54 protein-coding genes and 1 tRNA gene (1 of these 55 running past the window's edge) are annotated in these 57671 nt (G+C 34.4%); 23 read left to right on the top strand and 32 right to left on the bottom strand.

What is annotated here, in order from left to right; all coding sequences use genetic code 11:
- From H6X70_RS08530 to H6X70_RS08515, 4 genes are all read right to left on the bottom strand, one after another.
- Positions 1-347, bottom strand: the 5' end (the start) of a protein-coding gene (locus tag H6X70_RS08530) for a S41 family peptidase (RefSeq protein ID WP_194767258.1). Its footprint begins 1282 nt before the window's first position; the window shows 347 of its 1629 coding nt (coding positions 1-347); its start codon is at positions 345-347; its stop codon lies off the left edge, out of view.
- A 2-nt stretch (positions 348-349) separates the two neighbouring features.
- Positions 350-781: a deoxycytidylate deaminase gene (locus H6X70_RS08525; protein ID WP_194767257.1), complete on the bottom strand. Its 432-nt coding sequence runs from the start codon at positions 779-781 to the stop codon at positions 350-352.
- Positions 782-1024: 243 nt separating this feature from the next.
- A complete protein-coding gene (locus H6X70_RS08520) occupies positions 1025-1615 on the bottom strand; it encodes a HupE/UreJ family protein (protein WP_194767256.1) in 591 nt (196 codons plus the stop codon).
- Between the two features lie 33 nt (positions 1616-1648).
- Complete coding sequence (locus H6X70_RS08515) at positions 1649-2599, bottom strand: NAD-dependent epimerase/dehydratase family protein (protein ID WP_194767255.1); 951 nt, start codon at positions 2597-2599, stop codon at positions 1649-1651.
- Between the two features lie 157 nt (positions 2600-2756).
- Here H6X70_RS08515 and H6X70_RS08510 point away from each other — a divergent pair, with 157 nt between their 5' ends.
- Both H6X70_RS08510 and H6X70_RS08505 read left to right on the top strand, forming a co-directional pair.
- Positions 2757-3275 (top strand): hypothetical protein, encoded by a 519-nt coding sequence (locus H6X70_RS08510; RefSeq protein ID WP_194767254.1) that lies wholly within the window; start codon positions 2757-2759, stop codon positions 3273-3275.
- A gap of 145 nt (positions 3276-3420) precedes the next feature.
- On the top strand, positions 3421-3885 hold the full coding sequence (locus H6X70_RS08505) for a CBS domain-containing protein (RefSeq protein WP_194767253.1): 465 nt from the start codon (positions 3421-3423) through the stop codon (positions 3883-3885).
- Between the two features lie 78 nt (positions 3886-3963).
- Here H6X70_RS08505 and H6X70_RS08500 read toward each other — a convergent pair whose 3' ends face one another.
- The 5 genes from H6X70_RS08500 to H6X70_RS08480 all read right to left on the bottom strand — a co-directional run bounded on the left by H6X70_RS08500 (position 3964) and on the right by H6X70_RS08480 (position 6101).
- Positions 3964-4329, bottom strand: a complete 366-nt coding sequence (locus H6X70_RS08500; protein WP_228530313.1) for a hypothetical protein — start codon at positions 4327-4329, stop codon at positions 3964-3966.
- Between the two features lie 221 nt (positions 4330-4550).
- Positions 4551-4751 (bottom strand): hypothetical protein, encoded by a 201-nt coding sequence (locus tag H6X70_RS08495; protein ID WP_194767252.1) that lies wholly within the window; start codon positions 4749-4751, stop codon positions 4551-4553.
- Between the two features lie 11 nt (positions 4752-4762).
- Positions 4763-5131 carry a DUF2085 domain-containing protein gene (locus H6X70_RS08490; RefSeq protein WP_194767251.1) on the bottom strand — a complete coding sequence of 123 codons (369 nt, stop codon included), beginning with the start codon at positions 5129-5131 and terminating at the stop codon, positions 4763-4765.
- 18 nt (positions 5132-5149) lie between these two features.
- On the bottom strand, positions 5150-5689 hold the full coding sequence (locus H6X70_RS08485; protein ID WP_194767250.1) for a lipocalin family protein: 540 nt from the start codon (positions 5687-5689) through the stop codon (positions 5150-5152).
- Positions 5690-5693: 4 nt separating this feature from the next.
- Positions 5694-6101, bottom strand: coding sequence for an SRPBCC family protein (locus H6X70_RS08480; RefSeq protein ID WP_194767249.1), 408 nt, complete (start codon positions 6099-6101; stop codon positions 5694-5696).
- A 207-nt stretch (positions 6102-6308) separates the two neighbouring features.
- Between H6X70_RS08480 and H6X70_RS08475 the strand changes: the two genes are divergently transcribed.
- Complete coding sequence (locus H6X70_RS08475) at positions 6309-6641, top strand: single-stranded DNA-binding protein (RefSeq protein WP_194767400.1); 333 nt, start codon at positions 6309-6311, stop codon at positions 6639-6641.
- Between the two features lie 136 nt (positions 6642-6777).
- Here the strand turns inward: H6X70_RS08475 and H6X70_RS08470 are convergent, their stop codons facing one another.
- The 5 genes from H6X70_RS08470 to H6X70_RS08450 all read right to left on the bottom strand — a co-directional run bounded on the left by H6X70_RS08470 (position 6778) and on the right by H6X70_RS08450 (position 11975).
- Positions 6778-7578, bottom strand: coding sequence for an alpha/beta hydrolase (locus H6X70_RS08470; protein ID WP_194767248.1), 801 nt, complete (start codon positions 7576-7578; stop codon positions 6778-6780).
- A 137-nt stretch (positions 7579-7715) separates the two neighbouring features.
- Positions 7716-8840 (bottom strand): alcohol dehydrogenase catalytic domain-containing protein, encoded by a 1125-nt coding sequence (locus H6X70_RS08465; RefSeq protein ID WP_194767247.1) that lies wholly within the window; start codon positions 8838-8840, stop codon positions 7716-7718.
- A gap of 166 nt (positions 8841-9006) precedes the next feature.
- The gene (locus H6X70_RS08460) at positions 9007-10239 is read right to left on the bottom strand and encodes an NAD(P)/FAD-dependent oxidoreductase (RefSeq protein ID WP_194767246.1); all 1233 of its coding nucleotides are present in this window, start codon (positions 10237-10239) and stop codon (positions 9007-9009) included.
- A gap of 23 nt (positions 10240-10262) precedes the next feature.
- Entirely contained in the window at positions 10263-10571 is a 309-nt protein-coding gene (locus H6X70_RS08455) for a 2Fe-2S iron-sulfur cluster-binding protein (RefSeq protein ID WP_194767245.1), read from the bottom strand.
- A gap of 249 nt (positions 10572-10820) precedes the next feature.
- Positions 10821-11975 carry a cytochrome P450 gene (locus tag H6X70_RS08450; RefSeq protein WP_194767244.1) on the bottom strand — a complete coding sequence of 385 codons (1155 nt, stop codon included), beginning with the start codon at positions 11973-11975 and terminating at the stop codon, positions 10821-10823.
- Between the two features lie 127 nt (positions 11976-12102).
- On the opposite strand from H6X70_RS08450, the gene H6X70_RS08445 reads away from it, so the two are divergent.
- Entirely contained in the window at positions 12103-12975 is an 873-nt protein-coding gene (locus tag H6X70_RS08445) for an AraC family transcriptional regulator (protein WP_194767243.1), read from the top strand.
- 145 nt (positions 12976-13120) lie between these two features.
- Here the strand turns inward: H6X70_RS08445 and nadB are convergent, their stop codons facing one another.
- The 3 genes from nadB to H6X70_RS08430 all read right to left on the bottom strand — a co-directional run bounded on the left by nadB (position 13121) and on the right by H6X70_RS08430 (position 17633).
- Entirely contained in the window at positions 13121-14674 is a 1554-nt protein-coding gene (nadB, locus tag H6X70_RS08440; RefSeq protein ID WP_228530312.1) for an L-aspartate oxidase, read from the bottom strand.
- A gap of 2 nt (positions 14675-14676) precedes the next feature.
- A complete protein-coding gene (nadA, locus tag H6X70_RS08435) occupies positions 14677-15603 on the bottom strand; it encodes a quinolinate synthase NadA (RefSeq protein WP_194767242.1) in 927 nt (308 codons plus the stop codon).
- Positions 15604-15806: 203 nt separating this feature from the next.
- The gene (locus H6X70_RS08430) at positions 15807-17633 is read right to left on the bottom strand and encodes a hypothetical protein (RefSeq protein ID WP_194767241.1); all 1827 of its coding nucleotides are present in this window, start codon (positions 17631-17633) and stop codon (positions 15807-15809) included.
- 272 nt (positions 17634-17905) lie between these two features.
- Here H6X70_RS08430 and H6X70_RS08425 point away from each other — a divergent pair, with 272 nt between their 5' ends.
- The gene (locus tag H6X70_RS08425) at positions 17906-20497 is read left to right on the top strand and encodes a phosphoenolpyruvate carboxylase (RefSeq protein WP_194767240.1); all 2592 of its coding nucleotides are present in this window, start codon (positions 17906-17908) and stop codon (positions 20495-20497) included.
- A gap of 598 nt (positions 20498-21095) precedes the next feature.
- On the opposite strand, the gene H6X70_RS08420 is transcribed toward H6X70_RS08425, so the two are convergent.
- The 3 genes from H6X70_RS08420 to H6X70_RS08410 are packed head-to-tail and all read right to left on the bottom strand — an operon-like array spanning position 21096 to position 23738.
- Positions 21096-22322 carry an ammonium transporter gene (locus H6X70_RS08420; RefSeq protein WP_194767239.1) on the bottom strand — a complete coding sequence of 409 codons (1227 nt, stop codon included), beginning with the start codon at positions 22320-22322 and terminating at the stop codon, positions 21096-21098.
- 34 nt (positions 22323-22356) lie between these two features.
- Positions 22357-22695, bottom strand: a complete 339-nt coding sequence (locus H6X70_RS08415) for a P-II family nitrogen regulator (protein WP_194767238.1) — start codon at positions 22693-22695, stop codon at positions 22357-22359.
- 23 nt (positions 22696-22718) lie between these two features.
- On the bottom strand, positions 22719-23738 hold the full coding sequence (locus H6X70_RS08410; RefSeq protein ID WP_194767237.1) for an outer membrane beta-barrel protein: 1020 nt from the start codon (positions 23736-23738) through the stop codon (positions 22719-22721).
- Between the two features lie 508 nt (positions 23739-24246).
- Here H6X70_RS08410 and gltB point away from each other — a divergent pair.
- From gltB to H6X70_RS08390, 4 genes are all read left to right on the top strand, one after another.
- On the top strand, positions 24247-28761 hold the full coding sequence (gene gltB, locus H6X70_RS08405; protein ID WP_228530311.1) for a glutamate synthase large subunit: 4515 nt from the start codon (positions 24247-24249) through the stop codon (positions 28759-28761).
- A 4-nt stretch (positions 28762-28765) separates the two neighbouring features.
- Positions 28766-30229, top strand: coding sequence for a glutamate synthase subunit beta (locus tag H6X70_RS08400; RefSeq protein WP_194767236.1), 1464 nt, complete (start codon positions 28766-28768; stop codon positions 30227-30229).
- 130 nt (positions 30230-30359) lie between these two features.
- Positions 30360-31175, top strand: coding sequence for a PhzF family phenazine biosynthesis protein (locus tag H6X70_RS08395; RefSeq protein ID WP_228530310.1), 816 nt, complete (start codon positions 30360-30362; stop codon positions 31173-31175).
- A gap of 499 nt (positions 31176-31674) precedes the next feature.
- On the top strand, positions 31675-33441 hold the full coding sequence (locus tag H6X70_RS08390; RefSeq protein WP_194767235.1) for a polysaccharide lyase family 7 protein: 1767 nt from the start codon (positions 31675-31677) through the stop codon (positions 33439-33441).
- Between the two features lie 79 nt (positions 33442-33520).
- Here H6X70_RS08390 and fbp read toward each other — a convergent pair whose 3' ends face one another.
- Positions 33521-34534, bottom strand: coding sequence for a class 1 fructose-bisphosphatase (gene fbp / locus H6X70_RS08385; protein ID WP_194767234.1), 1014 nt, complete (start codon positions 34532-34534; stop codon positions 33521-33523).
- 119 nt (positions 34535-34653) lie between these two features.
- Here fbp and H6X70_RS08380 point away from each other — a divergent pair, with 119 nt between their 5' ends.
- The 4 genes from H6X70_RS08380 (at position 34654) to H6X70_RS08365 (ending at position 38740) form a co-directional block, all read left to right on the top strand.
- Complete coding sequence (locus tag H6X70_RS08380) at positions 34654-35133, top strand: GNAT family N-acetyltransferase (RefSeq protein WP_194767233.1); 480 nt, start codon at positions 34654-34656, stop codon at positions 35131-35133.
- A gap of 1 nt (position 35134) precedes the next feature.
- The gene (locus H6X70_RS08375) at positions 35135-36385 is read left to right on the top strand and encodes an aspartate kinase (RefSeq protein ID WP_194767232.1); all 1251 of its coding nucleotides are present in this window, start codon (positions 35135-35137) and stop codon (positions 36383-36385) included.
- Positions 36386-36407: 22 nt separating this feature from the next.
- On the top strand, positions 36408-38252 hold the full coding sequence (locus tag H6X70_RS08370) for a GNAT family N-acyltransferase (RefSeq protein WP_194767231.1): 1845 nt from the start codon (positions 36408-36410) through the stop codon (positions 38250-38252).
- A 98-nt stretch (positions 38253-38350) separates the two neighbouring features.
- A complete protein-coding gene (locus H6X70_RS08365) occupies positions 38351-38740 on the top strand; it encodes a DUF805 domain-containing protein (protein ID WP_194767230.1) in 390 nt (129 codons plus the stop codon).
- A gap of 200 nt (positions 38741-38940) precedes the next feature.
- On the opposite strand, the gene H6X70_RS08360 is transcribed toward H6X70_RS08365, so the two are convergent.
- From H6X70_RS08360 to H6X70_RS08340, 5 genes are read right to left on the bottom strand one after another with little or no spacing between them, the layout of a single operon-like run.
- The gene (locus tag H6X70_RS08360; protein WP_194767229.1) at positions 38941-39345 is read right to left on the bottom strand and encodes an NINE protein; all 405 of its coding nucleotides are present in this window, start codon (positions 39343-39345) and stop codon (positions 38941-38943) included.
- A 54-nt stretch (positions 39346-39399) separates the two neighbouring features.
- On the bottom strand, positions 39400-40164 hold the full coding sequence (locus H6X70_RS08355; protein ID WP_194767228.1) for a sulfite exporter TauE/SafE family protein: 765 nt from the start codon (positions 40162-40164) through the stop codon (positions 39400-39402).
- A 28-nt stretch (positions 40165-40192) separates the two neighbouring features.
- The gene (locus H6X70_RS08350; RefSeq protein WP_194767227.1) at positions 40193-40579 is read right to left on the bottom strand and encodes a VOC family protein; all 387 of its coding nucleotides are present in this window, start codon (positions 40577-40579) and stop codon (positions 40193-40195) included.
- A gap of 46 nt (positions 40580-40625) precedes the next feature.
- Positions 40626-41084, bottom strand: coding sequence for a DUF1801 domain-containing protein (locus H6X70_RS08345; RefSeq protein WP_194767226.1), 459 nt, complete (start codon positions 41082-41084; stop codon positions 40626-40628).
- A 21-nt stretch (positions 41085-41105) separates the two neighbouring features.
- On the bottom strand, positions 41106-42041 hold the full coding sequence (locus H6X70_RS08340; protein ID WP_194767225.1) for a 2-hydroxyacid dehydrogenase: 936 nt from the start codon (positions 42039-42041) through the stop codon (positions 41106-41108).
- A gap of 230 nt (positions 42042-42271) precedes the next feature.
- On the opposite strand from H6X70_RS08340, the gene H6X70_RS08335 reads away from it, so the two are divergent.
- Positions 42272-43618 (top strand): DUF418 domain-containing protein, encoded by a 1347-nt coding sequence (locus H6X70_RS08335; protein WP_194767224.1) that lies wholly within the window; start codon positions 42272-42274, stop codon positions 43616-43618.
- 44 nt (positions 43619-43662) lie between these two features.
- On the opposite strand, the gene H6X70_RS08330 is transcribed toward H6X70_RS08335, so the two are convergent.
- The 3 genes from H6X70_RS08330 to H6X70_RS08320 all read right to left on the bottom strand — a co-directional run bounded on the left by H6X70_RS08330 (position 43663) and on the right by H6X70_RS08320 (position 45182).
- Positions 43663-43983, bottom strand: a complete 321-nt coding sequence (locus tag H6X70_RS08330) for a hypothetical protein (protein ID WP_194767223.1) — start codon at positions 43981-43983, stop codon at positions 43663-43665.
- Between the two features lie 132 nt (positions 43984-44115).
- A complete protein-coding gene (locus H6X70_RS08325; protein WP_194767222.1) occupies positions 44116-44529 on the bottom strand; it encodes an MFS transporter in 414 nt (137 codons plus the stop codon).
- Positions 44530-44564: 35 nt separating this feature from the next.
- Positions 44565-45182, bottom strand: a complete 618-nt coding sequence (locus H6X70_RS08320) for a hypothetical protein (RefSeq protein ID WP_194767221.1) — start codon at positions 45180-45182, stop codon at positions 44565-44567.
- Between the two features lie 323 nt (positions 45183-45505).
- Between H6X70_RS08320 and H6X70_RS08315 the strand changes: the two genes are divergently transcribed.
- The 3 genes from H6X70_RS08315 to H6X70_RS08305 all read left to right on the top strand — a co-directional run bounded on the left by H6X70_RS08315 (position 45506) and on the right by H6X70_RS08305 (position 47344).
- Complete coding sequence (locus H6X70_RS08315; RefSeq protein WP_194767220.1) at positions 45506-46297, top strand: type IV toxin-antitoxin system AbiEi family antitoxin; 792 nt, start codon at positions 45506-45508, stop codon at positions 46295-46297.
- Positions 46294-47085 (top strand): nucleotidyl transferase AbiEii/AbiGii toxin family protein, encoded by a 792-nt coding sequence (locus tag H6X70_RS08310; RefSeq protein WP_194767219.1) that lies wholly within the window; start codon positions 46294-46296, stop codon positions 47083-47085. Before H6X70_RS08315 ends, H6X70_RS08310 begins: the two co-directional genes overlap by 4 nt.
- 121 nt (positions 47086-47206) lie before the next feature.
- A complete protein-coding gene (locus H6X70_RS08305; protein ID WP_194767218.1) occupies positions 47207-47344 on the top strand; it encodes a hypothetical protein in 138 nt (45 codons plus the stop codon).
- 73 nt (positions 47345-47417) lie between these two features.
- Here H6X70_RS08305 and H6X70_RS08300 read toward each other — a convergent pair whose 3' ends face one another.
- Complete coding sequence (locus tag H6X70_RS08300; protein ID WP_194767217.1) at positions 47418-48038, bottom strand: hypothetical protein; 621 nt, start codon at positions 48036-48038, stop codon at positions 47418-47420.
- 97 nt (positions 48039-48135) lie between these two features.
- Positions 48136-48215 (bottom strand) — tRNA-Leu (locus H6X70_RS08295).
- A gap of 144 nt (positions 48216-48359) precedes the next feature.
- On the opposite strand from H6X70_RS08295, the gene H6X70_RS08290 reads away from it, so the two are divergent.
- The 3 genes from H6X70_RS08290 (at position 48360) to pth (ending at position 50698) form a co-directional block, all read left to right on the top strand.
- Positions 48360-49301 (top strand): ribose-phosphate pyrophosphokinase, encoded by a 942-nt coding sequence (locus H6X70_RS08290; protein ID WP_194767216.1) that lies wholly within the window; start codon positions 48360-48362, stop codon positions 49299-49301.
- A gap of 68 nt (positions 49302-49369) precedes the next feature.
- Complete coding sequence (locus tag H6X70_RS08285; protein WP_194767215.1) at positions 49370-49996, top strand: 50S ribosomal protein L25/general stress protein Ctc; 627 nt, start codon at positions 49370-49372, stop codon at positions 49994-49996.
- A gap of 75 nt (positions 49997-50071) precedes the next feature.
- On the top strand, positions 50072-50698 hold the full coding sequence (pth, locus tag H6X70_RS08280; RefSeq protein WP_194767214.1) for an aminoacyl-tRNA hydrolase: 627 nt from the start codon (positions 50072-50074) through the stop codon (positions 50696-50698).
- 21 nt (positions 50699-50719) lie between these two features.
- On the opposite strand, the gene H6X70_RS08275 is transcribed toward pth, so the two are convergent.
- A complete protein-coding gene (locus H6X70_RS08275) occupies positions 50720-53413 on the bottom strand; it encodes a reprolysin-like metallopeptidase (RefSeq protein WP_194767213.1) in 2694 nt (897 codons plus the stop codon).
- Positions 53414-53481: 68 nt separating this feature from the next.
- On the opposite strand from H6X70_RS08275, the gene H6X70_RS08270 reads away from it, so the two are divergent.
- The 3 genes from H6X70_RS08270 to serS all read left to right on the top strand — a co-directional run bounded on the left by H6X70_RS08270 (position 53482) and on the right by serS (position 57065).
- Positions 53482-54420 carry a bifunctional riboflavin kinase/FAD synthetase gene (locus tag H6X70_RS08270; RefSeq protein WP_194767212.1) on the top strand — a complete coding sequence of 313 codons (939 nt, stop codon included), beginning with the start codon at positions 53482-53484 and terminating at the stop codon, positions 54418-54420.
- Complete coding sequence (locus H6X70_RS08265) at positions 54410-55723, top strand: HTTM domain-containing protein (RefSeq protein ID WP_194767211.1); 1314 nt, start codon at positions 54410-54412, stop codon at positions 55721-55723. The genes H6X70_RS08270 and H6X70_RS08265 overlap by 11 nt, the downstream gene beginning before the upstream one ends.
- A 70-nt stretch (positions 55724-55793) precedes the next feature.
- On the top strand, positions 55794-57065 hold the full coding sequence (gene serS, locus H6X70_RS08260) for a serine--tRNA ligase (RefSeq protein ID WP_194767210.1): 1272 nt from the start codon (positions 55794-55796) through the stop codon (positions 57063-57065).
- Positions 57066-57671 lie beyond the last annotated feature (606 nt).

Below are 57671 nucleotides of genomic sequence, written 5' to 3'. Positions count from 1 at the left end.
ACCGCAATAGAATCTTTATAAGTATAAAAACTAACACCAATCCCCACAAAATCGCCTTTCATTTCTTCAGCAACCCGCTCCATATCTTCTTTAGGAATGTAAACTGAATGCGGATCGAGATTTTCTAAAATACCATTTACCGTAACATCAACAATACTATCGGTATTAACATCATCTACATAATCGTATTCAATATAATCGATAAGTCTATTAAGCTTATCTTTTTTGCTATTTGTAGTGAATAGGCGGTCTGGCGAATCCCTAAAGCTTAACTTTCCTCCAATATAAATACCAGCTGCAATGGCAACACCAATAAACAACGGTAAATATTTTTTTTGAAAAGACATCATTAAGCTTTTAAATCTTCTATACGTTTAAGTTTTATGCCTGCTTTTTCCAGGAATTTCAATCCAGAATCATCCTTGTAAGCTTCATGATAAACCACTTTTACAATACCAGCTTGGTGAATTAATTTGCTACATTCCTTACAAGGCGACATGGTAATGTATAAGGTCGCGCCTTTACATGATTGCGTAGATGCGGCAACTTTTAAAATAGCATTGGCTTCAGCGTGTAACACATACCACTTAGTGTAGCCTTCATCATCTTCACAAAAATTTTCAAAACCAGAAGGTGTTCCATTATATCCGTCGGAAATAATCATTCTATCTTTCACAATTATTGCTCCTACTTGGCGGCGCTTGCAATAAGACAATTTTCCCCACTCTTTCGCAATTCGTAAATAAGCCTTATCGTACTTAAGTTGTTTATGTTCTGGCATTAATATTTTTTATAATTATGGCGTTACCCTCATTTAAAGTGCATAGGTAAAAAGAAACCATCGGTTATTCGGGTCAGGCTTTCCGTTACAATCTTTTGCAAAAAGGCAAAAGGATTTTCACTGCAATCCTTAACGCAAATCACGACACTTAAGCATAACACGTTCGATATAACGAAGATACACGCTTCGTATTTTAATTACAACGGCATACCGTTAAATTTTATGAATAATTTAGGATAAGTTCTATGCTAAAAAGTCGCTATTTAAAATCATAGGAATAACTAAACCAACTACCACTGCCGATATCACCATAACCCAGTCGCGTTTAGAAAATCTAAAAATGGTTTGCACAATGTAACCTAAAAATAAAACAAGAAAAACGATAATAATTTGCGCAATTTCAATGCCCAAAGCAAACTCTAACAATAGCACTAATTTACTATCTGAGTCGCCCAATAACATTCTAAACTCTCTTGCAAAACCCAATCCGTGAATTAAACCAAAAAATAAAGTAGATAAAAACAACACGCCCACTTTCTCCTTTTGCGCACCTTTTCCAGCGGTAAACACATTAAAAAGTGCCACAATTAAAATGGTAATTGGAATTAGAAATTCAACGATAGAAGCATTTACACTTACTACGCCATACGAGGCTAAAATTAAAGACAACGTATGTCCTAAAGTAAACATAGTTACTAGTAAAAGCACTCTTTTCCAGTCTCTAAAAAGATACGGAACCGCTAGAACAATTAGAAATAAAACATGGTCATAAGCGTTAATATCAAGTACGTGATTGATACCGTATTCTACGTGAAACCAGAAATTTTGCAGCATAATAATTACATTTTGGGAACCTCAAAGATACAATTAATTATATTTTTTATCTAACTGAAATAACATCTGCTCGGTTATGGCATCTAAGGAAAATTTATGCTTCCATTTCCAGTCTTGGCGGGCATAAGAATCGTTTATACTTTTTGGCCAACTGTTTGCAATGTCCTGTCTGTAGTCAGGCTGATAGGTAATTTCAAACTCTGGGAGGTGCTTTTTTATTGAGGCCGCAATTTCTTTAGGCGTAAAACTAATAGCTGCTAAATTATAAGAAGATCTAATTTTTATCGATTCAGGGTCGGCCATCATAATACCAACGGTAGCTTCAATAGCATCGTCCATAAACATCATAGGCAGTTTGGTATCTTCTTTTAAAAAACAGCTGTATTTTTTGTTTTTTAAGGCTTCATGATAAATTTCAACAGCATAATCGGTAGTTCCGCCTCCCGGCAAAGTTTTCCAACTAATAATGCCTGGGTAACGAATGCTTCTTACATCCACATTAAATTTATTAAAATAATATTCGCACCAACGCTCGCCCACTTGTTTGGTCATACCGTAAACCGTTGTAGGCTCCATTATGGTGTATTGTGGGGTATAATCTGTTGGAGTTGTTGGTCCAAAAACCGCAATACTAGACGGCCAAAATACTTTTTTAATAAAGTTAGCTTTAGCCAGATTTAAAACATTAAATAATGAGGTCATATTTAAGTCCCAGGCTTCCATCGGGTATTTCTCTCCTGTAGCGCTTAACATAGCAGCCATTAAATAAACGGTGTCTATTTTAAACTTTTCAACACAGGTTTTTACACTAGCGTAATCTTTGGCATCTACAATTTCAAAAAGACCAGAATTAACAATATCTAAATTGCTGTAACTAATGTCGCTAGCCACAACATTTTCATCGCCATATTGGCTTCTCAATCTAAAAGTTAATTCGGAACCAATTTGTCCGCAAGCACCAATAATTAATATTTTCGAGTTCATTAAGCACCATGTTTATGAAGAATTTTCAAAAATAATAAGATTCTGTTGAAAATAATCTATTTTATTCACGAAATATTCTCAATTTGATTTCTGTATAGACTATTGTAAAATCAACTATTCCTATATCTTTGCACCCTATGGTCTCAAAATGAAAGTCATGCGAATTAAAATCTTAATGCTTCTTGGTTTAATTATAGTGTTTTCTTCTTGTAAAAATGAAAAAGAAGAGCAAACTACCGAAAAAATTGAAGTAAACAACAGCCATGCTGTATCCCAGCAAGACATTGAAAAATTGGATTACATAGAATATGCTATCGACGACAAAGTAGCCAATCAAATTAAAGATTGGACTGAGTACCACCAGCTTCAAACCGTTATTAATTCAACAAAAAAAGGTGACTTAAGCTATTTTAACGATAATGAAAAAGCGATTAAAACAGCATTTAAAGAATTAAAAAGTAAAATTCCTTCGGCTGTAAAATCACCTTCCATTTCGGCACGAATTCTCGTTGTAGAAACCAAGCTTTATAAACTGGAAAGCTTAGCAAATTTAGCCACCACAAGCAAAGAGGAACTACTAGCAACCATTAAAGAACTGCTTGTCGCATTTTCTAATTTGAATTTGCAGATGAACAAAAAGGTAGAATTTGATTCTATTAATATTGAAAAGCCTTAAGTTTTTAGTTTATAAAGACTCTAAGAAGGTTCAAAAAAACTTAAAAATCTGCTAAAAGCAACATTTGCAACACCTTATATGCGCTCCTATTAGGATTTGTAAAAAAAATCCCTTATATTTAAGATTACTTAAAAATCAAACTACTATGGGGATAAAAAGTTTTATAGGTGCACGAAAGCAGTCGAATACAACAACCGCACCATCATTAACGGTTAGCGACTACATGAGCAGAAATTTAATTACATTTCAACCAGATCAAACTATCGAGAGTGTTATGCACTCATTAATTAAGAATAGGATTTCTGGTGGACCAGTAGTAAATAAAAAAAACGAGCTGGTTGGTATAATATCTGAAGGCGATTGCATTAAGCAAATTAGTGAAAGCCGCTATTACAACATGCCATTACAGGATCAAACGATTGAAAAACACATGATTTCGGATGTTGAAACTATAGACGGCAACATGAATATTTTTGATGCAGCCAAGAAGTTTTTAGATTCAAAACGCAGACGATTTCCAATTATAGAAAAAGGTAAATTGGTAGGACAAATTAGTCAGAAAGACATTTTAAAAGCCGCCATGACTATGAAGGGGCAAACCTGGAAATAAACGAATTCAATTCACACAATTAATAAAAAGCTTTTAGCATCCTCTCGGATCTAGAAGCTTTTTTTTATGATACAAAACTTAACTATCACGCTTTACAAGGGCGTAAAAATCATTTTCTAAAGGTAAGTAACCTTGATCGTACACAAAAAAATAAACTGTTTTCGCTTTGGTGGTATAAATGCTTGTAAAGTAATTAAAATCGAATCCGGCCTCTATTAATTTTGCTCTAGAAGTTTTTGTTTTTTTCTCTGGATTTAAACTTTCTAAAATTCTGTAATTTTTACGCAGTCGGTTATTGGTGTTTCTAATTAGGTTTTTACTGTCTTTATTAACACGATTGTTATACGCATTACGACAGCCATCGCTGCAGAATTTTTTATCAATTCTTCCAACAATTTTCTCACCACATTCTAAACACTTTTTGCTTTCCATAAGTAAGTTCATAAAGATTTCTTAGGTAAAACTCTAGAGCTAAAAGCTCTGAATCTCATCTTAAAATCTTCAAAAGATTAAAAATTTTAGATCAATTTAGTGAAGTCAATTTCACTGTGCATAAAACAGATAAGTCATTGCTTAATTTCACAAAACCCTTTTTTTAAATCTTTAAAATTTGGAAAAAGCAGTCCAACTAAGCAATGACAGATATCAAAATTTAAGAAATAGCATTATGCGCCGCTAGTTACGGTATAAATAATTTGAATTACAATACCTACTCCAAACCCCCATAGCGCTGCATGACAAGCAGATTTTGCTTTTGCTGGATGATCATTTTTATTCACAAAATAAATAATAGCACCTACTATAGGCATTAAAAATGACAAAATCCTAAGGATTGTGCTTAATTGGTCTTTTCCATTTTCTGACATAATTTAAAAATTTAATTGATTAGTATTAATATTTGATTTCCTATATATATTCCTATTATTGAAACTAATGACATGGTACCAACGCCACTTATTAAACCCGTTACAAACCTTCTTTTATTATTACTTTCAATGTTAAAATAGGCTTGAATGACGCCATCAATGTAAGTTGGTAAAATCATTATAAGGGTCCATAAAAGAGGAATTTTAATAACTTCAAAAATAAAAAGCGGCAAGACCAAATACCCTAAATTGATACCTGTACATCTGGCACATACAGGAAGTTGCTTTCCTTTCCAGAAGAAGGATCTTTCGGGTTTTTGATGGCAAAAGGTAACATGTAAATTGGCGCCTTTTATACTTATGTCTTTTATGCTTTTCATTAATTCACTATAAAACTTCTATTCATGCCTATCGTGAGAAATCCACAATAGGTTTGATGTATTATAACCCACATCTTCAGCTATTTTTAAATATTTAGTTTTTATGCTTTCAGGAATTTCTGTATCACGAGAAAGTATCCATAAATATTTCAAACTGCCGCCTGCAATAAGGGCGTATTTATAATCATCATCGATAGCTATCACATTATATCCCGAATAAAAAGGACCAAAAAAGGAAACTTTAAGCATCGCTACATCATCATCACCTACAAATTTTGCTTTACCTATGGCTTGCTTCCATTCCTTTTTAATGGTGTCATAACCTTGATTATTAACCTTAATAGTTCCGTTGTCGTTTAGCGAATATGTTGCTGTTGTATTATTCAAATCCTTTTCAAACTTAAAATCGAATCTGGCAATTTCATACCATTTCCCCAAATACATCTCTTTATCAAAAGGTTTGACTGCGACAGCCTTTTCAGGGATGGTTCGGCATGAAAAGAAACTAAACAACATCGCTAAAACCAATAATAAGGAACTTAAATTACTGTTTTTCATTTAATTATTTTACCGATTCCACATATTTTTTAAAATTTTCTAAAATGGCTTGCCAACCTGCTCTTTGTTGTTCTTCCGAATGCGAGTCTTCAGCCTCAAAAGTTTCACTTATGGTCGTGTACTCGTCATCTTCAAAAAATTCAATTTCAGCACGACGACCATCGTCCATTTTTAAACTAATGCATTCATGTTTCATAACATCTAGATAGGTGCCCGAATAATCGAAGCCCATGCTTCCGTCTTTGGCCTCCATACGCCAAGAGAATTTACCTTTGTTTTTTAAGTCGTTTTCTGCTTTCGGACAATGCCAATCATCTGAAGCAAAATTCCATTTAGTAATGTGTTCTGGTTTGGTCCAACAATCCCAAACGGTAACGATGTCTGCGTTAATAGTTGTTTCTACAGTAATCATTTTATGTTTTTTTTAATTCAGATACTTATCCATAGCTAATATAGTACAAAACAAGATATAAAATATCCGTTTACAAACGACTACAAATATTTACAAGCGATTTTAAATAAGTAATAACCGAATAAAAATTGGAACTGGTTACATCTTTGCCCTGTCGAAACATAGGAACTCGATAGTATTAACTGTTTAACATAAAAATTTAAAATGATGAGCACACTAAAAAACAAAGTACAGTTGATTGGAAACTTAGGAAACGATCCGGAAATTATCAATCTTGAATCCGGAAAAAGAGTCGCAAAATTTAATTTGGCCACCAACGAAAGCTACACCAATGCAAAAGGTGAAAAAATTACAGATACACAATGGCATAATATTGTGGCTTGGGGTAAAACTGCCGGAATTATTGAAAAATATCTTACTAAAGGCAATGAAGTTGCTGTTGAAGGCAAACTAACTTCGCACAGTTACGAAGATAAACAAGGCATTAAAAGATACGTAACCGAAGTAGTTTGCAAAGAATTATTGATGCTTGGAAAATAGCATTTTAGACTTTTATAAAAAACAAAAAGACTGTTTAAAATGGTAAAAATCCGTTAGCCTTATAACTAATGATTATGAAAACCTGAATCAGGTTGACGTAAACTTCCTTTTAAACAGTCTTCTTTTATTATAACTTTTAAACCAAATCGCTAAAAAACACGAGGCTATCCTTAACATGTTCTTCCCAATACACCCATTCGTGTTTTCCTGAAAATTCTTCGTAGCTATGTGGAATATTTTCAGTTTCCAACTGTTTATGTAGTTTTCGGTTGTGTTCAATTAATTCATCGTCTTTTCCGCAGTCAAAACGCAAAGGTGGCAATTGGTTTTTATTTAGTTTCATGAGTTCGAAAACCGATTCATCAGCCGTATTTTCTTGCTTATAATGATTCAAATTTTCCTCAACAAATAATGCCATCTGCGGTACATCGGTAATTGAGCTGTGTCCAGAAATCCCATCAAAAGTTTGATGATATTTAGCACCTAGACGTAAAGCTCCATAACCTCCCATGGATAAACCAGCTATAAATATTTTAGAAGCATTAGTAACTACATCTATATTTTCTTTAACGGCTTCAATAACATCTTCGGCAATCCATTTTTCGAAATCTAAGCTGTTATGTGGTAAATACGCCGAACCATCGCCCCACAACCCGTCGGAAGGCATCGCAATAATCATGGGCTTAATAGTTTTGGCTTGCATCATTTTTTGGGCGGTTCGATGCACCCCTGCCTTTTGAGACCAAATCCACGCACTGCCATAAACACCATGCAACAAAATTAACAAAGGCGTATTGGCCGTTAATTCCACATCGGGAACAAACAGACAAATATCGCCGCGTCCTTTTAAGTTTGGCGTTTTAACGGTAATAAATCTTAAATGATCCGATTCAAATTTAGGATCGGATATTTCGGTGGTTCTAAATTTTGATGCCATATTTTGTTAATAATCCTAGATAACAAGTTAATTTTAGCTCTTAAACTCGTGTTCTCAATAAAACCCCGATGCAAAATCAGGATCACTCGAACTGATATTTAATTAATATAATGTGTCGCAATTATATCACTATTAGTTTATGCAAACACAATCACCCCTTTAGCATTCTTACCAGAAAGCATATCATCAAAGGCTTGTTGTAAATTATCAAGGGTGTAGGTATTGGTAATCATTTCATCTAAAAGCAAATCGCCTTTATCGAACAACGCTTCCAATTTCGGGAAGTCAATTTCTGGTCTGGCAGCGCCATACAACGGGTTGATGTATTTTTTATCCCATTCAAATAAGCGCATATCTACAGTAATTTCTTCTTCAATTCCACTAACCTGAACCGCCGTTCCTGCGTTTCTAATCATGGCTAAAGGTGCAACGCCCAATGCTGGAACCGCAGTGCATTCAAAAGCAAAATCGGCACCTCTGCCCTGAGTCATGGTTTTTACAATTTCAGCAGCTTGGTTTAAACCTTTATCATTTTTATCGGCTAAAATCACATCGGTCGCTCCAAATTGTTTGGCCATTTCCAAACGTGTTTCATTAATATCAATGGCTATAATTTTAGCAGCTCCAGAAATTCGTGCCGCTTGAATCACATTTAATCCAACACCGCCCGTTCCTAAAACTACGACTGAACTACCTAAGGATACTTTTGCCGTATTAAATACAGAGCCACAACCCGTCATAACCCCACAACAAATGATAGAAGCCGACTCGAAAGACAGTTTCTTGCTTTCTTTTTTCACTAAAGCAGAGGCTCTAACTAAGGCATATTCTGAAAGCGTCCCAATATTAAAAGAACGTTCAATTGGGGTTCCGTTCCACGTGGTACCTTCAATTGCTACATGACCACCAGGAAGTTTTCCAGCATGATTAGCTATAACCGGTGAATTTTTTTCGCAAATATGCTGATTCCCTTCCTGACATTGAAAACACTCAAAACAAGGCGTTGCCCAATTCAGAATCACTTCATCTCCTGCTTTGAATTTCTCAACATCCTCTCCAACAGCTTCAACAATTCCAGAACCTTCATGCCCCAAAACAATGGGCATGCCCCAGGTTAAGGAATCGTGATCGGTATGGCAAAGCCCTGAAGCTTTCATTTTAATTAAAACCTCATCTTTTTTGGGTTGATTAACCTTAATGGTTTCAATGGTAAATTTACCGTCTCCTACAGATATTGCGGCTTTACATTCTATTGCGTTCATGTTATTTTTTATATTTTATTTGGTTTTGTGTTTTGATTGAAATTTATCCAACTAGTCTTCTCGATACCTTCCCGATGAATCCCTTTAATTATCGGAACGGGATTACTCGAACTGACATGTAGTAATTCAGTAGTAATCAAAAAACAAAACAGCTATTTCTTAAATTTTAAGCGATACTAATTGATTTTAATTCTGAATTTGGATCTGCCAATTTCAACTTATCAATAAGCGCTTTGCTTTTAATATATTTTGTGCCAAACACATACGATTTGGCGTTATTTATGGAATCGACAGCTAATAAACGATCGCCTTTAAAATACCAAATTGAAAATTTTTTATCATCTTCAACACGCACAACCGTTTCATCATGACCTTTAGACAAGCCTACAATTTGCAGTTTCACATCGTACTGATCGGACCAAAACCAAGGTAAAGCATCGTAAACAGCCGTTTTTCCACAGATATTTTTAGCAGCTACTTTTGCTTGATCTACCGCATTTTGAACAGATTCTAGTCTTATAAAAGTATCGTAAAAAGTATTGTAATGGCAGTTACAATCGCCGATGGCGTAGATATCCTTATCGGAAGTTTGTGCCGTGGTTTCTACACGAATGCCGTTTTCAATGGTTAAGCCAATTTTTTCAGCCAGTTCACTATTGACTTTAATGCCCACACCCACAATGATTAAATCGGCTTCATAAGATGATCCATCACTACAAATAACCATGTTTTTATCGCCTACTTTTGAAACTTCAGTTACTTCCTTTTCAGCATAAATTTTCACGCCGTTAGTATCGTGTAAATCATAAAAAAAGTTTGATAAATATGGTGTTGTTACACGTGCTAGAATGCGTTCTTCACGTTCTAAAACAGTAACATCGGCACCTAATTTTTTCAAAGAAGCAGCAGTTTCAAGACCGATGTAACCACCACCTATAACGACTACTTTTTTGGCGGTACTCGTATTTAAAGCTTCACGAATCCCGTTAACATCAGCAATATTTCTTAAAGTGAAAACATTTTTAGCGTCTTTTAATCCTTTAATCGGTGGTACAAACGCACGTGCTCCTGTTGCTAAAACTAGTTTATCATACTTTTGAACTTCTCCGCCTTCAAGAGTTAGAGTACGATCTTCTCGATTAATATTGATGATGGATTTACCTAATTTTAATGAAATATTCTCTTTTAGATAGCTGTCTTCAGGTTTCAATAAATTATTCTGAATACTATCTTCAAGTTCCAAATATTTTTTTGAAAGCGGCGGTCTGTGATAGGGCAAAGTTTCATCTTTATCAAATAAAATGATGTTGCCTTCCCAGCCTTCTTGGCGCAGTGCAAAAGCGAAATTTACCCCAGCATGACTAGCACCAATTACAACACATGTTTTAGTTTCAGACATTTTAATTTTTTAAAAAATTAGAATTATTTCGCTACAGTTAGCTCAACACCATCAATAGCATCGGAAATTTCAATTTGGCAGCATAAACGGCTAAATTCATTAGCGTCGTCTGCTAGTTCTAGCATATCGACTTCAATTTCGCTAGCTTCGCCAACTTTAGCAATATCGTTTTCAGAAACAAAAACATGACAGGTTGCACAAGAGCAAACACCTCCGCAATCGCCATCGATGCCTTTTACGCTATTGTTTACAGCCAATTGCATGACATTTCCAGAATCGCCTTCTAAAGTTATTTTTTCGTTATCGCTTGTTATAAAAGTTATTTTGGCCATAATTATATGTTTTTAATATTTGGTGTTTTTTGTTGTGATTTTTTAAAATTCATGACATCTGTTCTCGATACAATCCCAATGAAAAATCAGGATCACTCGAACTGTTGATTAGGATGATTTTGAGACCTTTCAGGTTTTAAAAACACTACGCTTCAGAAGTTGAAAACCCTTATACTCTAACTCTTTAACCCTCCTAATTTCGATGAAATCGAAATTTTCCTCCCTTCAAAACGAAGGGAGGAGCAAGTTTTATTTATTAAATTTTACGTTTAGAGAATGAAAGCCAACTTTACGTTTAAACTCGCCTAAATCTTCAATGTTTTCTTTACTGTCTATAATCTCAAAAGTGGTTACTTTATGTGATAAAATAGACAATAAGGTTCTTAAAATCTGTCTTGCATGCGTGGCGCCTAAACAGTTATGATGACTAAAACCAAAGCCTACATGCGGATTTATTTTTCTATCGAAATCAACTTCATCAGGATTTTCAAAAACGGAAGCATCTCTATTGGCAGATGCCCAACATAACGATGCTCTTGAGTCTGCTTTTATAGCGTGTTCGCAAACCTCAGTATCCTGTGTAACTACGCGTCCCATGTGGGTTAGCGGTGAAAAGTATCGAATTAATTCTTCAACAGCTTTATTAATTTTATCAGGATTATTTTTGATGTCTTCCAACGATTTTGGATGCTCGGCAAAATAAGCAATCGTGTTGGTAACGGCGTTAATAACGGTATCTCTTCCGCCGGCAAAAGTTAAAATCATAATGCCCTTAATTTCCTCATGCGTTAATTTCTTGCCAAGAACTTCAGCTTCTAGCAACATCGAATACAAATCCTTTCCAGGATTTTTTGAAGCTTCATTAATTTTAGCATCTAAATAATCGTAAAGCACATTTGCCTTTGAGGCATCTAAACTTTCACCTTCACTTCTAAAAACATGTGTGCCCCATGAAATAAAGGTTTCCGATTCTGAATACGGTGTATTCAATAATATAGTAAGTGCTCTAGATTGTAGTTTTAAAGCAAATTCGGTAACAACATCTAAGCTTTCTTTTTCTAAAACCTCATCAACCAAATCGGATATTTGTTTATGTAAAACCTCTTGATAGGCTTCATCATTTGGTCTTTTAAACCAGCCTTCTAATAAATTTCTAAAGTCTTTATGCAATGGCGGATCTACCTCAAAAGGAATTTGCCTAATGTCTCGAATTTTCACTTCCGAAGGCACTACAATTCGTCCAGGAACTGCTCCCGACTGAAATGTTTGCCAATTATGAGCCGATTTTCGAACATCTTTATGACGTAATAAAATAGTAACCGGATCGTCTTGATCGTTCATTTCGCCATACCCTTTTTCTTCTCTAGCCTTCTTAAAAGGATCTGAAAATTTACACTTCTCCATAGTCTAACATTTTGATTGATGCAAAATTGTGATTATTCTTTTGTTGATGGCTGACTGATATTGTCAATTATTTGAACTATATTTCCATGATTTAATTAAACATGAAATAAAAAGAACATATTGGCTTATGAAAGCAGTTATTGAACAGGTTTTTTATCCGTATGAACAATCTTTTATAGCGACAGAATACAAACTTGATTATTTTGATTCGCCTTGGCATTTTCATGAAGAATACGAACTAACCTATATAAAATCGGGCTATGGAACACGATTTGTTGGAACTAGCACCGAACTTTTTAAAGCTGGAGATTTGGTATTAATTGGAACAAACGTGCCACATTATTGGCGCTGCGACAACGATTTTTACGATAAAAAAGATTTATCAGCTGAAAGTCAAGTGGTGCAATTTAAAGCCGATTTGTTTTTTAAAAATGAATTAGCTGAAATGAAAAACATTCATAGCCTACTTAAAAAATCGGCTAGCGGAGTTCATTTTTTAAATGGAGACAAGTATGAAGCGCAAATTAAATCACTTAATACCCTAACAGGCATTGAACGATTACTTGCCTTTTATAAACTTTTGGAAGCTTTAAGCTTAGATTCTTGTCAGCGTTTATTATCAACAACCCAAGAATCTCAATTTTATCAGGCGAAAGACAGTGTGACGTTTCAGAAGATATTAAACTATATTTTTGATAATCTTCAGCATGACATTTCACTAAGCACCATTGCCGAAAAAGTACATATGAGTAATTCGTCTTTTTGCAAATACTTCAAAAAAAGAACTAAAAAAACATTTACAGAATACGTTAATAAACTTCGTGTCGCTCATGCCTCGAAACTTTTATCTGAATCGGACTTAACCATTTCGCAAGTGTGCTTTGAGTCTGGATTTAATAGCGTAAGCTACTTTAACAGGCAATTTAAAAAGTATAAAAAAATAGGCCCGAAAGATTATGCGAAATTGCATTATCAAAAAAGTGATGCTGCTGAATTATAAATCATAATAACTAGAATCCTAAAAGACTTCAAAAAAAATAATTTAGCCATTTTAACACCAGAAACATATTTGAAAGGAAGAACTAGTGACTAATTCCTTAAAAAATAGTGTTCTCACGGCATATTTCCAGCGTATGATTTCGCTTTTATAAATTATCCAAATTATAATAACCGCCTTTGTTTTCGGTACGTTCTAATGATTGCCAAATAATCAAGTAAGCTACATTTATCATGTTTCGTAATTCGCAAAGTGTGGTTGAAATTCTTGATTCTTTATACAAATCTTCAACTTCACTTGAAATAACATCTAAATGTTTTAAAGCACTTTCTAAACGTTTGTTGCTTCTAACAATCCCAACATAATCACGCATAATGGCTTGCACTTGTTTTAAATTGTGCTGTACTAAAACGTGTTCTTTTGGGATTACCGTACCGTCGTCATTCCAGTCTGGAATATTAACATCGATAACCGTGTTTTCGCTTTGCGCTAAATGTTTGTAAATATTGTGTGCATAAACCAAAGCTTCAAGCAAAGAATTGGATGCTAAACGATTTGCACCATGTAACCCTGTTCTAGTACATTCGCCACAGGCGTATAAATTATCGATGGTTGTTGCTCCAATCATATCTACATCTACACCGCCACATAAGTAATGGCAAGCAGGCACTACAGGAATCCAATCGGTTTTAACATCAATATGATGCTCTAAGCACTTTTCGTAAATATTTGGAAAATGTGCCATAAAACCCTCCATGTCTAAATGCGTACAATCTAAATACACATGGGTATCTCCCGATTTTTTCAACTCGTTATCTATACTTTGCGAAACAATATCGCGAGAAGCCAGTTCGGCACGTTCGTCATAATCGGGCATAAATCTATACCCCTTTTTATTTCGTAATATCGCTCCGAAACCTCTAACGGCTTCAGAAATTAAAAAAGACGATTCGCCTTTGGCATCGTAAAGCGCAGTAGGATGAAATTGAATAAATTCCATATCCTTAATCTTGGCTTTTGCACGGTGCGCCATCGCAACACCATCGCCTGTTGCAATAATAGGATTTGTGGTATGCCCGTAAACTCGACCAATGCCCCCAGATGCTAGTAGTGTACTGTTTGCTTTTATGGTGAAAATCTCACCAGATTTCTGATCTAAAACATAGGCGCCGTAGCAACATAAATCATTAGAATCTTTATTTTCAATATGGTGATTGGTAATTAAATCAATCGCAAAATAGTGTGGATAAATCGAGATGTTTTCCAATTGATGCGCGCGTGTTAATAAAGCACGTTCAATTTCAAAACCAGTTATGTCTTTATGGTGTACAATTCGGTACTCTGAATGACCTCCTTCTTTTCCTAAATCGAATTTTCCAGCATCGTTAGCATCAAAATTAGCCCCCCAAAGTAATAATTCTTCAAAACGGTCGGGACCTTCTTTAATGACCATTTTCACAACCTCTTTATTACAAAGCCCATCGCCTGCAATTAAAGTATCTTGTATGTGTTTTTTAAAAGAATCTTCTTCTTTATTCAAAACAATGGCAACGCCACCTTGAGCATATTTGGTATTCGACTCGTCTTCGTTTGCTTTGGTAACAATAACTATGGTTCTTTCTGGGAACTTTTCGGCCATTTTTACGGCAAAAGTTAAACCCGCAACACCCGAACCAATGACTAAATAATCTGCTTTCATCATATTTATTTAGATAGCTCTAACATGCGTTCAATAGGAAGTAATGCACGTTCTCTTATCGCTTCATCAACTTCAATTTGTGGAGATTCGTTAAGTAAACAATCGTATAATTTTTGAAGCGTATTCATTTTCATAAAATGACATTCGCTACACGCACAAGTATTATCTTCTTTCGCAGGTGCCGGAACCAATTCGGTATTTGGCATTTCTTGCTGCATTTTATGTAAAATCCCAGCTTCGGTAGCCACGATAAATTTATCGTTTGGATGTTCTTTTACATAATTTATCATCCCAGAAGTAGACCCAATATACGTAGCCGTATTTAAAATATGTGTTTCCGATTCTGGATGTGCTATAATTTTATAATCTGGATATTTTTTGTGTAATTCAATCAACTTATCCATAGAAAAAGCTTCATGAACAATGCAACTTCCGTCCCAAAGTAGCATATCTCTTCCTGTTTGATTGATGATGTATTGCCCTAAATTACGATCTGGAGCAAAAATAATAGGCTTATCTTTAGGAATAGATTCTACAATTTTTAAAGCGTTAGATGATGTACAAACAATATCTGTTAAAGCTTTAATTTCAGCAGAACAATTCACATAAGTAATCACAATATGATCGGGATGTGCTTTGGTGAATTTTTCAAATTCGTCTGGCGGACAAGAATCTGCCAATGAACAACCAGCATTTACATCTGGCAAAACCACTGTTTTGGTCGGATTTAAAATTTTTGCTGTTTCGGCCATAAAGTGCACCCCAGCAAATACGATAATATCGGCATCGGTTTCGGCTGCCTTTTGCGACAACCCTAAACTATCGCCTACATAATCGGCAATATCTTGTATTTCTGGCACTTGATAATAATGTGCCAAAATAACGGCATTCTTCTCCTTTTTAAGGCGTTGTATTTCTTTTACTAAATCCATTTTAATCTGTCGGAATAATTAGAATATCATAATTGGGCGTAAACTCCCAACTATAAAGATACAAATATCCTAATTATTAATTTTAATAAATGGGATTCTATTAAAAAAATACCATGAATTAAAGACCTACAAACAATTTATAAATTCTTTTAAGCTTTATGAAGTTATTTAGTTTAAAAACTAGCAAAATACCAAAGCCTCGGTTAAGAGGCTTTGCTAATTTCAGCTTTTCCAGCTAAATTTTGAATATCTAATTGAATTTGATTTAAAACCGCTTCACTTTTTTCTAATTCGGCAAGCACGGCTAATTTTATATCCTCGAAACTATTTTTAACACCTTTAAACAAGCCTTGATAGTAAGCTATACCTGCTTTCATATTGGTTGTAAATGTGTTTAAATACTTTTCTTCTTTTTTGTTCATAGACGTTTTCGCGTCTTCCATTTTATTTTTCAAGTAGTCTATATATATATGAAGCTCCTTAATAAATAAGTTAGGGCGATCGGTTCTAGAAATCACATTAGCTCTTCCGTAAATATGATCTGTCATATTTGCCAGACTCATCACTTTAGAATAATAAGCCATATTTGGACCCGGACAAATAGAAACTCCGTCGCCTTCTGTTTTGGTGTCTAAACCATAGGCCAATAATGCTGATGTCCCTAAACCAACACAGGTACAGGATTTCTCTATAATTTTATTATACGCTTTTTTATGCTGTTCTGGAGCTAATTCTTGCGCTTCTAATTCTTTAATTTTTAAATGTTGATATTCTCTTGAAGCGGTACAAATACCAGATTCTTTAAACTCTTTATTTAAAGCTACAAACTTTTTAGGACATGCACTTCCTGGTCTGTTTTTATCAATATTTTTCTGTTTTTCAAGATCTTTAGTATTGTCTTTTAAATTATTAAAAGGAATACCTAAAGGCGAAATATCACTTAAATACAAGTCATTTTCTTGGGCTTTTACCAATTTATCCAAGGTCGCTTTATCTACGGTAGTCGCTTCAGGAACCAATAAAAACGGACTCCCCCAACCTACAGAATCTAAATTGTATTCTTCCATTAAAAAGTTATGCTCTTCTTCGGTACCAACACCACCTTGCGCTGTAATTTCAAAAGTTAAATCTTGAGCAGGAACGACTTTGCCTTGATTAGTTAATTCTTGATGAAGCACCGTTTGAATAGAGGCTTGTAATTCATCACGATTAGCTTTAAACTCAGCTAAAACAGGCCCTAGTAAGTAGCCGTCGGTTGCAAAAGCATGGCCCCCACAATTTAAACCAGATTCAATTCTATATTCTGAAACCCACAGCCCTTTTTTAGCTAAAAATTTCCCTTGAATAAGTGCCGATCTGTAATCGCTTACTTTTAAAATAATACGTTTTTTAAATGTGCCATTTTCATCAGGAAAAAAATCATCAAACTGCCCCATGTAACTGTAAAGTCTCGGATTCATTCCTGCAGAAAGCACCACCGAAGAATTTAATTTACTATTAGCAAAACCACGTAAAGCCGCATGAGCATCGTTATATTCTACCGATAATTTCTCTTTGTCTTTATAGTTGTCTTTATCAACCTTGGTCATAATGTTCACATCTATGGAACCCATAACGAGGTTTTTTGAAGCCCAATTTTTAATTTCTGTAAAATTAAATTCCTTAGCCGTTAGTTTTTTAAACTCGGCTTTAAGATTTGAATTATCCGGCAACATATTGATGTAAGCCAACAAATCATCACTTTTTTTAGACGTTAAATTCTTTAAAGACTCAAATTTTTTATCGGCTAAATCGCTGATTAAATTTAAGTAAGAAGTGATTCTTTTTGCTCTAAAATCGTCTATTTTATCGGTAATCTCTTGGTAAGGAACTTCAAATTTTTCAGAGTACATTTTTCTTAATTTCTCTAATAAAATATCATCTACCAAAGAAATTACAGAATCCATGCCATATTGCGCCACTTTCAACGGAGTATCAATGGTAAAACCAATACCCATAACTGGAATGTGAAACGAATGTGTCTTTTTCATAATTTATATATTGATTTGCAAAGATAGAGTGAGATCGAGGCGCAAAACATGACAATTATCATACTTTGACGAAAGAATTTTCAACAAAAAAATTCTTTCATACGTTTTTTAAGTCAAAATTGTATTGTAAAAATTGAAGGCTAGCCCTTGTTTTATTTGATTATTCGCAAAGACTAATCGTTAAACTAAAAAAATTGACAAAACTTTTAAAAGACTGTGTGTTTAGTATAAGCTTTAGTACTTTTATGCAAATCTTCAATAGAATAAAAAACATGTCAATAGAACCAAAATTAACACGATTTAATCAAAGTGTTTTGTCAAAATATCAGATATACAATAGTATATTTATGACCCTACCGTTTGATGCCGTAACAAAAACAGGAGTTCTACTTCCGCTTTTTCATGAAACCTGTAAAAAAGGCTTTGAAAAGGGAGACGACCCAACAACCATTGTAGATACATTTTTTGAAAAATACCAAGGACGCAGAAATAAAAAGAGTCAGATTGACCTCCTTTTTAGATTCATTCAATACATTGAAAGACAAGTTGTTTTGTTTGATGCGATTGAAGACGCTGCTTTTCCTATTGTGAATAATATGGAAGGCGTTGGTACCTTGCGTAATTTAAAAGACACTTCTCAATCTCAGGACAAATTAGATGAGTTAAAAGCTTATCTAGATGAATTTAAGGTGCGTATTGTATTAACAGCACACCCTACACAATTTTATCCTGGTTCTGTTTTAGGAATTATTACAGATCTTACAAAGGCTATCGAACAAAACAATTTATCTGAAATAAATAATTTGTTTGGTCAGTTAGGAAAAACACCGTTTTTTAAACATAAAAAACCAACACCTTATGATGAGGCTAAAAGCCTAATTTGGTATTTAGAAAATGTATTTTATCAATCATTCGGATCGATATACAACTACATTCAAACCAATATTTATGCCGACGGCAAGAAGCATAACGAAATTATTAACATAGGATTCTGGCCAGGTGGCGACCGTGATGGAAACCCATTTGTAAAACCAGACACCACTTTAAAAGTAGCTAAAAAACTTAAAAAAGCAATTCTTAAGAAATACTATGAAGACCTTAAGAACCTAAGAAGAAAACTAACTTTTAAAGGCGTTGAAGATCGTATTGTTAGATTAGAGACTATTCTATACGATTATAGCATCAATTTAAAATCTAAAAAAGCCATTTCGGTAAAGGAGTTAACTAACGAGCTGTTAAGTATTAGAAAAATTGTTGTAGAGCAACACCAATCGTTATACGAAAACGAAATAAACAATCTTATAAATAGGATTCACCTTTTTGGATACCGTTTTGCAACTTTAGATATTAGACAAGATAGTAGAATTCACCATTCGGTTTTTACCGATGTGGTTAATCACTTAATTGCAAACGACAGTCCTAGTATCCCTAAAAATTATCACGATTTATCTGAAGCCGAACAAATTGAAATTTTATCGAAAGTAGACGATGAAATTACCGATTTGGATGTTTTTCAAGATGAAATGACTTATAATACCTTAAAAACCATTCAGGTTATTAAGCAAATTCAAAAAAGTAATGGCGAGCGCGGTGCAAACCGATACATTATAAGCAACAACCAAACGGCATTAAACATGATGCAGTTATTTGCTATGCTTAAAATGAATGGCTTTAAAGACAACTTAACCGTTGATCTTGCACCACTTTTTGAAACTATTCCAGATTTAGAAAATGCTCCTGGAGTTATGGAACAATTGTACACAAATCCAGAGTACATGGCGCATTTAAAATCTAGAGGCAACAAACAAACCATTATGTTAGGTTTCTCTGACGGCACAAAAGATGGTGGTTATTTAATGGCCAACTGGGGTATTTACAAAGCCAAAGAATTACTAACCGAAATGTCTAGAAAATACGGTATTACCGCCATTTTCTTTGACGGACGTGGTGGACCTCCAGCTCGTGGTGGTGGAAAAACTCATAATTTCTACTCTTCTTTAGGTCCAACTATCGAAGACAAAGAAGTGCAGCTAACCATTCAAGGGCAAACTATTAGTTCTAACTTCGGAACCTTAAATTCGTCGCAATTCAACTTAGAACAATTAATAAGTTCTGGAATTAAAAATAGAATTGATGGTGACAAAAACCGCTTATCTGATGAAGATAGAACTGTAATGACCGATTTAGCTGAAACCAGCTACCAAGTTTATAAAGACTTTAAAAGTCACGACATGTTTATTCCATATTTAGAGCGCATGAGTACCTTAAAGTACTACGCAAAAACTAATATTGGTAGTAGACCATCAAAACGTGGAAGTTCAGACAAATTAGTGTTTTCAGATTTAAGAGCCATTCCTTTTGTTGGATCTTGGAGCCAGTTAAAACAAAATGTTCCTGGATTTTACGGTGTTGGAACAGCCTTAAAACAATATGAAGACCGCGGTGAGTTTGATAAAGTAGAACAGCTTTACAAAAACAACAAATTCTTTAAAACACTGCTTGAAAACAGTATGATGTCTTTAACCAAATCGTTTTTCGATTTAACCAAATACATGTCTAAAGACGAAGAATTTGGTGGTTTCTGGAATATTATTCACGAAGAATACGAAACTACTAAAAGGTTGCTTTTAAAACTTACAGGTTACGACATGTTAATGGAAAACGAACCTACTGGGAAAGCATCAATAGAAGTTAGAGAATCTATTGTATTACCGTTATTAACCATTCAGCAATATGCGCTTAAAAAGATTCAAGAGCTTGAAAAAGCTGGCGTTGCTGCTGATGATCCAGAGAAATTAATCTTTGAAAAAATTGTAACACGCTCTCTATTTGGTAACATTAATGCTAGTAGGAATTCAGCGTAATATATAAAGGATGCTTTAAGCTTCTAAAACACAATTTAATAATCTAAAAAGCCTTCATAATACATGGAGGCTTTTTGTTGTTTTAGGGTGTAGCGAAATCGAAAATCTAAAACTAGAATACAAGAACACTTCTCTACTCAACTCCAATCAAAGACCCTTAATTTTAAATATTTAGATACACCTTACTATATAAATACACTATAAATACAATGAAATTTAGCTCTTGTAAATAAACCTTTGTAAACAGGCGCAAAAGCGATAGTAGTGGATAGCTTTTGGCGAGGCGTGCATCGAGCCAAAACTAGTAACGGATAGCGCGGTGGCTTGCCATTTGCCAAAAGAGTTTAAACCAAACTTAGTATACTTAAGTTTAATTGAGACCTTTACATTTATAATCTAAACGACACTTTACCACTAGGCTCGAAGACCATTATCTTTTGAAATTAGAATGTAATTTACATATTTCAGCATCAGTACTTGTAAGTAACTACCAATTGTCCAATTAAAAATAAAAAGCTTCATTTTAAAACAAAAAAAAGGATGTTTTACATAAAGTAAAACATCCTTTTTAACTAAACTTATATACTATATTTAATGATTAGTGCTCATTAAGTCTGAAATCTGGATAAGCATCCATACCGTGCTCGTGCGCATCTAATCCTTCTAATTCTTCTCTTTCAGAAACTCTAATTCCAACTGTTTTCTTAAGTGTGAAGATGATTAAGAATGACGTTACAAGACAGAATCCTGCGTAACATGCCACACCAATTAATTGTGCTACAAAAGTATGCTCTGGGTTAGATGAGAATATACCAACAGCTAAAGTACCCCAGATACCACAAATTAAGTGTACTGCAATCGCTCCAACAGGATCGTCTAATTTAATAGCATCAACAAAACTTACAGCAAATACGATAAGTACTCCAGCTATAGCTCCAATAATAATTGCGCTTTCTGGGCTCATTACATCTGCACCAGCAGTAATACCTACTAAACCACCTAAAATACCATTTAAAAACATAGTTAAATCTAAGTTTTTATATTTTAAGAACGATACCAAAGCAGCAACTACACCACCTGCAGCAGCAGCTAAACAAGTTGTTACTAAGGTTAAAGATGTTAATTCTGGATCGGCAGAAAGTACAGAACCACCGTTAAATCCGAACCATCCTAACCAAAGAATTAATACACCAGCAGTCGCTAAAGGAATACTGTGTCCTGGAATAGCTTGTGGTTTTCCGTTTTGGAATTTTCCAATTCTAGAACCTAATAAGTAAACTGCTACTAATGCAGCCCATCCACCTACAGAGTGTACTAAAGTAGAACCTGCGAAATCATAGAATCCTAATTGATCTAAGAATCCACCACCCCATTTCCATGATCCAGCGATTGGGTAAACTAAACCTACATAAATGATTGTAAAAATCATAAATGGTCCAATTTTCATACGCTCGGCAACAGCTCCAGAAACAATCGTTGCAGCAGTTGCAGCAAACATGCCTTGGAATAAGAAATCTGTCCACCATGTGTAACCACCATCAGCATATTCAGCTGTCATACCATTTTCTGGTGGTGCAATTCCGAATCCAGCAAAATCTAAAATCCCTGCTGAACCTTCTTCAAAACCTGGGTACATTAAGTTAAATCCAACAATATAATACAACAACAAACCAATGGTTATAATAAATATGTTTTTAAATAATATGTTTATTGTATTTTTTTGTCTTGTTAATCCTATTTCTAAAAACGCGAATCCAGTATGCATAAAAAAGACTAGCGCTGTACAGATCATCATCCATACATTGTTTATTGTTAATAATTCCATAAATTTTATTATTAGTTGATTATTTGGTTGAATATTATTTTAAAGTATCGCCTCCTTTTTCTCCTGTACGGATTCTGTAAACCTCGTTTACATCGGAAACAAAAATCTTACCGTCGCCTACTTCGCCTGTTGCAGCCGATTTAAGTATGGCATTGATAGTGATTTCTTCAAAATCGTCATTCACAACAATAGCAATATGTCTGCGTTGAATATCACTTGTGCTATAAGAAACACCTCTGTATACATGACCTTCTTTTTCATTACCTAGACCTGTAACATCCCAATAAGAGAAGAAGTTTACACCTACTTCATGAAGAGCTTCTTTTACCACACGGTATTTTGATTTTCTAATAATTGCTTCAATTTTTTTCATAATATCTCTTAGTTTTTTTATGGTTAGAAAGAATAGATAGCAGCGATTGTGAAAGCAGCTAAGCTTTTAGAGTTTGGTATAGGAGTTCCATTAACATCATAACTAAAATCGTTATCGATGTACATATCTTCATTCCAAGAATCTAATCTAATTTCTGGCTTGATAATTAAGTTTTCAATCGTGTAACTACCAGTTAATGTAGTAGCAAATACAGTACTATCATCACCCACATCTTGGTATGTACCATAGTACTCCCCTCTTAATCCGATAGAAAAAGCATCAGAAGCAGCAAACTGAGGATATAAGGCAGCACCATAGAAACCAGATCCATCATTATCATTATAAGCAGCATTAATTCCTAAGTAAAACGCATCAGACAAATCGAATCCACCTGTATAATCGATTTCAAATCCTAATCCTCCGTGATTACCACTATCGTAGTAAAGGTTTAAAAATTGTCCTTTATAACCTAACTGTGCTCCAAGCGCATACTCACCAGTTAAAGATGTATCGTTAGTATCCCAAGGATTTGTAACTGCTAACATTAAGCTAAAGTCATCAGACAAAGCGAAATCAGCTTTTAAACCCATATGAGAGAAAGGTCCGCTAGAAAATAAATAAGACGTACTGTAGTTGAAGTTCGCTGCAGGAGCAATTACCTCATACCCTAAGAATGTATTCCATCTACCGAAAGTTAAAGTTGTTTTATCAGAAACATTCCAGTAAACATATGCTTGATTAACGATACCATCTACAATATCATTACTAAATGTAGCACCAGCACCTCTTGGCCCAACTACTAAATCAAGTACAGCTCCTGCTTTTTTTCCTTCATAAGCAAAAATCACATTCCCCATACCTAAGGCAAAACCAGATTGTCCTGCGAAAGCAGTTCCAAAGCTAACTCCCTCGTTGTCTGGAGCGGTTAAATAAGTTTGGTAATAAGCATCAACTGAACCGCTGATTGTTAATTTTTTAGTTTCGTCTTGTGCAAATACTACGGTTGTAAGTAATACTGCTGAAAGCATAATAAGTTTTTTCATAATTGTTGACATTTTTAAGTTGTTAATTATTTAAGATCTAGGGGTTAGTTTATAATTTTTGGTTGATTTCTTAGATCTATATCCCTTAATTCTGAGCCAAAACTATGTTAAAAAGTTTTAACCCCCGAAAAAAATAGGGGTAATTCAAACACTTTTATTGATATTTTAATTTTACCCCCATTTTTTTGAGGGTATTCATGAATAAAATAATTTTTTTGATTTTTCAACAAGTTCAATCTTTATGTTATTGTCAGTTTTTTCTATGATTCCATGATATAATTTTAATAATCAAATGGATTTAAGAGACATATTCTCAGATTATGTATAAATACGCTCGTTTTTATGTTTGAATATTTATTAAAAAACACGATTAATATTGATATATCACTATAATAATATTGAGATAGCTCCTAAAATCGAAATAATGAATTACAGGTTATTGTTATTCAAAAAGTAGTGCATACCTTTACCCTTCAACTCAAGTTTTTAAAACCAATATTTGTTGATTATGCTGAAGAAACAAGGACTTTATTTGCCAGAATTTGAACACGAAAACTGTGGCGCGGGTTTTATTTGTAATCTTAAAGGAGAGAAAACAAATCAAATCATTCACGACGCCTTAGAAATACTAGTAAAACTAGAACACCGTGGTGGTGTAAGTGCCGATGGAAAAACTGGTGACGGTGCAGGTTTGTTAATTGACATTCCGCACGATTACTTTAAGCGCGTTTGCGATTTTAACTTGCCAGAACAACGCGAATATGCTGTTGGAATGGTATTTTTACCTAAAGTTAAAAACCAATACACTTTTTGCAAAACAACTTTCGAAACCGAAGTTGCTGCACAAGGCTTAACGGTTTTAGGATGGAGAAAAGTTCCTGTAGACTCAACACAATTAGGGGAAATTGCATTAGCATCAGAACCTAATATCGAACAACTGTTTATTGGTAAGTCTGAAGAAATTTCGGAAGCCGACTTTAAAGCCAAATTATATGCGGCCAGAAAAATTACCGAGCACAAAATAAACAATTCTAAAACTTCGGAAAGCGGTTATTTCTATGTGCCAAGTTTATCGAATACCACCATTATCTATAAAGGTATTATCATGCCAGAAGATATTGGGCCGTATTATACCGATTTACAGCAAATAGATTTAGTAACTCGTTTGGCCTTAGTACACCAACGTTTCTCTACAAACACGATGCCTACTTGGGAATTGGCTCAGCCATTCCGTTTTATGTGTCAGAATGGTGAAATTAACACCCTTCGTGGTAACGTAAGTCGTATGCGTGTTCGTGAGGAAATCATGAAAAGTGATGTTTTTGGTCCGCAAATCGATAAATTATTCCCAATCATCCTTCCTGGAAAATCAGATTCTGCTTCTATGGATATGGTTGTGGAATTACTAACACACACAGGACGTTCTTTACCAGAAATCATGATGATGATGATTCCTGAAGCATGGGAAAAACACAAAACCATGTCTGAAGAACGCAAAGCATTCTACGAGTACAACGCTTGTATTATGGAGCCTTGGGATGGTCCAGCTTCGGTACCTTTTACCGATGGCGATTACGTAGGTGCTTTATTAGATAGAAATGGTTTAAGACCATCAAGATATACTGTAACAAAAAGTGGTAAACTTATCATGTCTTCAGAAATTGGTGTGGTTGAAGTTGCTCCAGAAGATGTTAAAGAACACGGTAGATTAGAACCAGGAAAAATGTTCTTGGTAGACATGAATGAAGGTCGCATTATTGGCGATGAAGAAATTAAAAGTAAAATTGTTTCAGAAAGACCATATAAAGAATGGTTAGACAAAACAAGATTACATTTAAAAGATGTGCCTTACACAAGTGAAACTTGCCCAATTGAAACGATTGATATCAAAACAAGACAACGTTTATTTAATTATACGTTTGAAGATATTCAAGAAGTTATTACGCCAATGGCGATTAATGGTAAGGAAGCTTTAGGATCTATGGGAACCGATACTCCTTTAGCGGTATTGTCGGATAGACCTCAATTAATTTCAAACTACTTTAAACAATTATTCGCACAGGTTACCAACCCACCTTTAGATGGTATTCGTGAAGAAATTGTAACAGATATTAGCTTAAACTTAGGTAAAGACCGAAATATTTTCAGTATTACCGAAAGACAATGTAGAAAGCTACGCATTCAAAATCCTGTAATTTCAAACGGCGATTTAGAAAAAATCAGAAGCATTTCTATTGAAAGTTTTAAAGCTGAAACCATTCAAATATTATATCCAAAAGCACAAGGTCTTAACGGACTTGAAGATGCTTTAGAGGATATCGTAATTCAAATTGAAAAAGCGATTGAAAGAAAAACAAATATTATCATTCTTTCCGATCGTGGTGTTAATCAAGAATTCGCACCAATTCCAGCATTATTAGCATGTTCTTATGTTAATCATCAATTAAACCGTTTACGTAAGCGTTCTTATTTCGATATCATTATCGAATCGGCAGAACCTCGTGAGCCACATCATTTTGCTACTTTATTTGGTTATGGCGCAAGTGCAATTAACCCTTATATGGTAAACGAAATTATTAGAATGCAAGTTAAAGAAGGCTTCATTACTAATATGGACGAGCAAAAAGCGGTTGATAACTTCAACAAAGCTATTGGAACTGGTATCTTGAAAATTATGAACAAAATTGGAATCTCAACTTTACACTCGTATAGAGGTTCTCAAATTTTCGAAATTGTAGGTTTCAATTCTCAATTTGTTGAAAAATACTTCCCATATACAGCCTCTAGAATTGAAGGTATTGGTTTATATGAAATTGAAAAAGAAATTAACGAACGCTACAAACAAGCGTATCCAGATAATTTAATCGACAAACGTTTAGGATTAAATATTGGTGGTGATTACAGATGGAGACGTAATGGTGAGCGCCACTTATTTAACCCAACTACTGTTGCAAAACTTCAACAAGCGGTTCGTTTAAGCGACCAAGCAAGTTATGATGTTTATGCAAAAGCGATAAACGAACAATCGGAAAACTTAATGACCATTCGTGGTTTATTTGAATTCGATAACTTAGACCCTATTCCTTTAGAAGAAGTTGAACCGTGGACAGAAATTGTAAAGCGTTTTAAAACAGGCGCGATGTCTTACGGATCTATTTCTCGTGAAGCGCACGAAAACTTAGCCATTGCCATGAACCGTATTGGTGGTAAATCCAATTCTGGTGAAGGTGGAGAAGATAGAAAACGTTTCCAAAAAGATATGAATGGTGATAGCAGAAACTCTGCCATCAAACAAGTAGCCTCTGGACGTTTTGGAGTTACCTCGCATTATTTAACTAATGCTAAGGAAATTCAAATTAAAATGGCTCAGGGTGCAAAACCTGGTGAAGGTGGTCAATTACCTGGAGAAAAGGTATTACCATGGATTGCTTCGGCAAGAAACTCAACACCTTTTGTTGGATTAATTTCGCCACCACCGCATCACGATATTTATTCAATTGAAGATTTAGCACAATTAATTTTCGATTTAAAAAATGCAAATCGTGAAGCTAGAATCAATGTAAAATTAGTTTCTGAAGTTGGTGTAGGTACTATTGCTGCTGGTGTTGCCAAAGCAAAAGCCGATGTGGTTTTAATTGCAGGTTACGATGGTGGTACAGGAGCTTCTCCTTTAACCTCTTTAAAACATGCTGGTCTTCCTTGGGAACTTGGATTGGCTGAAGCCCAACAAACTTTAGTATTAAACAACTTAAGAAGCCGTATCGTTGTAGAATGTGATGGCCAATTAAAAACAGGACGTGATGTTGCTATTGCAGCCTTATTAGGTGCTGAAGAATTTGGTTTCGCCACTGCTCCTCTGGTTGCTTCTGGTTGTATTATGATGCGTAAATGTCATTTAAATACTTGTCCTGTTGGAATCGCAACTCAAGATAAAGAGTTACGTAAAAACTTTAAAGGTACTCCAGAACACGTTATTAACTTCTTCTACTATATTGCTGAAGAGTTAAGAGGTATTATGGCGCAATTAGGATTTAGAACTTTAGCAGAAATGGTTGGACAAACGCATAAAATTAATGCGCAAAGAGCCGTGAAACATTATAAAGCTAGAGGATTAGATTTATCTAGTATTTTACACCGTCCAAGTGCTTACAGAGAACTTACGGTTAGAAATACAGAAATTCAAGATCATAACTTAGATAAGGTTTTAGATTTTAAAATTTTAAAAGATTCGCACCGCGCTTTATACAGAAAAGAAAAAACAAATTTATCGTATCCTATAAATAACATTAACCGTACAGTTGGTGCTATTGTAAGTAACGAAATTTCTAAAATTTACGGTCACTTAGGTTTACCGGAAGATACATTAAACATCAACTTTACAGGTTCTGCAGGACAAAGTTTCGGAGCTTTTGGAGCACACGGATTAACTTTTACTGTTGATGGTAATACGAACGATTATTTAGGAAAAGGTTTATCTGGAGCTAAATTAATCATCAAAAAACCAGCTAAAGCAGACTTTATTGCCGAAAACAATATCATTGTTGGAAACGTATGTTTATTTGGTGCTGTTGAAGGTGAAGCTTATATCAATGGTATTGCTGGAGAACGTTTTGCAGTTCGTAATTCAGGTGCCGTTACCGTAGTAGAAGGTGTTGGAGATCACTGTTGTGAGTATATGACAGGAGGTCGTGTGATTGTATTAGGGTCTACAGGTAGAAACTTTGCCGCTGGTATGAGTGGTGGAATTGCTTATGTATACGATCCTGAAAACAAATTTGTAAATGGTTTATGTAATACAGAAACTATCGAATTTGAAGACATCACTAGTGAAGATGCTGCAGAATTAAAGCAAACTATCGAAAAGCATGTGCTTTATACAGATAGTAATAAAGGTAAAGACATATTGGCAAACTGGGATAATAGCCTAAGTAACTTTGTAAAAGTAATGCCTATTGAATATAAACGTGCCTTAAAACGTTTAGCGACTGAAGAACCAATGGTAGAAGAATTAACAATAGCATAGTGTCATGGGAAAAGTAACCGGATTTAAAGAATTTGAAAGACAAGATGAAGCCTACGAACCTGTAAAGGATCGTGTGCAAAATTATAATGAATTTACGATTCCATTAAGTGAAGAAGAAAAAGTAAAACAGGGATCCCGTTGTATGGATTGTGGTATTCCTTTTTGTCACAGTGGTTGCCCGCTAGGGAATTTAATACCAGATTTTAACCATATGGTACACCAAGGTGAATGGCAAAAAGCCTCTTGGTTATTGCATTCTACCAATAATTTCCCTGAATTTACAGGAAGATTATGTCCTGCTCCATGCGAGAAATCATGTGTATTAGGTATTATTGAAGACCCAGTTGCCATTGAAGAAATAGAAAAAAGCATTGTAGAACGTGCTTTTAAAGAAGGTTGGATTAAACCGCAACCTCCTAAAACCCGTACCGGAAAAACTATTGCTATAGTAGGTTCTGGCCCTGCAGGATTAGCTGCAGCACAACAATTAAACAGAGCTGGGCATACCGTAACTGTTTTTGAACGTGATGATGCTATCGGAGGGTTATTACGCTACGGTATTCCTAATTTTAAATTAGAAAAAGGAATTATAGACCGTCGTGTAGCGATTTTAGAAGCTGAAGGCATTACATTTAAAACGAACGTAAACGTTGGTGTTAATTATGATGTCGAGCAACTTAAAGCCTTTGATTCTGTTGTACTTTGTGGTGGTGCTACCGAAAGACGTGGTTTACCTACTCCTGGGGCTGATGCCGATGGTGTGGTTCAAGCTATGGATTTCTTAACACAGCAAACTAAAGTAGTATTTGGTCAGGATATTAAAGACCAAGTATTGGCTACAGATAAAAACGTTATCGTTATTGGTGGTGGTGATACAGGATCCGATTGTGTTGGAACCTCTAACCGTCAAGGTGCTAAATCGGTTGTGAATTTTGAAATCATGCCGAAACCTCCAGGACACCGTTCGCCAACAACGCCTTGGCCTTTCTGGCCATTACAGTTAAAAACATCATCGTCTCATGAAGAAGGTGTTGAAAGAAACTGGTTAATCAATACTAAAGAATTCGTAAAAGATAAAAACGGTAAATTAACTGCTTTAAAAACAGTTAATGTAGAATGGAAAATGGTTCCTGGCCAACGTCCGGAATTAATCGAAATTGCAGGTACCGAGAAAACTTGGCCATGTGATTTAGCTTTATTAGCACTCGGATTTACAGGACCAGAAAGCACTTTAGCTGATAAATTAGGTATTGAAAAAGATGCCCGTTCTAACTACAAAGCGGAGTACGGTAACTACCAAACAAATATTCCAAACATCTTTACTGCTGGAGATATGCGTCGCGGACAATCATTAATTGTTTGGGCGATTTCTGAAGGTAGAGAAGCTGCGAGACAAGTAGATCTTTATTTAATGGGTAAAACCAATTTACCTTCAAAAGATATGAGCGGCGATTTAGTGGCTTTATAATTAGATAAATATAATATTGTGTATTAAAAAAATGCGGACTTCTCAGTTCGCATTTTTTTGCTTTAAACGAATTTGAAATCTAAAGATTCGAATAAGATACTTTAAAACAAGTTAGCACCAATTACGAAAAATGACAAAAATAGAAACCTATATAGTTGATTCTTTTACAGACAAACCTTTTAAAGGAAACCCTGCTGGAGTTTGTCTTTTAAATCAAAAAATGACGGATGGACAAATGCTATCTATCGCAAAAGAATTAGGACTTTCTGAAACTGCATTTATAACCCTAATTGATAAACCTAACAAATATTCCATAAGATACTTTTCCCCAGTAATGGAAATACCACTTTGTGGACACGCAACACTTGCTTCTTCAAAAGTTCTTTTTGAAATTAATACCGAAATGAATCATATTCACTTTAAGAATATTCAGGATTTGGATTTAATGATTAAAAAAAATCAAGAAAAAATTGAAATGGAATTCCCTGTTTATAATACAATTCCACAAAATACTCCTAACGAATTATTAAATGCACTCGGAATAGAAAAAATATCGAATAGTGTGTTTAATATAGAAACAAGCATTTTACTGATTGAGGTAGAAAGTTGTCAACTTTTAAATAACCTCACTCCTAATTTCGAAAAATTAAAAGCTTCTCATAATTCTATTAATGGAGTATTAGTTACTGCAATATCTGATAAAAATGACTTTGACTTTGAATCAAGATATTTTTGGCCTTGGAGTGGAACGAATGAAGACCCTGTAACTGGAGGAACTCATACTTTTTTAGCAAAATATTGGGCTGAAAGACTTAATAAAAAGAAAATGAATTCTTTTCAATGTTCTGAAAGAACTGGATTTATGGAAGTTGAATTAATTAGTGACAGCAAATTGACAATAAAGAGTGAAGCTCAAATAATTCTAAAGGGGGAACTGAGAATATAAAAACTGGTGCAAACAAGGTGTATAATTAATGGCTAGTTAGAGCCTATTTACGAAGGTCCTTGCTCACATTCTATCTGTGATTTATTTGCTGATTTTAGTTCTTAAACCACACAAATAATCTTATACAAACACGTCATCCAAGGAAATAAGGAATATAATACGCTGCTCAATAGTTATAGATCGCTCTATAAGAATAGAAAAGCATATGCTTTAATGAACAACATCGTTTTAAAACACTAACAACTCAACATAACCCTCTCGTTTTCAAAACACAACAACAAAAACAAGCTGTATAAAATCTTAAAATCTCTAAATTTCACTTATATAAATCCGATAAACGACAAAAAACAACCTAAAGCATTAGTAATGTGATAAATAATTAACATTTTTTTTGTGAAATTCATGTTTTTAATTTACGTTTGGAAAACCATAACTGGTTAACCAACCTAGTTAACCAGTTTAAAATTAAACTTTTAACTAAATTAAAACATGATTAACAATGAAAAACAAAAGCTTTCAAATGAGCCAAACTAAACTATTTAGTCTGGCTGCATTAGCCCTCGTACTCGCAATTTTTGCTTGTTCAAATGAAGAGCTTAATCCAGAAGAAACAACCCAAGAGGAAATTAGTGAAGGAAACGCTAGTTTTGAAAAATCCACACTATCTTCAAAATCGGCAGTAACCATTCAAGCTGAAGCATACGACAACATGAGTGGTATTAAAACCGAAAATACAGCTGATAGTGGTGGCGGACTAAATGTAGGCTGGATAGATACTGGTGACTACCTAGAATATGATATTGAAGTACCAGCTTCGGGAAGTTATAAATTTGAATTTCGTGTAGCTTCAAAAACTAACAATTCAAAATTCGATTTTTACCAAGGGGCAACTAAACTAAGTAATGTTAATAAAACAGCTACTGGAAATTATCAAACTTGGGTTACCACATCAAAAACAGTAGATCTTCAGTCTGGAAGCAGCACCTTAAAATTATTAGCTACAGGTGGAGGATGGAACATTAACTGGATAAAAATTACGCCTGTTGATGTAGACGAAAGTTCATCTGAAAATTTAGCCCTAGGAAAAACTGCTGAACAATCTTCTGTATCTCATGGCGGAGATCCTGCAAGAGCCGTAGATGGTAATACTTCAGGTGTTTGGGCAAACGGTAGTGTAACCCATACGCAAAGCTCTAGCCAGCCATGGTGGCAAGTTCGATTAGGTCAAGATTACCAAATAGGTTCTATAAAAATTTGGAACCGTACCGATAGCTGTTGTAAAACAAGACTTAGTAATTTTGATGTTTTTGTTTATAAAGAAAATGGCGACTTAGCATATAAAACAACAGTTGCAGATTCTCCAAACCCATCGGTAACCATAAACACAGGTGGTGTTACAGGATCGCGTGTACGTATTAAATTAAAAGGCACGAATGCACTTTCATTAGCCGAAGTTCAAGTGTTTTCAACTGGAGGCGAACCAACAGACCCAACAGATCCTTCAGATCCAGGAGAACCTAATCCAGGTAATGCAAGCATTCCTTCAGACCTAATGAGCAACTGTAATCAATGGAAAATAACCTATCCAGATGGTGTTGAAGACAAAACCTTATGTGGTGAAGGCAACAACGAATATTTCTATGTAAATAGCGCTAAAAACGGTATTGTATTTCGTGCTCCAATTAGAAGCAACAATGGTACCACTCCAAACTCTGATTATGTGCGTTCTGAACTTAGAGAACGTGAAGAAGATGGTGGATCGGATATCTATTGGACCACATCGGGAACTCATGTGGTTTACGTAAAACAAGCCATTACACATTTACCTATTGTTAAAGATCACTTAGTTGCGACACAAATTCATGGTAATAAAGACGACGGAATCGATGATGCTATGGTATTACGTTTAGAAGGAAATCACCTTTTCTTAAGCTTTAACGGCAACAAATTAAGAGACGATTTAACTATAAAAACAAACTATTCGTTAGGCACAGTTCACGAAGTTATTTTTGAAGTTAAGGATGGAAAACACTATTGCTATTATAGCGAAAACGGCAACTTAAAAAGTGCTTACGCTAGTGGAAACGCATCTTCTTACCTTGTAAAAGATGGCTCTAGCACCGTTTTAATGGATAAATCTTATGGTGAAGCTTACTTTAAAATAGGGAACTATACTCAAAGTAACGCAGAAGAAGAAGGTAGTTACACAGGGAACTCAAACAACTATGGCGAAGTTGTAGTTTACGATTACTATGTAGCTCACTAAATTGCTTTTACTCAATTAACCTAAAAAGGCGATGCTGTTTTGCATCGCCTTTTGTTATTATAACACTTAAGAATTCTATTTATTTTGAATGCGCAAGTCGCATAAATTCCTCAGCTTTTTCAACCATATTTTTACTTCCACAAATAAACGGTACACGTTGGTGCAATTCAGTTGGCTCTACATCTAAAGTTCTTGTAAAACCATCACTCGCCTTTCCTTTGGCTTGTTCGGCTAAAAAAGCCATAGGGCTACATTCGTAAAGTAAACGCAGTTTTCCCTGAGGGTTTTTAGAACTTTGCGGATAAAGATAAATACCCCCTTTAATCATGTTTCTATGAAAATCGGACACCAAAGAACCTATATACCTTGAGGTGTAAGGCCTATCTCCTTCTTCTTCCTGACAATATTTGATATAATTTTTTATGCCTTGCGGAAAATGAATATAGTTCCCCTCATTTACAGAATAAATATGCCCATCTTCTGGATACGTCATATTAGGGTGTGATAAGTAAAATGATCCGATAGCAGGGTTTAAGGTAAAACCGTTAACGCCATCGCCAGTGGTGTATACCAACATAGTCGATGTACCATAAACTACATAACCCGCAGCCACTTGTTCGCTTCCTTTTTGCAGAAAGTCTTCAATTTGAACAGGTGTTCCAACAGGTGTAACTCTTCTGAAGATTGAAAAAATAGTCCCTACAGAAACATTCACATCAATATTTGAAGAACCATCTAAGGGATCAATCAACACCACATATTTATTTTGATGATTTTCATCTTGACTATTAACCGTAATAAAATCATCTTCTTCTTCACTTGCAATACCACAAACAATATTTCGTTTGGTTAAGGTTTGAATAAATTTTTCATTAGCATAAACGTCTAATTTCTGCTGGTCTTCACCCTGAATATTCGTATCGCCAGCAGCACCAATAATATCTACTAACCCTGCTTTATTTACTTCGTGATTTACTACTTTGGCAGCTAATCGGATAGAATTAAGAAGACTGGATAACTCGCCCGAAGAATATTGAAACGAAGATTGGTTTTCAATAATAAACTCGCCTAAAGTTTGTTTTTTATGAGTCATGTAAAAGTTTGTTTGTTTGTACAAATATCTGCAAATTTTAACTAACTACATCGTTTTCGTAATAGTTATACACCGAAAATAATGAACTTTAAACTATATTTGACTTATTTACAATTACAATGAACTTTACAATTAGAAATGCCAAAATAAATGATATGCCACAGGTACATCGTTTAATTGAAGAATTAGCCGTTTTCGAAAAAGAACCCGAGGCTGTTGAAGTAACCGTTAAAGATTTAGAACAAGATGGTTTTGGAGCACATCCTGCCTTTCATTGTTTTGTTGCCGAAGTGGACTCGAAAATTGAAGGCATTGCATTAATTTACAATCGCTATTCTACCTGGAAAGGTAAAATTATACACTTAGAAGATTTAATTGTTAGTAAAGCCATGCGCGGAAAAGGTTTAGGTACCGCCCTATTAGATGAAGTGATTAAATACGGACACCAATTAGGCGTAAAACGCATTAATTGGGAAGTGATTGATTGGAACGAACCTGCCATTGCGCTTTACGAGAAAAAAGGTGCGCGTGTTTTACGCGATTGGGATGTAGTACATCTAGACGAAACAGGAATTAAAAATTACGTAGCAAACTTATAAAATGCGCATATTTAAATTTGGAGGCGCATCTGTTAAAGATGCCCATAGCGTAAAAAATGTAGCTTCGGTTTTACAAAAAACAGGCTATAATAACACGTTAATCGTTGTTTCGGCTATGGGAAAAACCACCAATGCTTTAGAAATCGTGGTTAAAAATTATTTTGAAAACAAAAGCGAATTACAAAGCTCGATTCAAGATATAAAGAAGTTTCATAACGAAATACTACTTAATTTATTCGATTTTGAGAAGCATCCTGTATTTCAAAAAGTAGCCGATTTTTTTAATGAACTTAATGCCTTCTTCAAAATAAATAAATCGCCCGATTACAGTTTTGTGTACGACCAAGTTATTGGTTATGGCGAATTAATTTCAACAACTATTGTTAGCGAATATTTACACAGCATTGGTATAAAAAACAATTGGATAGATGTGCGCGATCATATTAAAACCGATAGCTACTTCCGCCGTGCGAATGTAGACTGGGAAAGCACTCAAAAAAATATTACCAAAAATTACAACCGCAGTGTTTTAAACATTACACAAGGTTTTCTAGGAAGCGATTCCCATAACTTTACCACCACTTTAGGTCGCGAGGGTAGCGATTACACCGCTGCCATTTACGCCTATTGTTTAAATGCGGAAAGTGTTACCATTTGGAAAGATGTTCCTGGGGTTTTAAACGCCGACCCGCGTTATTTTGAAAACGCCAAATTACTAAATAAAATATCCTATAGAGAAGCTATAGAATTGGCATTTTATGGAGCCTCTGTAATTCACCCAAAAACCTTACAGCCTTTGCAACGCAAGGAAATCCCTTTGTTTGTAAAATCCTTTTTAAATCCGGAAGCACCTGGAACACAAATTGGAAAAAACACCGATTTAGAGCCTAAAGTTCCATGTTTTATTGTGAAGAAAGACCAAGTGCTTATTTCCTTATCTTCTTTGGATTTTTCATATATCGTTGAAGAAAATATTAGTGAAATTTTCAGCTTACTACACCAGTATAAAATGAAAGTTAATGTGATACAAAATTCGGCCATTAGCTTTTCGGTTTGCGTTGATAATATTTACAATAATCTTAACAAATTATTACAGCACTTAAAAGCAAAATTTAAAGTAACTTGCCATGAAAATGTGTCTCTATACACGATTAGGCATTACAATACCCAAGCTATTCAGCAAATAGAAACCGATAAAACGGTGTTATTAAAACAATTAACCCAAGTAACCACGCAAGTAGTAACTAAATAAACATTTTAGTACATTTACAGCCATGAGTAAACCGCAAGATTTAGGATTAGTAACCTCTAAAGAAGTTGCAAAAGCCATACAACTGGACAAGTATGGATTTGTTGGCACGTTTGCTGGGTGGCTTTTAATGAAAGTGCTTAAAATATCTACCCTCAACAAAGTTTACAACCGCAATAAACACTTAAATGATTTACCATTTTTAGATGGTGTTTTAGACGATTTTCAAATAAAATTTGAAATCCCCGAAGAAGACTTAAAGCGTTTACCAAAAGACGGGGCCTATGTAACCATTTCTAATCATCCGCTTGGTGGTATCGATGGTATTTTACTGCTTAAATTGATGCTAGAACAGCGTAAAGATTTTAAAATTATAGCCAACTTTTTATTGCATCGTATCGAGCCATTAAAGCCATACATTATGCCTGTAAACCCTTTTGAAGGGCATAAAGATGCGAAATCTAGTATTGCCGGATTTAAAAACGCCATTCTGCATTTGCGGGAAGGACATCCTCTAGGGATTTTCCCTGCCGGGGAAGTGTCTACCTATCGCGACGGTAAATTGGTAGTTGATAAACCTTGGGAAGAAGCCGCTATGAAATTGGTGAAAAAAGCTGGCGTTCCTGTAGTTCCTATTTACTTTCACGCTAAAAATAGTCCGTTATTTTATAAGCTTTCTAAAATTAGCGATACGTTTAGGACCGCGAAATTACCATCGGAATTACTCACTCAAAAAAACCGTATTATTCGGGTTCGTATAGGTAAACCTATTTCGGTTGACGACCAAAAAGAACACACCACCCTAAAAGGATTTACAGAGTTTTTAAGACGTAAAACCTATATGCTTTCAAATTCGTTTGAAGACAAACCCAAAATGTTGGATAATTTTTCGTCTACTTTAAAAACCCATAAACTACCCAAAAACATTGTTACGCCAGTCGATCAGGCTTTAATGATTAAGGAAGTTGACGCCTTAAGAAAAAATGATGCGCGCCTATTAGAAAGTAAGAATTACGAAGTGTTTTTGGCACAACCTAAAAAAATACCACACATACTTCGTGAAATTGGCAGACTTCGTGAAATTACATTTCGAGAAGTTGGCGAAGGCACCAATGAAGCCATCGATTTAGATCCTTTTGATAATTATTATCACCACATGTTTCTTTGGGATAATGAGAACAAAATCCTTGCTGGCGCATACAGAATGGGTATGGGATCTCAAATATATAAAGCTTATGGTATTGATGGTTTTTACCTTCAAGACCTATTTCGATTTGAGCCTGAATTGCATAAAATGATGAGCCAATCTATTGAAATGGGGCGTGCTTTTATTATTAAAGAATACCAACAAAAACCCATGCCTTTATTTTTACTTTGGAAAGGCATTGTACATACCACCCTGCGTTTCCCAGAGCATAAATACCTTATTGGAGGCGTAAGTATTAGCAATCAGTTTTCAAATTTCTCTAAGTCTTTGATGATTGAATTTATGAAATCGCATTATTACGATCCGTATATCGCGCAATATGTTCGTCCTAAAAAAGAATTTAAAGTAAAGCTAAAAGACGCCGATAAAGATTTTGTTTTTGATGAAACCGAAGCGGATTTGAATAAATTCGACAGGATTATTGATGAAATAGAACCAGGTGCTTTACGCCTACCGGTACTCCTTAAAAAATACATTAAGCAAAACGCACGTTTGGTAGCTTTTAATGTAGACCCTTTATTTAATAATTCGGTTGATGGTTTGATGTATATTAAAATTGCTGATTTACCTGAAAGTACCGTTCGCCCTGTTATGGAAGAATTTCAAGCAGAGTTGGAAAGCAAATTTAAAGACGTTAAAAAGGAAGAAGAGGAGGGAAATTGATTATTGATTATTGATTAAATAGCCAACCTCTTTCCTTCTTACCATTCTAAATTAAAAAGCTATATTTGAGAATATTAACCTCAAAAATCAACCTTTTTATGAATTGGTATTTAAAAGTATTAAAAGATTACGCAAACTTTAAAGGGCGTGCAAGACGAAAAGAATACTGGATGTTTGTTTTGTTCAATGTTATCTTCTCGATAATAGCCTCAATTTTAGACAGCCTATTAGGGACTTTAAACGAATATGGAGGTGCTATTTCCTTATTATATAGCTTAGTTGTATTTATACCTGGATTAGCTGTAACGGTACGCCGTTTACACGATGTTGGAAAAAGTGGCTGGATGTTTTTCATCATTTTAATTCCTTTAATAGGAACTATTTGGTTATTGGTTTTATTAGTTACCGATAGTAAACCGGGAACTAATGAATGGGGACCAAATCCAAAATCGAACACCGAAGACATCAATCAAATAGGTACCGAGTAAGCCTACATACATAACAATAAAAAGAGGCTCCCTGAAAAGTATAATTGATATCATATTAAGTTTGTCGAAATATCTTTAACTGATTGCTAATCCCTATCAGACTCGACAAGCTCAACCTGACAAATCAAATATAACTGACTTTTCAGATAGCCTCTTTTAATATATTAGCACTTCGTAAAAATTAAATTATCTCACAGTATTTAAAACCAAGGTTTTTTCCCAACTTGATAGGTATTATAAAAATCGGCATCCGATTTTGTTAAATAGATAATACCTTCAATAAAACCTACGGCTCCAGGCATCCAAACAAACAAAGCGCCTACGCCCACACAGGAAAGAACCATTCCTAATACCGTAATTCCTAAAAGGATTCCGCCTTCTTTATTATAGCCTAAAATAAATTTATGAACTCCAAAAGCTCCAAAAAGTAGCGCTAAAATGCCTGCCAATACTTTTTGATTATCGCTAGAGCCAAAAGTTTCTTTGGCGTTTTCGGCGAATTCTGAAGCCGTTTCTTTAGCTTCTTCTGCAAATCCCTTAGCTTTTTCCTTGGCACTGTCGAAGGCCTTGTTTAAGTCGTTATTCGTGTTTTTATCTTCGGTCATAGTTTGATGTCATTTATTTTCAACAGTAAATTTAGAAAAAAATCAGGTTCGCATTTATCTAAATAACATAACAATACCTCCTATGGCCGTTATTATTAAAATGAAGCGTCTGTAATTTAAATTTGAAATGAATTTCACAAGATAAACACCCACAAAAAAACCAACAATCACTACAGGAACTAATACCGAATTTAGCACCAAACTTTCAACACTTACCGTTTTCCAAACAAAAATATGGAAAGGCAGTTTAAACACATTGATTATAAAAAACAACCATGCTGCAGTACCAATAAATTCATTCTTCGGAAAGCGAATTGCTAAAAAATAAATGTTTGAAATTGGTCCAGCTAAATTTCCAATCATCGTTGCAAACCCTGTTAAAAAACCTGCGGTTCCAGAGAAAATAGGTTTAGTTGGTATGGGACTCGTTTTTCGGCGCTCCATGTAAAACATAATACCTACCGAAACAATGATAATTACGGCCATTAATCGTTTAAAGATAAGCTCGGAAATATCGTTTCCTATCCAAACACCAACTAAAACACCAATAATCATCCATGGTAAGAGTTTTCCAATGTATTTCCATTGGGCGTGGCGGTTGTAATAAATAACCGCAAATACATCGGCAACAACTAATAAAGGCAGCAAAACACCAGTTGATGCTTTTTCGCCAAAAACAAAAGCCATAATAACCACGATGATAATCCCAATGCCTTTAATTCCTGATTTTGAAAGACCTAATAAAAAAACGGCTAAACTGATGGTCACCCACTGTATTGTGGTTAGATGATAGGCTTGAAGAAGTTCGGAGTAATTCAATAAATTGATTTTGGAATACGGAACGAAGTTACAAAAAAGCCTTATCGATAGGCTCCCATAGTTCTATTTTGTTTCCTTCGTTATCTAAAATCCATCCAAACTTACCATAATCAAAAGTTTGCATTTCGCCAACAATGGTAACGCCTTCTTCTTTTAAAACTTTAAGTAACTCCTCTAGATTTTCAACGCGATAATTAAACATGCAGTCTTTTTTTGAAGGCTCAAAATAACTGGTGTTTTCGGGAAACGGACTCCATTGTGTTGAACACTTTTCACCGTTTTCATCCTTCCACCAAAAAGTGCACCCATAATCATCGGTATTAAATCCCAAATGCTTTTTATACCAATCTTTTAATGCTTTTGGATCTTCCGATTTAAAAAATAGACCACCAATGCCTGTTACGCGTTTCTTCATCAATTAAAATTTTTATAATGCCACAGAAGTGAAAACAGATTACTTTTTAATTCTTTTTAATGGCCTTCTCATAAACCGCAATCCATTCTTCCACGGTTAATTTTTGGCATAATTCGGCAATAAGTTCAAACGGAATAGCTTCTACTTTTTTAAACCGGATACAGCTTTTCCCCATGTCTAACTTGAGTTTGCTGTATTTCGGGTATTCGGCAACAAACCAATCGTACAATTCTGGAATGGCATAAATACCGCTATGATAAAGGTTTATTGAGTTTTTTTGAGAAGCAAAACTCATAAACGGCAAAGGCTCTTTAGGATTGCAATGGTAACCATCTGGATAAATGCTATGCGGCACGAAATAACCAACCATACCGTATTGTATGCCTTCTTGAAATCCCTTCGGAAGGTTTTCTTTTATGACTTCCCTAAGTTTAGAAATAGGTGCTTTTCTGTCTTCAGGTAACTGACTAATATAATCTTCGGGCGATTCTGCTTGATACTGCACAATAGTTTGTTTTCTATAAAGTTAACAAAATTTTGCTTTAATTTTATCGACTATAGTTTGCGCCAATTTTTCGTTGCTTTCAACGGTCCACCCAGCAATGTGCGGGGTTAATAATACATTTTTTGATGTAATTAAATACTGAAAAGCTTCTGGTAGAGTATTAGAAAACAAGTTTTCAAAAGATGCTTTTTCATACTCTAAAACATCTAATCCTGCGCCTAATATTTTTCCTGACTGCAATGCTGAAACTAAATCTTGAGTCACCACACTTTTTCCGCGCGCCGTATTAATTAACCAAAACGGTTTTTTAATATGATTAATAAATTCGGCATTAATCATATTTAAAGTTAACGGCGTTTGTGGCGTGTGTAAACTAATTACATCTACTTTTTCTTGAAATTCTTCAAGCGAAACCTGCCTAGCATTGGCATCTCCAACACCAGTTTTTATATCGTAGCATAAAACCTCAACATCAAAGCCACGTAATTTCTTGGCAAAAGCTTTCCCCATATTGCCATAACCAATAAGTCCAACGGTACGGCCATCTAATTCAATACCACGATTGGCTTCACGCAGCCACTTCCCTGCTCTAACTTCAGCATCGGCTTTATTCAATTTATTAAATAAGGACAAGAGCATACCAAGCGCATGTTCACCAACGGCATTGCGGTTGCCTTCGGGCGCCGACACTAAAAACACGCCTTTAGATTCGGCATAATCGCAATCTATATTTTCTAATCCAGCACCAACACGCCCTATAAATTTTAAATTGGTTGCGGCATTTATAAAGGTTTTATCAATACTAAAACGGCTTCTTAAAATAATGCCGTCGTAGTTGTGTATTTTAGTTTCAATTTCTGCTTTTGAAGAGGTATAATCTTCATCGTTTGTAAACCCTAAAGCATTTAATTGATTGATTAATAATTCGTGATTGGTATCTAAATGAAGAATTTTCATAGTCTATAATTAGATTTCAAAATTACGAAGATTTTGATGGATTTTACGGTAAGTCTTTTTTATATGAATTCCTGTTCAAATCCTTTTAACAAGAAGATTTAAAATCCGCATATTTTACAATTTTAAAACGATTAAAAATACGTGGCTCTACGTATTTTTAAATTCATAAAATATTGATAACTTTATAGTTACACCTACACCAACAAAACCAACTAAAAAAACCTAGACAAATGAGCACGATTACAGAACCAAATCAGGATGCCACTTCTGCTCATCCTGTAAGAGATAAAAATAGAATTATTGAACTTGATGTTTTACGGGGATTTGCTGTTTTAGGTATTTTACTGATGAACATAAAGGGTTTTGGAATATTATTAGGGTTTCAAGAATATGTAGACATAATTACATCGCGGCAAGGTGCTGATTTTTGGACTATGACTATAATCACTATTTTATTTGAAGGAAAAATGCGGGCTTTATTTTGTATGCTTTTTGGCGCAGGCATTATCTTATTTTGCACACAAAAAAAAGCGTTTGGCAAAAAAAACTTATGGAAACTCTTTTATATTAGAATGTTTTGGCTCGCTGTATTTGGCCTTTTACATGCCCATTTATTATTATGGAGAGGCGATATTTTATACTATTATGGCGTATTTGGTATGTTGGTTTTTTTATTAAGAAATATGAAGCCAAAATACAAAGCCATAGGTGTGCCTGTAGTTGCTATTTTAGGATTTATTATATCTGTATCTTTTTATCAGGGATTTAGAGAAAAACGACTTAATTATGTTGCTGTTAAAACAGAACTCGCTAGTAACTTACAGCAACCTACAGAAGCGCAACAAAAGAAAATAGACACATGGATGGAAATGGAAAAAGACTATTTTCCAGATGATAAACGCGATGAAAAAAGGGTGAAAACCATGCAAGGTAGTTACACTGAAATTGCTAAAGAAATTCGCCCAAGAGCATTTGAAGATCAAACCAAGTATTTAGTAACGCTATTAGGAGATAATATAGCCTTAATGTTATTAGGAATGGCTTTGCTGCAATGGGGGTTTTTCTCAGGGAAATGGCAAAAAAAAGACTACCGTCTTACTGCAATTATAGGCTATGGTGTAGGTATTTTATTGGTAAGCATAAACCACATACGAGATATAAATACTGAATATGTCATTGAAAAACTCGTTCATGAACTAGAAGTCACTCCAATAGATTGGTATAGCTTAATTTATCCTTTTCAACGCATTTTTATAGTCATGGGTCACGCTGCCATTGTAATATTATTTGTTAAGGGCAACGTACTAATTTGGTTAAAAAACAGCTTAAAAGCTGTGGGACAAATGGCATTTACAAACTACATTTTGCAAACTATTTTTTGCACATTCTTCTTTTTTGGCTACGGACTTGGTTACTATGATAAGTTAGCTTTCCATCAACTATATTATGTGGTATTTGCCGTTTGGATATTCGAACTAATAGTAAGTCCGCTATGGCTAAAATATTATAAGTTTGGCCCTTTAGAATGGCTTTGGCGTAGTTTAACCTACCGCAAATTTCAATCAATGAAACGTTAACCTTTTATATTCTGAAATACAAAAAACATGGAATAAAATTATCTTTAACTCCCAATTTCATCAATTAAATCATTTACATTGGGTTTATTTTTATACCATTTTTTCTCTAAATATTTATAGAATAAATAACAGCTTAAAATTCCAAAAGGAAGCATGGCAAATCCGAGTAATGTATCATTAAAACGCTCTATTAAACCAGGAGAAACTAGTTCCATCACAATACCCGTTATAAAACTAAATAGCACGATGCCTCCATAATAAGTTATAATGCCTAAAACGGCAAAACCCCATTTACTTTTGTTGTAGTCTTCAGCGAGTTTATAAAAATACTTACCAATCCAATACAGTAATACTAATCCTAACATGCTTTTGTTTTTATTTAGAAGTAATTATTTGTGAAACTTCACAAATTTTAAGGTTGTAATATACTACAAATATCTATAACACAAACAGGTAAGCATTTGAGTTAAAACAACTGTAGTTATAGGAAGTCTTTTCTATAGGTTTGTGTTTTCAAAATCTTTTTTGAACTGATTTTCTGTTGGTCTTAGAAAAATCATATAAAGAATGATTAGAATGCCGAATACTATAAATTCGGGTTTTAAAAATAGAATTAAAAATGCAGCACCTTCAAGAATGGCCAAACGTATAATAGTAGCAGATTGATAAAATGGTATTCTTTCTTCTAGACTCAGCTTTCTATCGACATTCTTTTTTTGGGATGCGTATAAAAAATTGCCTAAGAAAATAGCCGAGATAGGTATTATAAGATACATGATTGAAGAAGCATCTAGCACAGGAAAATTCAAATTCTCAAACGAGGTTAGATTACCTAAGAATACATAAGCAGCAATTACACCAGCACAAATGGCGAAGTGAATAATTTTAATGGTTTTTAGTTTTTGATTCATTGGTAGGTTGGTTGTTAAGGTTGATATGGGAAGTTTTACATTTTTAACTCTACAAATTTTTTGATTTTTATTATTTTCCCTTGTTTTGGATGCTTAATTACTTTAAATATTAAATAAAGGAAAAAAGCAAGTAACAACCCTCCAATTATTAAACAACCTATAGGTCCAAGGACATCAGCAATTCCAACCAATATTGATTTAAGAAGAGCTCTTCTACCAGAAGTCGAAACTTCAACACCATTAGCCATATCAACTGCTGTTTGATAGAGAGAAATGGTTAATCCGATAACTATTAAAACAGGAAAGAAAAGGGGCAACAATTGTTTCAATATAGAATATTCTTTTACCTCAGTTCCTTTCAAATTTTTAATAATAAAATTTTTAATCTCCGTATAAATATTATTGTTAAGTAGGATTTCTTTCTCTTTTATTTCTTTATCAGTAAATTTCAGAATGATTAGAGAGTCATTATCTACAAATATAATTTCACTAAAATCTGTATAACGAAAACTTTTTATATTATTTAAACTCTTTGTCTTTATTGCCTCATCAATATTTATGTTTTCATCTAATTCTACCTCCCAAATTGATTTTTCATTAAATACTAGGTAAAAGTTATTAGAATTGCTTTCAGATATTTTCCAATGTTTCATTCTCTTTTAAGGTATTGTGATTGTCTTTACTATTCCATATATAAAACGGACAATCAATAGCAAAGCTATATTTAATATAGCCAATAAATATATAGCTTTTGGTTTTACAAAAAAAAGAGAGCTCAAAAAAACAATAAATACTTTAGACTAGATTAGGTTACTCAACGCCTACGCTATTCAACATCTCAAAATAAATGATCGCATCAGTTTAAATTAGAATTGATCATTATTTTACAAAACACGCCATTTAATTCGATATTATAATAGTAAAAAAGCGAGATTTTTAGTAAAATTTACTAAATTTATCGTAAAACAACTAAACAATGTATTTGTCAGATTTTATAAAAGAACGACTTTCCCATGAAGAGTATTCATTTTCAAAGGACGAACTTCATTTAATTACAAAAAAAGAGAAATCAAAACTTACCACAGACTTGTCTTATCTAGTTAAAAAAGGCGAGATTATTTCTTTACGAAAAGGTTTTTATCTAATTATACCTCCAAGATATTCAAAATTTGGAAAGTTACCCCTTGAATTATATGTAGATAAACTATTTAAATTTATTGGCAGACCCTATTATGTAGGTTTATATTCCGCTGCAAAATTTCACGGAGCTAGTCATCAACAAATACAAAGAGAATATATAGTCACTATTAAACCTACCGTATTAGATATCACAAAAAAAGGTAATGATATACATTTTTTTACATCTTCAAAATGGCCATCAAAAAATATTATAGAAAAAAAATCTGATGCTGGAATTTTTAAAATTTCAAGTCCAGCACTTACAGCTGTGGATTTAATTCATCATCAAAATAAGTTAGGCGGAATTAATAGAATGTTAGCCATTCTTGAAGAATTATTTGAAGAACTCACTAAAAATGACATTGATGAATTACTCTCTTGGTACCCTCATAAAAGCACTTTACAGCGATTTGGTTTTTTATTAGAAGAACTTCAAGTAGAAGAGCATCTTCTAAAGCCAATAATGCAGCACTTGAAAACATCTAAATATTTTCCTGTGTTATTGAGCCCAAAAAAAAAGCAGAAAGCAGGCGGAGTAGATAACGATTGGAAAGTTGACGTAAACATTAAACTAGAAAGCGATTTATGATTCCGAAGCCTTACATAGCAAAATGGCAAGAAAATGCACCCTGGAAACAATTTTATCAAGTAGAACAAGACCTTGTAATTAGTCGAGCTTTAGTAGAAATTTTTTCTGATGATTTTCTACGAGAAAATTTAGCTTTTAGAGGTGGCACAGCTTTACATAAGTTGTATTTAAACCCTGCCCCAAGGTATTCAGAAGATATTGATTTGGTTCAAATTAAACCAGGACCAATAAAACCAATAATGGAACGCTTAAAAGAAGTAATCACTTTTTTTGAAGAACCGCGAAGAACACAGGTAAAAGGACACGGAGCGAAAGCAAATTATCGTTTTACTTCCGAATATGAAGCTATTAGATTACGCTTAAAATTAGAAATTAATTGTAAAGAGCATTTTAATGTTTTGGATTGGGTAGATTTTCCTTTTGAAGTAAAAAACGATTGGTTTTCTGGAAATACTAAAATTAGAACGTATAACATTAATGAATTATTAGGCACAAAATTACGAGCATTATTTCAACGCAGTAAAGGAAGAGATTTATTTGATTTAGATTATTCTAGGTTGAATATGGAATTAGATATAGACCTGATAATTAAATGTTTTAAAGAATACACCACATTTTCAACAGGAAATAGACCGCCTAGTCAAAAAGAGGTTTTTATGAATATTGAACAAAAAGAGCAAGACCTAAGTTTTATGGGAGACATGGAAGCTTTATTAAGAACAGGAGTAAAATACAATCAAAAAGAAGCCTTTATCTGGCTTAAAAACGAATTGATAAATAAGATCTAAAATAACAAGCCAAAGCGCCGAATCATAAAGTAAAATTTGACTCTTATAATTTTAGGAATAATTCTGACAATCTATTTTTAACAAAAAAACCATTGACTCAACTAAGAAATAAAAATTACAAATGAAAAAAGAGAAGATTGAGACTAATGTTGTTGATAACACCGAGGAGACTTATAAAACCCCAATACCTTCCAAAAATAAGTGGTTACACACAACCGATAGTTTTGGCAAGTTGGAAAAAGGCGTGGTTGAAGATTAAAGGACACAAAAAAAGCCTTCATATTAAAACAAAGGCTTTTTTACTCATTTTAATAAATCAAGCAAATGTTTCTTTATTGCACACTTAAAGTTAGTGCCTCGTAGGAATCAGCCTCAACACCAATCAGGCCGTTTTTAACTTCACCAGACTTAATAACCGTTCCGTTTATATTATAATCTAACAATTGAGTTTTAAACTTTTTATTTGCGTTACCTGCAGCAATCATGTTTCCTGCAGTAAGTCCAGGGCCTAAAATAAGACCAATAGGAAAAGAGCTGGTAGTTTCTTGAACCCCATAAGAATTAGTCTGATGTGTGTAAAAATTAATAGGTGTTAATAACAAATACCACAAATAAGAGGCTGGGCTTTGCTTAAGTTTTTTATAAACTTTTTCGTTTTCCATAACATAGAGTTCATGACCATTAACATAGTTTAGCTTAACATCCCTACCGAATACGATATCCTTCTCGGAGTTGTTGGTTATTCTAATAGCAATAAGCTTAACTCCTTTTTTAATTTCTTTTTTGGCATATTTCTTTTCAAGTAAATCATATTTATACTCTAAAATAACATTTGATGTTTCCTTTTTAGAAATATAATTCATAGAATTCAACTGGATCTCCTTATATCTAGACGCACAATTGGTTAACATTGAAATAGCAAAAAACAGAAGCGTAACTTTAATAAATCTCATTTTGGTAGGTTAAATTGGTTAATCTTATTTTATACCATTACTTTCAATAAGGCATAAAAAAACCGCAATAACAAAAGGCTATTACGGTTTAAATTTGTACTCAAGGTGGGAATCGAACCCACACTCCGAAGAATCGGATTTTGAATCCGACGCGTCTACCAATTCCGCCACTTGAGCTTATGGACAGCAAAAATATATATTTTTTCCATATTAAACATAAAAATACCTAGCAATATGCTTTTTAGGTTAAAATAAATCCATAAATTTGCACCTCGTTAAAAATCAGGTAGTGTTTAGGCGCTATAAAACAACAAGTTAACTATGCCCATTGTAATTACAGAAGCGAAAATTTTTGCATGCACCCAAAGTAAAGTTTTAGGTGAAAAAATTGCCAAAGCCTATGGAGCGGAATTAGGTAATGTTATTACATCTACTTACAGCGACGGCGAATTTCAACCTTCTTACGAAGAATCTATTCGTGGAACCAGAATATTTATTATTGGTTCTACTAATCCTGGCGCTGAAAACTTGATGGAAATGTTATTAATGATCGACGCTGCTAAACGTGCATCGGCAAGACACATAACAGCTGTTTTACCTTATTTTGGTTGGGCTAGACAAGATAGAAAAGATAAACCTCGTGTACCAATTGCTGCTAAATTAGTTGCTAAAATGCTTGAAGCTGCTGGCGCCACACGTATTATCACTATGGATTTACACGCCGATCAAATTCAAGGATTTTTCGAAAAACCTGTAGATCATTTATTCGCATCTACCATATTCCTTCCTTATTTACAGGAGTTAAATTTACCAAACTTAACCATTGCATCTCCAGATATGGGAGGTTCTAAACGCGCTTATGCTTATTCTAAAGCCTTAGGTAGCGATGTGGTTATTTGCTACAAGCAACGTGCTAAAGCCAACGTGATTTCACACATGGAACTTATTGGCGACGTAACTGGCAAAAATGTTGTTTTGGTTGATGATATGGTTGATACCGCTGGAACTTTAACAAAAGCAGCCGATTTAATGATAGAGCGTGGCGCACTTAGCGTAAGAGCTATTTGTACACACCCTATTTTATCTGGACCTGCTTACGATAATTTAAACAATTCAAAATTAGAAGAATTAATAGTAACCGATTCTATTCCTGTTAAACCTTTAAGTGATAAGATTAGAGTTTTAAGCTGTGCCGATTTATTCGCTCAGGTTATGGATAAGGTACACAACAACCAATCTATTAGTTCTAATTTTGTAATGTAAATCCTAAATCTTTCAAAAGAGAAGAAAAAGGATAATAAATAAGAATATTAATTAAATATATATAAATAATGAAATCAATTACAATCGACGGATCTCAAAGAGAAAGCGTGGGCAAAAAAGCAACAAAAGCCTTACGTAATGCTGGTCAGGTTCCTTGCGTATTATACGGAGGAGATAAACCAGTGCATTTCTCTGCACCTGAATTAGCTTTCTCTAAACTTGTATACACGCCTAATGCGCATACAGTTGTGATTAATTTAGATAGCGGTGAAACTTTTAATGCTGTATTACAAGACATTCAATTTCACCCTGTAACAGATAATATTTTACACATCGATTTCTATCAATTATTTGAAGATAAAGAAATTGCTTTAAATATTCCTGTTAACCTTGTTGGTAACTCTAGAGGTGTTAAAAATGGTGGTGTTTTAAGAAGAAACAACCGTAAATTACGTATTAAAGCACTTCCTGCTAACTTACCAGATTTTATCGAAATCGATATTACACCACTTAGAATTGGTGATAAAGTATCTGTAGCAGATCTTTTAAACGACAAATACACTTTCTTACACACAGACAACACTGTTGTTTGTCAAGTTAGAACATCTAGAACAGCTGTTGCTGATCTTGATGATGAAGATGAAGAAGAAGGAGCAGAAGCTGAAGCACCTGCTGCTGAAGCAACTCAAGAATAGACTCTATTCTCAATTAGCATATAAAGCATCCTGTTTATTCAGGATGCTTTTTTATTTTTACAAAACAAACCTTTTATGTGGCAGTTTTTAAGTCGCCTTTTTGAAAAGCAAAACCTTATAGAAGAAACAAATCCTATGAAAAAATATTTAATCGTTGGCCTAGGAAATATTGGAGAAAAATATGAAAACACACGCCATAACATTGGCTTTAAGGTTTTAGATTTCTTTGCCAATAAAGAAGACTTAACTTTTGAAACTCAAAAACTAGGCGACATCACAACCTATAAATTAAAAGGCAGAACCTTCATTCTTTTAAAGCCTAGCACCTATATGAATTTAAGCGGAAAGGCCATTCTATATTGGTTGACTAAAGAGAAAATTCCTTTAGAAAATCTTTTAGTTATTACCGACGATTTAAATTTACCTTTTGGAAGCATTCGTGTAAAAACCAAAGGAAGTGACGGTGGCCACAACGGCTTAAAAGACACACAGCTCCAGCTAAACACAAACAAATACAACCGTTTTAGGTTTGGCATTAGCGATGCCTTTTCGCAAGGCCGACAAGTTGATTATGTATTGGGTGAATGGACTCCAGAGGAAAGCGACAAACTTAAAGAACGCCTAGAAAAAAGCGTTGAATTAATAAAATCGTTTGGCTTAGCTGGAATAAACAATACCATGAATAGCTTTAACGGCAAGTAATACCAATTACAACCTTAAAACTTAGCGTACAATAATCTTGGTTACAAAAGTTTTAATACCGTTAGTCACCTGTAAAAAATACATACCCGATTGCACCTGTTTTAAATCTAAAATACGCTCCAAATTCGTGAGACCAGTCTCTGTATCTTCATAAATCAACTGATTTCTAACATCCAATACTTTTATGTTTATTGGGTTTTTAGACGGGTTATACATTTGAAGAATAAAATCGCCGTAACTCGGGTTTGGGAATACAACCAAATTTTCGTTTGTATTCGGGTTATCAGGATCTATAGGGGTTTCGGTAGTTTCGCAAATTTCAACATACCATGAGTTTAAAGTCCCTACATCGCTTAGCCCAAAATCACCTAAATAAAGAGTCCAATTTCCCGAAGCATTTTCACCATCAAATTTAGACAACACATCATCTAAAGCACTAAATCGTATACCTGTTGCCGAATTTAAACAATTAAAAGCTGGCGCTTCATCATCATAAACACCAATAATATTACCTTCTTCACCACAATCAACGTGCGATTTAAGTAATACTTGAGTGTTTTCAGGGCTATTCACAGCAAATTCTAAATCACCAATATAATCATGGGTAATGTTCACACCAATATTAACATCGGTAATCGTTGATGATGCCCCAACGTTAATACTGGTATTTTGAGTGAAAGCTTGACCATTATCGGTTATTGCAATCCCTAAATTAGAACCAGAACTGTATTGGGTACAGGTAGTTTCAACTTTATAGTTAATTGAAAAATCATGACTATTAATACTAAAAAAATAATTATTTGAAGCTACCACCATCAATCGGCAATAAGGTGCAGGCACATTTGGAACAATAATAGTATACGCACCGTTATTGGTAACATGTGATGCTAGAATCGTCCCATAGTTTAATCCGCCATCGGTAGACAATAAAATATCAACCTGCTCGGCACCCGACAGTTTATTGGTATTATTCACATTCCAAGTAATTTTTTCGGTAGTTCCACTAATCCATCGAATCGATTCGGTATTTTGCGAAGTCACTTCAAAAGGCCCATAATTCGCATCAAAAGTAACACGCATATCATCATGTCTATTATTGGCGCCTCCTAACTTATTATCTCTTACCGTTAATCTAAAATCGGCTGTACGACTCACATTTGGCACTTTTTCCCATTGGGTGCTATTCACACCATATCTTAAATCGGATAGGTTAGGAAAACTTCTAATGCTGCTTTCCGTAGGCAAAAAAGACCTGAATAAAACCGAATTTGAATTTGTAGAATTAGGGTCTGGGTAGGTGGTATTTGCATTATCTTCATTAAACTGCTCCCAACAATAGGTAAGCACATCGCCATCGGCATCGCTTCCCGAACCTTCCAGTCTAAAAGCAGTTCCTATAGGCAAGGTTAAATCGTTTCCTGCATTTACAATGGGCGTTGTATTTCCTGTATCTGTGATAACCGCACAAGATGTCCCTTTTACAAAACTGGACATTTGTGCTATTGAAATGGCATGAAAATAAGGGTCGCTATTTAATTGCACATTATAAGACCCCGTAATACCTGCGTATCCCATAATAGTTGTACCACTACCCGGCTCCATTTGTGAATTCGGGCCCTCATTTCCATCATAAGTCCAAGTATGTGTAGCCCCAAATTGATGAGCAACTTCATGCGCTACAAAATTGATATCGAAATTAATACCATGCGGAACAGCACTTGTTGAAAAACCAGAACCTTTATGATTTCCGTTAGCCGTAGAGCCACCATTATTACAAACACATCCAATACATCCGGCATTACCAGTACCTGTACCGTTAGCATCATCGACACCCCCTAAAAGGTGACCAACATCATAATTAGCTTCTAAAATTTGGGCATCTAAAACCTGAGCCACTTGGCTATTATATAAGTCTATACTCGTATAAGGATCGGAACTTGGATCAAAATAAAGCACATTATTATTTGTTGCCACCAATTCCATCGATACATTTAAATCGTTTTCAAAAACCGCATTTATATTGGTTAAAGTCGCATTAATTGCGCCATTTACAGACGCTAAAGTACCGCCGTTTTCTTGGGCATATTCCCCCGTTACCGAAATAGCAATTCTGTATTTTCTATGTTTACTATCATCGGCATCTTTAAGCACATTTTCTTTTAAATGTGTTTTAAAATCGGCGCCCAAGCTGGCACATTCAAAAACAGCATTCTCTAAAAGCCCCGATTTGCTTGTGACTAATATTTGATTTGGATGATTTTTAACCGGTTGAAAAACCAACGCTTTTTCGATACCTAAAACCACTGCCGACAGCCCATTGTATGGCGATAAACTAAAGCGCATATGTGCCGAAGGATTATCAATACTTTTTGCTATAAACGATTTAATTTCAGGATATTTAGCCTGTAAATCGGGATGTAAAACTGAAGATTCGGTAACTTGAAAACGTTCTAATTCACCTGTTTCATTAGGAAAACTAATAATAACATCAGAAGCTTTTAAAGTCGCCGTTTTGTTTAAATCTGATGTTAAAGCCTTAGATAAAGCCTCATAATCAAATTGATAAAATGCCCCTTTGGGCTCAGATTTCACACCTGCATCTTTCTGTAAAGACCTATTGTCGCTAACTTTAACAAAAAAATTAGTTTGTGAAAATGCTGAAAATACAAACAAAAGCATTGCCGTTGTTAAAACATAATGTAGTTTTGTTTTCATAAACAATTAGAGGCTATTAGAAGCATCAAATATAGCAATTCTATAAGTATTAAGATTTATTTCATTAAATGCGAAAAGTAAAAAATATAGAAACTTACAAGTCTGATGAACCTGCAGTAGTTACTATTGGAACATTTGATGGTGTTCATATAGGACATCAAAAAATAATAAAACGCCTAATTAACACAGGTATTCAAGAAGGCTTAAAATCTGTAATCCTTACCTTTTTTCCGCATCCTAGAATGGTGCTTCAAAAAGACTCTAACATCAAATTAATCAACACTTTAAAAGAGCGTCATGATATTTTAGATGCTTTGGGTTTGGATTATTTAATGATTAAAAAATTCACAAAGGAGTTTTCTAGAATTTCTGCTGAAGATTTTGTTAAAGATATTTTAGTTGATAAAATAAACGCTAAAAAAGTGATTATTGGCTACGACCACCGCTTTGGAAGAAATAGAAATGCAGATATTAACGATTTAAAACAATTTGGTGAAACTTATGGTTTTGAAGTTGAAGAAATATCGGCACAAGATATTAATGATGTTGCAGTAAGTTCTACAAAAATTAGAAAGGCTTTAGACGAAGGCAACATCGAAAAAGCCAATACCTATCTAGGTTATAATTTCATGTTTTCTGGCATGGTTACTAAAGGCAAAGGCTTAGGAAAACAGCTTAACTTTCCAACGGCGAACATTCAAATAGACGAAGATTATAAAATTATACCCAAGCAAGGCTCGTATATTGTTCGTGCTGTAATTGATGATTCGCGTGTTTTTGGCATGATGAATATAGGTACAAACCCTACGGTAGATGGCAAAAAGCAAAGTATAGAGGTAAACTTTTTTAATTTTGAAAAAGACCTTTACGGAAAAACCATTCAAATAGAATTTTTACACCGTTTGCGTGATGAAGAAAAATTCGAATCGGTTGAAGCTTTAAAAACACAACTTGCCATAGACAAACAAACAGCTTTAGAATATATCTCTAAAACTCATGCTGAATAATTGGCTTTTCAAACAAATTGATAATTCGGCATTAATTGTTTTCCGAATACTTTTTGGTGCTTTATGTTTTTTAGAAACTGTTGGCGCCATTTTTACAGGTTGGATAAAACGCACACTTATCGAACCCGATTTCACCTTTAACTTTATAGGTTTCGAGTGGTTACAGCCACTTCCAGGAGACGGGATGTACTATTATTACTCCCTTATGGGCGTTTTTGGATTACTAATTATGGTAGGCTATAAATACCGTTTTAGCATGATTTGCTTCACATTACTATGGACAGCGAGTTATTTAATGCAAAAAGCATCATACAATAATCATTATTATTTGCTCATACTAATTAGCAGTATTATGGTGTTTCTTCCAGCCCATAAATACGCTTCCTTCGATGCTAAAAATCATCCAGAAATAAAAAGTAGCAGCATGCCGCAATGGTGCCGTTGGGTTATTATTTTACAACTATTTATTGTTTACACTTACGCTTCAATTGCAAAACTTTACCCCGATTGGCTAGACGCTTCTGTTATTGAAAGTTTAATGCGAGGAAAAGCTAATTATTTTCTGGTTGGCGAACTGCTTCAACAAAAATGGGTGCATTACATTTTGGCCTACGGTGGTATTTTATTTGATGGTTTAATCGTGCCATTATTATTGTATAAACCTACTAGAAAATATGCCTTTGCTGCTTCAATCGTATTTCACTTATTCAACTCTTTTGTGTTTCAAATAGGTATTTTCCCTTATTTATCCTTAGCCTTTACTTTGTTCTTTTTTCCTTCCGAAGTCATTCAAAAACTATTTCTGAAGAAAAAAAATTATTACACCAATGCCGAAATTAGGCTTCCGAAGTACAAAAACGCATGGCTGGCTTTATTTTTTATCTATTTTATCATTCAAATTGGGTTGCCTTTAAGACATCATTTTATTGAAGGCGACGTACTTTGGACCGAAGAAGGCCATCGCCTTTCCTGGCGTATGATGCTTAGAACCAAAACAGCCAGAACCAAATATTGGGTTGAAAACAAGGCAAACGGCAGCAGGAGTTTAATCGATTTGAATGCGCATTTAACAAAAAAACAAGTGCGCCTAGCAAGCTCAAAACCAGATGTTATTTGGCAATTTTCGCAACGCTTAAAAGAAAAATTTAAGGCTAACGGGCAAGATATTAGAGTATTTGTAGATTGCCATGTTAGCGTTAATGGCAAACCCTACCAGAGGCTTATAAATCCAGATATCGACCTAGCCAATGTCCCTTGGCTTGTTTTTAAACACAGTCCTTGGTTGCTGCCTGTTAACGAATAGTAAAATTCGTGTATTCTTTCCTTTAGAATTCTTTGCAATTCCCTAAATTTGTGGCTTAAATTTTCAAGACATGTTACAAGTTGCTTATATAAAAGAGAATAAAGAATTGGTTGTTGAACGCTTAACGAAGCGAAACATTAATGCGGTTCAAATGATTGAAGATGTTATAACTTTTGATGAGGATAGAAAACGTCTTCAAACAGAGTTAGATGCCACTTTAGCCGAATCGAATTCACTTTCAAAAGAAATAGGCAACTTATTTAAATCTGGTCAGGTTGAAAAAGCCAACGAATTAAAAGCAAAAACCGTTTTACTGAAAGAAACTTCAAAAGATCTATCAGATTTATTAAATAAAACCACAGAGTCTTTAAGCGAATTGCTTTATAAAATCCCGAATGTTCCTAATGAAACGGTTCCTAGAGGAAATAGTGAAGACGATAATGAAGAAATATTTAAAGCTGGCGAAATACCAACTTTACACGAAGGTGCGTTACCTCATTGGGAATTAGCCAAAAAATACGACATTATCGATTTTGAATTAGGAAACAAAATTGCTGGTGCTGGTTTTCCGGTTTATAAAGGAAAAGGTGCAAGGTTACAACGTGCATTAATTGCCTATTTTTTAGATAAAAACACGGCTGCAGGGTATACCGAATACCAATTACCGCACGTAGTAAACGAAGCTTCTGGTTTTGGAACAGGGCAATTGCCAGACAAAGAAGGGCAAATGTACCACATCACCGAAGATAATTTATATTTAATTCCAACGGCCGAAGTTCCTGGAACCAACATTTTTAGAGATGTGGTTTTAAACGAAAGCGAACTGCCTATTGGCATAACGGGTTACACCCCATGTTTCCGTCGTGAAGCCGGAAGTTATGGTGCACATGTTAGAGGTTTAAACAGGTTACACCAATTTGATAAAGTTGAAATTATTCGTGTTGAGCACCCAAGCAAATCTTATGAAGCCTTAGATGGTATGGTAAATCATGTAAAAGATATTTTAACCGAACTTAAATTACCATATAGAATTTTACGTTTATGTGGTGGCGATTTAGGATTTACATCTGCTTTAACCTTCGATTTCGAGTTGTTTTCTACAGCACAGGACCGCTGGTTAGAAATATCTTCGGTTTCTAATTTTGAAACCTACCAAGCCAACCGTTTAAAACTGCGTTTTAAAAACAGCGATGGTAAAAACGAATTGGCACACACCCTTAACGGAAGCTCTTTAGCCCTGCCAAGAGTGCTTGCTGGAATTTTAGAAAACTACCAAACAAAAGACGGTATTGTAATTCCTGAAATTTTACAACCTTACACAGGATTTAAAATTATCGATTAAGCGGAAAGCACTAAACAAGTATTATCTTACAATACTTAGCACGTTTAAACAAAAACATCGACGAAATGCATAAAAACACAGCCGTTTAACGATAAACGGCTTGTTTTCTTGTGTTTTCCATATAATTTCTCCAAGTTAGCAGAACCAACCCCATAAACCTGCTAACCATGAAAAATATTAAACGCCTCGCGCTCTTAATTGCTCTCATCTTTTTCGCTACACAAGTACTATCCTCTGATTTCGAATTCATTAAATCCGACGATAGTAAAACACAAGTTGCGATTAAATAGCATTTTTATTCAACTCGATCTCTCAATATATTCAATAAGTGTTTTTTTTAATAAATAGTCTTTATCGTTATACAAAGAACTAAAAGACTGTCCCCAATCGAGTGTTTAATTATTAGTAGCAATACGAATTATTATGATTGGTTTATGCCCGAATTTTATTCGGGCATTTTTTTATTTAACATTTTAAAAAGGCGCATTCAGAATTTAGCTTAATTACATAATAATCAAATATAAAAACCAAAAATTGATTAAATATCAGTCTTGGTTTTTTGTTTTTTTATTAAAATCTTGATGCATTAGAGTTTTTAGGTGCTAA

The organism is Tamlana sp. I1 (assembly GCF_015355625.1).
Taxonomy (GTDB): Bacteria; Bacteroidota; Bacteroidia; order Flavobacteriales; family Flavobacteriaceae; genus Pseudotamlana.
Note: the sequence above shows the minus strand (reverse complement) of the source record. Positions and strands in the feature narration are given on the sequence as shown.

Coding starts and splice junctions, on each gene's coding strand:
- H6X70_RS08525 (WP_194767257.1), bottom strand. CDS start 781: ATGCCAGAACATAAACAACTTAAGTACGATAAGGCTTATTTACGAATT.
- H6X70_RS08520 (WP_194767256.1), bottom strand. CDS start 1,615: ATGCTGCAAAATTTCTGGTTTCACGTAGAATACGGTATCAATCACGTA.
- H6X70_RS08515 (WP_194767255.1), bottom strand. CDS start 2,599: ATGAACTCGAAAATATTAATTATTGGTGCTTGCGGACAAATTGGTTCC.
- H6X70_RS08510 (WP_194767254.1), top strand. CDS start 2,757: ATGCGAATTAAAATCTTAATGCTTCTTGGTTTAATTATAGTGTTTTCT.
- H6X70_RS08505 (WP_194767253.1), top strand. CDS start 3,421: ATGGGGATAAAAAGTTTTATAGGTGCACGAAAGCAGTCGAATACAACA.
- H6X70_RS08500 (WP_228530313.1), bottom strand. CDS start 4,329: ATGAACTTACTTATGGAAAGCAAAAAGTGTTTAGAATGTGGTGAGAAA.
- H6X70_RS08495 (WP_194767252.1), bottom strand. CDS start 4,751: ATGTCAGAAAATGGAAAAGACCAATTAAGCACAATCCTTAGGATTTTG.
- H6X70_RS08490 (WP_194767251.1), bottom strand. CDS start 5,131: ATGAAAAGCATAAAAGACATAAGTATAAAAGGCGCCAATTTACATGTT.
- H6X70_RS08485 (WP_194767250.1), bottom strand. CDS start 5,689: ATGAAAAACAGTAATTTAAGTTCCTTATTATTGGTTTTAGCGATGTTG.
- H6X70_RS08480 (WP_194767249.1), bottom strand. CDS start 6,101: ATGATTACTGTAGAAACAACTATTAACGCAGACATCGTTACCGTTTGG.
- H6X70_RS08475 (WP_194767400.1), top strand. CDS start 6,309: ATGAGCACACTAAAAAACAAAGTACAGTTGATTGGAAACTTAGGAAAC.
- H6X70_RS08470 (WP_194767248.1), bottom strand. CDS start 7,578: ATGGCATCAAAATTTAGAACCACCGAAATATCCGATCCTAAATTTGAA.
- H6X70_RS08465 (WP_194767247.1), bottom strand. CDS start 8,840: ATGAACGCAATAGAATGTAAAGCCGCAATATCTGTAGGAGACGGTAAA.
- H6X70_RS08460 (WP_194767246.1), bottom strand. CDS start 10,239: ATGTCTGAAACTAAAACATGTGTTGTAATTGGTGCTAGTCATGCTGGG.
- H6X70_RS08455 (WP_194767245.1), bottom strand. CDS start 10,571: ATGGCCAAAATAACTTTTATAACAAGCGATAACGAAAAAATAACTTTA.
- H6X70_RS08450 (WP_194767244.1), bottom strand. CDS start 11,975: ATGGAGAAGTGTAAATTTTCAGATCCTTTTAAGAAGGCTAGAGAAGAA.
- H6X70_RS08445 (WP_194767243.1), top strand. CDS start 12,103: ATGAAAGCAGTTATTGAACAGGTTTTTTATCCGTATGAACAATCTTTT.
- nadB (WP_228530312.1), bottom strand. CDS start 14,674: ATGATGAAAGCAGATTATTTAGTCATTGGTTCGGGTGTTGCGGGTTTA.
- nadA (WP_194767242.1), bottom strand. CDS start 15,603: ATGGATTTAGTAAAAGAAATACAACGCCTTAAAAAGGAGAAGAATGCC.
- H6X70_RS08430 (WP_194767241.1), bottom strand. CDS start 17,633: ATGAAAAAGACACATTCGTTTCACATTCCAGTTATGGGTATTGGTTTT.
- H6X70_RS08425 (WP_194767240.1), top strand. CDS start 17,906: ATGTCAATAGAACCAAAATTAACACGATTTAATCAAAGTGTTTTGTCA.
- H6X70_RS08420 (WP_194767239.1), bottom strand. CDS start 22,322: ATGGAATTATTAACAATAAACAATGTATGGATGATGATCTGTACAGCG.
- H6X70_RS08415 (WP_194767238.1), bottom strand. CDS start 22,695: ATGAAAAAAATTGAAGCAATTATTAGAAAATCAAAATACCGTGTGGTA.
- H6X70_RS08410 (WP_194767237.1), bottom strand. CDS start 23,738: ATGAAAAAACTTATTATGCTTTCAGCAGTATTACTTACAACCGTAGTA.
- gltB (WP_228530311.1), top strand. CDS start 24,247: ATGCTGAAGAAACAAGGACTTTATTTGCCAGAATTTGAACACGAAAAC.
- H6X70_RS08400 (WP_194767236.1), top strand. CDS start 28,766: ATGGGAAAAGTAACCGGATTTAAAGAATTTGAAAGACAAGATGAAGCC.
- H6X70_RS08395 (WP_228530310.1), top strand. CDS start 30,360: ATGACAAAAATAGAAACCTATATAGTTGATTCTTTTACAGACAAACCT.
- H6X70_RS08390 (WP_194767235.1), top strand. CDS start 31,675: ATGAAAAACAAAAGCTTTCAAATGAGCCAAACTAAACTATTTAGTCTG.
- fbp (WP_194767234.1), bottom strand. CDS start 34,534: ATGACTCATAAAAAACAAACTTTAGGCGAGTTTATTATTGAAAACCAA.
- H6X70_RS08380 (WP_194767233.1), top strand. CDS start 34,654: ATGAACTTTACAATTAGAAATGCCAAAATAAATGATATGCCACAGGTA.
- H6X70_RS08375 (WP_194767232.1), top strand. CDS start 35,135: ATGCGCATATTTAAATTTGGAGGCGCATCTGTTAAAGATGCCCATAGC.
- H6X70_RS08370 (WP_194767231.1), top strand. CDS start 36,408: ATGAGTAAACCGCAAGATTTAGGATTAGTAACCTCTAAAGAAGTTGCA.
- H6X70_RS08365 (WP_194767230.1), top strand. CDS start 38,351: ATGAATTGGTATTTAAAAGTATTAAAAGATTACGCAAACTTTAAAGGG.
- H6X70_RS08360 (WP_194767229.1), bottom strand. CDS start 39,345: ATGACCGAAGATAAAAACACGAATAACGACTTAAACAAGGCCTTCGAC.
- H6X70_RS08350 (WP_194767227.1), bottom strand. CDS start 40,579: ATGAAGAAACGCGTAACAGGCATTGGTGGTCTATTTTTTAAATCGGAA.
- H6X70_RS08340 (WP_194767225.1), bottom strand. CDS start 42,041: ATGAAAATTCTTCATTTAGATACCAATCACGAATTATTAATCAATCAA.
- H6X70_RS08335 (WP_194767224.1), top strand. CDS start 42,272: ATGAGCACGATTACAGAACCAAATCAGGATGCCACTTCTGCTCATCCT.
- H6X70_RS08330 (WP_194767223.1), bottom strand. CDS start 43,983: ATGTTAGGATTAGTATTACTGTATTGGATTGGTAAGTATTTTTATAAA.
- H6X70_RS08325 (WP_194767222.1), bottom strand. CDS start 44,529: ATGAATCAAAAACTAAAAACCATTAAAATTATTCACTTCGCCATTTGT.
- H6X70_RS08320 (WP_194767221.1), bottom strand. CDS start 45,182: ATGAAACATTGGAAAATATCTGAAAGCAATTCTAATAACTTTTACCTA.
- H6X70_RS08315 (WP_194767220.1), top strand. CDS start 45,506: ATGTATTTGTCAGATTTTATAAAAGAACGACTTTCCCATGAAGAGTAT.
- H6X70_RS08310 (WP_194767219.1), top strand. CDS start 46,294: ATGATTCCGAAGCCTTACATAGCAAAATGGCAAGAAAATGCACCCTGG.
- H6X70_RS08305 (WP_194767218.1), top strand. CDS start 47,207: ATGAAAAAAGAGAAGATTGAGACTAATGTTGTTGATAACACCGAGGAG.
- H6X70_RS08300 (WP_194767217.1), bottom strand. CDS start 48,038: ATGAGATTTATTAAAGTTACGCTTCTGTTTTTTGCTATTTCAATGTTA.
- H6X70_RS08290 (WP_194767216.1), top strand. CDS start 48,360: ATGCCCATTGTAATTACAGAAGCGAAAATTTTTGCATGCACCCAAAGT.
- H6X70_RS08285 (WP_194767215.1), top strand. CDS start 49,370: ATGAAATCAATTACAATCGACGGATCTCAAAGAGAAAGCGTGGGCAAA.
- pth (WP_194767214.1), top strand. CDS start 50,072: ATGTGGCAGTTTTTAAGTCGCCTTTTTGAAAAGCAAAACCTTATAGAA.
- H6X70_RS08275 (WP_194767213.1), bottom strand. CDS start 53,413: ATGAAAACAAAACTACATTATGTTTTAACAACGGCAATGCTTTTGTTT.
- H6X70_RS08270 (WP_194767212.1), top strand. CDS start 53,482: ATGCGAAAAGTAAAAAATATAGAAACTTACAAGTCTGATGAACCTGCA.
- H6X70_RS08265 (WP_194767211.1), top strand. CDS start 54,410: ATGCTGAATAATTGGCTTTTCAAACAAATTGATAATTCGGCATTAATT.
- serS (WP_194767210.1), top strand. CDS start 55,794: ATGTTACAAGTTGCTTATATAAAAGAGAATAAAGAATTGGTTGTTGAA.